This is a genomic window from Duganella sp. 1224 (assembly GCF_013408245.1).
Lineage (GTDB): Bacteria > Pseudomonadota > Gammaproteobacteria > Burkholderiales > Burkholderiaceae_D > Rugamonas.
In genome coordinates this window covers 1,539,127-1,596,797 of record NZ_JACBYS010000001.1, presented here as the reverse complement: position 1 = coordinate 1,596,797, position 57,671 = coordinate 1,539,127, and the positions used below count along the sequence as shown (strand labels likewise).

The following is a 57,671-nucleotide window of genomic DNA, read 5'->3' as shown; positions in this document are numbered from 1 at the left end:
TTGCTGAGCTTGGGACGGTGCAGGAACACGTCATACTCCACCGCCTCGATGGCGTCCAGAATCCGCAGGCCGCCTTGCACCACCATGCGCAACTCAAACCCGATACGCCCCGGCAGCCGCAGGGCCAGCGGCGCGCCGCTCAGCATCAGCTGGCGGGCGCGCTCGACTTCGAAGCGCATCAGCGAGCGCCAACGTGGCCGCGCGCTGGCATGGTCCAGCGCCGCCGGCGAAATCGCAAACCGGCTCAGATCCTCCAGCGGAATATAGATGCGCTCCTTGTGCAGATCGATCGCCACATCCTGCAGGAAATTGATCAGTTGCAGCGCCGTGCAGATCGCATCCGAGTCGCGCACATTCTCCTCGTCCGCCGCGCCGTACAGGTGCAGCATCATGAAGCCCACCGGATTGGCCGAGCGCGCGCAATAGTCCAGCAGCGCGTCGTAGGTGGCGTAGCGCGACACCAGCACATCCTGCTTGAACGCCGACAGCAGATCGTAGAGCGGCTTCAGCGGCAGGTCATATTCCCGCACCACCTGCGCCAGCCGTTCGAACATCGGTTGGTGGTCGGTGGCGCCTTGTTCGATGCGCGCCAGCGCGTCCTCGTAGGCCCTGAGCGCGGCCAGGCGTTCCTCCGGCGCGGCATCGCCCTCATCGGCCAGATCGTCCGCGCTGCGGGCAAAGGCATAGATGGCTTCCACCGCCGGGCGCAAGCGCTTGGGCAGCAGAATCGAGGCAACAGGGAAGTTTTCGTAGTGATCGACCGGCATAAAACAGAGCAAAGCGGCAGGTGCCGGGGTGGGTTTCCAGCGCGTAATGGTAGTGCCATCATGAAATAAGAGCAAGGCCAAATTAATGACGCGGCAGTCATTTGCAAAGCAAGTTATTCGGCTTATAATTTATAAATAACCTGTCAGTCATTAAAAAAGGAAGCCGCTGTGTCCACTCTCAAGAACATGCTGGTCGCCGCCTCGGTGGCGGCCGCGCTTGGCGCCTGCGCCAGGCCGGCAGACAAAACCGAAGACATCCGCCCGGTGCGTGCCCTCCAGCTCGCCAGCAGCGACGTGGATGTGAACGCCGAGTTTTCCGGCGAGGTGCGGGCGCGGGTGGAGTCGCGCCTGGGCTTCCGCGTCGGCGGCAAGATCGTCAGCCGCAAGGTCGACGTCGGTACGCTGGTGAAGAAAGGGCAGGTGCTGATGCAGCTCGATCCGCAGGACCTGCAACTGTCGCAGGCCCAGGCGCTGGCCAATCTGCGCGCCGCCGAGACCAACCGCGACCTCGCCAAGGCGGACCTGAAGCGCTACCAGGAACTGGTCAGCAAGAGCTTCGTCAGCCAGTCGGTGCTGGACGCCAAGGAATCGACCTATAAATCGGCGCAGGCCAGCGTGGACGCGGCGCAGGCGGCGTATCGCGGCCAGTCCAACCAGGCGGCGTATGCGGCGCTGCTGTCGGACGTCGATGGCGTCGTCACCTCGGTCGATGCTGAAATTGGCCAGGTGGTGGCGGCCGGTACGCCGGTGGTGCGCGTGGCCAAGGCCGGCGAGAAGGAAATCGTCATCGGCCTGCCGGAAGACAAGGTCGACGCGCTGCGCCGCATTCCGGACGTGCAGGTGCGCCTGTGGGCCGATCCCCGGCACACCGTGCCGGGCAAGATCCGCGAAATCTCGCCGGTGGCCGATCCGTCGACCCGCACCTACACCGTCAAGGTGTCCATCCCCGACTCGGCCGAGGCCAAGCTCGGCATGACGGCGGTGGTGCTGTTCGCCTCCAGGACGCCGGCGCCGCAAATCAAGGTGCCGCTGACTGCCCTGTTCCATGAGAAAAACGCCACCTCGGTGTGGCTGGTGGAGCAGGGCGCCGTCAAGCTGACGCCGGTGACCATCGGCGGCGTGACCGGCAACGACATCGTGCTGGCCAGCGGCGTCAAGCCGGGCCAGACGGTGGTCACGGCCGGCGTCAACCTGCTCAAGCCGGGCCAGAAAGTCAAGATCCTGGGCAATGACCTGCCCGCAGCCGCGCCCGCGCCAGCCGTCGCCGGAGCCGGCAAATGAAGGAAGGATTCAACCTCTCGCGCTGGGCGCTGGAACACATCCCGCTGACGCGCTATCTGATCGCCGTGCTGCTGATCGGCGGTTTCCTCAGTTACAGCAATCTCGGCCAGGATGAAGATCCGCCGTTCACCTTCCGCGCGATGGTGGTGCGCGCCAACTGGCCGGGCGCCACCGCGCTGCAGATGGCCGAGCAAGTCACCGACAAGCTGGAGAAAAAGCTGCAGGAAACGCCCGGCATCGACGAGATTTCCAGCTATTCCAAGCCGGGCGAAACCACCATCATCCTCAAGCTGCGCGAATCGACGCCACCCAAGAACGTGGCCGACGCCTGGTACCAGGTGCGCAAGAAGATCGGCGATATCCAACTGACGCTGCCGTCGGGCGTGCAGGGGCCGTTCTTCAACGACGAGTTCGGCGATACCTATGGCTCTATCTTCGCGCTGTCCGGCGACGGCTTCACCTATGCCGAGATGAAGGATTACGCGGACTTCGTGCGCCAGCAGTTGCTGGCGGTGCCGCTGGTATCCAAGGTCGAGCTGTTCGGGGTGCAGGACGAGAAGATCAACATCGAGTTTTCGCACCAGAAGTTTGCGCAACTGGGCATACCGATCGAAACCATCGCCAACCAGATCGCCACGCAGAACACGGTGGAATCCACCGGCGTGCTGGTGACGCCGACCGACAACCTGCAAGTGCGCGTCACCGGCGCGCTGAAGACGGTCAAGGACCTGGAAGCGCTGGAGCTGCGCGCCAACGGCACCACCTTCCGCCTCGGCGACTTCGCCACCATCAAGCGCGAGTACCAGGACCCGCCGGGCAACAAGATGCGCTTCAATGGCAAGGAAGTGATCGGCCTCGGCGTATCCATGGAGAAGGGCGGCAACATCATCCAGCTCGGCAAGCACATGGAGAAAACCGTGCGCGAACTGAAGGCCAAGCTGCCGATCGGCATCGAGCTGGAGCGCGTGTCGGACCAGCCGGAGGCGGTCAAGGCCTCCGTGGGCGAGTTCGTCCACACGCTGATCGAGGCGGTGCTGATCGTGCTGGGCGTCAGCTTCGTGGCGTTGGGTCTGCACAGCAAGCCCAGGCTGCGGCTGGACGTACGGCCAGGGCTGGTGGTGGCGTTGAGCATACCGCTGGTGCTGTCGGTCACCTTCCTGTTCATGCGCATGCTGGACATCGACCTGCACAAGATTTCGCTGGGTGCGCTGATCATCGCGCTGGGCCTGCTCGTGGACGACGCCATCATCGCGGTCGAAATGATGGTGCGCAAGATGGAGGAGGGCATGTCGCGCTTCGACGCCGCCACCTTCGCCTACAAGTCCACCGCGATTCCGATGCTGACCGGTACGCTGATCACGGTCGCCGGCTTCCTGCCGATCGGCCTGGCCAAATCGGCAGCGGGCGAGTACACCTTCTCGCTGTTCTCGGTGAACGCCCTCGCGCTGGTGATTTCATGGGTGGTGGCGGTGACCTTTACGCCGTATCTCGGCTACGTGCTGCTGAAAGTGAAACCGCACGCGGACGGCGGCGGCGAACATGAGTTGTTTGACACGCCCGGCTTCCGCAAGTTCCGCGCGCTGGTCAACTGGTGCGTGGAATACCGCTGGATCACCATCGGCGCCACGCTGGCGGTGTTTGCGCTGGGCGTGTATGGCTTCAAGTTCATCGAGAAGCAGTTCTTCCCCGACTCCAGCCGTCCCGAGCTGATGGTGGAGCTGTGGACGCCGGAAGGCACGGCCTTCGCCGCCAACGAGGCGCAGGTGAAGAAGTTCGAGGACTTCATCCGCAAGCAGGAGGGTGTGGTCAGTGTCACCAGCTACGTCGGCACCGGCTCGCCGCGCTTTTACCTGCCGCTGGACCAGATTTTCCCGCAGACCAACGTCTCGCAAATCGTCGTGCTGCCGCAGGACCTGAAGGCGCGCACGGCCTTGCGCGACAAGATCGTCGACGTTTTCAAGCACGACTTCCCGGAAGTGCGCGGCCGCGTCAAGCTGCTGCCGAACGGGCCGCCGGTGCCGTACCCGGTACAGTTCCGCGTCACTGGCACCGAGGTGGACAAGGTGCGCGCGATCGCCGACCAGGTCAAGGACATCATGCGCGCCAATCCCAACACCGTGGGCGTCAACGACAACTGGAACGAGTCGGTCAAGGTGCTGCGGCTGGATCTGGACCAGGACAAGATGCGCGCGCTGGGTGTGACCTCGCAAACGGTGATGCGCGCGGCCAACACCATTCTGTCCGGCACGCGCATCGGCCAGTTCCGCGAGGGCATCAAGCTGATCGACATCCAGATCCGCCAGCCGCTGGATGAACGCGCGACCATTTCGGTGCTGAACGACACCAATATTCCGACCGCCAGCGGCAAGTCGGTGCCGATCAGCCAACTGGCGCGCGCGCACTTCGTCTGGGAACCGGGCGTGGTGTGGCGCGAAGGGCGCGACTGGGCCATCACCGTGCAGTCGGACGTGGGCGACCACATCCAGGGACCGACCGTCTCCAGCCAGATCGAGCCACAACTGAAGGCGTTGCGCGACGCGCTGCCGGCCGGCTACGCCATCACCGTCAAGGGTGCGGCCTCGGACAGCGGGGCGGCGGAAGCGTCGATCGCGGCCAACCTGCCGCTGGCGATCTTCCTGATCTTTACGTTGCTGATGCTGCAACTGCACAGCTTCTCGCGGGCACTGCTGGTGTTCCTGACCGGGCCGCTGGGCGTGGCCGGCGCGGCGATGGCGCTGCTGGTGCTGGGGCGGCCGCTGGGCTTTGTGGCCAACCTGGGCATCATCGCGCTGTTCGGCATGATCATCCGCAACTCGGTGATCCTGGTCGACCAGATCGAGCAGGACATCCGGGCCGGGCATGACGCCTGGACCGCCATCGTCGAATCCGCGGTGCGCCGCTGCCGGCCGATTATCCTGACGGCCGCGGCCGCCGCGCTGGCGATGATTCCCTTGTCGCGCTCAGTATTCTGGGGGCCGATGGCGGTGGCAATTATGGGCGGGTTAATCCTTGCGACCGCGCTGACATTATTGTTCCTGCCGGCGCTGTATGCGGCCTGGTTCCGCGTAAAGAAAACCCGGTGAGGCGGGGTCTGACCCCGTACGGGGTCAGACCCCAAAACCGGCCGCTTTGCGGGTTTATTGTGAGAATGTTGGCGACATACTAAAAATCGTCACCATTTCTCTGAAAACCCGTTAGAATATCGCGTTGAAGTTGAAAGCTCCTGCGCAAAAGAGCAGGAATAGGGCGACCGTTTTCACTTACGGGTCGCCCTTTGCTTTTGTGCAAACAAGCCGCGAGGATGGCGAAATTGGTAGACGCACCAGGTTTAGGTCCTGACGCCAGCAATGGTGTGGGGGTTCGAGTCCCCCTCCTCGCACCAACTGTATTTCTTATTTTTTGGACGATTTTTACATGGCAACTGCAGTCGAAACCTTGGGCAAACTCGAACGTCGTATCACGATCTCCTTCCCGCTGACCGAAGTCCGCGCTGAAGTTGAGAAGCGCCTGAAAGTGCAAGCCAAAACGGCTAAGGCACCAGGCTTCCGTCCGGGCAAAGTTCCTCTGAAAATGGTCGCAGCACAGTACGGTTATCAGATCGAAACCGAAGTGCTGAATGATAAAGTTGGCCGTGCTTTCAACGACGCCGCAAACGAAAACCAGTTGCGCGTTGCTGGTTTCCCGAACATTGAACCGAAGGCCGAATCGCCAGCCGGCGTGCTGACCTTCGACGCCACCTTCGAAATCTATCCGGAAGTCGAAATCGGCGACCTGACCAAGGTGGAAATCGAAACCGTCAAGGCCGAAGTGACCGACGCGGAAATCGACAAGACCATCGACATCCTGCGCAAGCAGCGCGTGCACTTCCACACCAAGGGCGAAGCCGGCGAGCACGGCGACGGCGGCGAAGCCGTTGCCGCCAACGGCGACCGCGTGACCGTGGACTTCGTCGGCTCGATCGACGGCGTCGAATTCCCGGGTGGTAAGGCCGAAGGCTACGCCTTCGTGCTGGGCGAAGGCCGCATGCTGCCGGAATTCGAAGCCGCCACCGTCGGCCTGAAAGTGGGCGAGTCGAAGACCTTCCCGCTGGCCTTCCCGGAGGACTACCATGGCAAGGACGTGGCCGGCAAGACCGCCTCGTTCACCATCACCCTGCAGAAGCTGGAATGGGCGCACCTGCCGGAAGTGGACGCCGAGTTCGCCAAGTCGCTGGGCGTGGCCGATGGCGACGTCGCCAAGATGCGCGAAGACATCAAGGTCAACCTGGAGCGCGAAGTCGCTGGCCGCGTGAAAGCACGCAACAAGGAAACCGTGATGGAAACCCTGGTCAAGACCGCCACCCTGGACGTGCCAAAGTCGCTGATCGCCCAGGACACCGAGCGTCTGGCTGAAATGGCCCGCCAGGACATGGCCCAGCGCGGCATGAACGTCAAGGACGTGCCGTTCCCGGCCGAACTGTTCGCGGAAAAAGCCGAGCGTCGCGTGCGCCTGGGCCTGATCCTGTCGCAGCTGGTTGGCGAGAACAACCTGCAAGCCCAGCCTGAGCAGGTGAAAGCCCAGATCGAAGACTTCGCCCAGAGCTACGAAGACCCACGTGAAGTGCTGAAGTACTACTACAGCGATCGTCGTCGCCTGGCGGAAGTCGAAGCCCTTGTATTGGAAGAAAACGTCGTTAACTACGTCCTGGGCCTGTCGAAAACCTCGTCCAAGGTCATCGCCTTTGACGAGCTGATGGGAAGCAACGCACAAGCGTAATTCAGTTAGGTTAGAATCAAGACGGCGTCACCGTCGTTGGTCCGGCTTTCACCGGAGCGGCGGCGGTGGTAAAGTTTCTGAACCTGGCTGCTTCACAAGGAAATAGAATGACTGGTATGAACCGTAATCCGGCACTGGACACCCAAATGTTGGGTCTGGTCCCGATGGTGGTGGAACAAAGCGGTCGCGGCGAGCGCTCGTACGACATCTACTCGCGCCTGCTCAAGGAACGCATTATCTTCATGGTCGGCCCGGTCAACGACCAGATGGCCAACCTGGTGGTCGCCCAGCTGCTGTTCCTGGAAAGCGAAAATCCGGACAAGGACATCTCGCTGTACATCAACTCTCCTGGCGGTTCGGTCTCGGCCGGCCTGGCGATCTTCGACACGATGCAGTTCATCAAGCCTGACGTCTCGACGCTGTGCACCGGCATCGCCGCCTCGATGGGCGCGTTCCTGCTGGCGGCCGGCGCCAAGGGCAAGCGGTTCTCGCTGCCCAACTCGCGCGTGATGATCCACCAGCCGTCCGGCGGCTCGCAGGGCATGGCGTCCGATATCGAGATCCAGGCCAAGGAAATCCTCTACCTGCGCCATCGCCTCAACTCGATCATGGCCGAACGCACCGGCCAAACGATCGAACAGGTGGCCAAAGATACCGATCGCGATCGCTTCATGTCGGCGGAAGAAGCGGTAGAGTACGGTCTGATCGACAAAGTGTTGACCAACCGGGCTTAATGCTTCCCCCGCAGCATTGCTAAAAAGACGCCCGGACGATTAATCGTTCGGGCGTTTCGTTTTTATTTCGGGTAGCATGTGTATGTAAGCGGATTTTTCCGGACTGCATTTATGAATCACTTGCTTCCCGGTAACGGCTAAGCCATTCTGTAACCAAAGATAACTGCCCATGTCAGACAAAAAATCCTCCAGCGGCGAAAAACTTCTGTACTGCTCGTTCTGCGGCAAAAGCCAGCACGAGGTGAAGAAGCTGATCGCCGGCCCGTCGGTGTTCATTTGCGACGAGTGTATCGATCTGTGCAATGACATCATCCGCGACGAGACCTCGGCCATCGAGTCGGTCTCGGGCGCCAAGTCGGACCTGCCGACGCCGCATGAAATCAAGGACCTGCTGGACCAGTACGTGATTGGCCAGCAGACGGCCAAGCGCATCCTGTCGGTGGCGGTGTACAACCACTACAAGCGCCTCAAGCACCTCGGCAAGAAGGACGACGTCGAGCTGGCCAAGTCCAACATCCTGCTGGTCGGCCCGACAGGTTCCGGCAAGACGCTGCTGGCGCAGACGCTGGCGCGCATGCTGAACGTGCCGTTCGTGATCGCCGACGCCACCACGCTGACCGAAGCCGGCTACGTGGGCGAGGACGTCGAGAACATCATCCAGAAACTGTTGCAGAGCTGCAACTATGATGTGGACAAAGCGCAACGCGGCATCGTCTACATCGACGAAATCGACAAGATCTCCCGTAAGTCGGACAACCCGTCGATCACGCGCGACGTGTCGGGCGAGGGCGTGCAGCAGGCGCTGCTGAAGCTGATCGAGGGCACCATGGCCTCGGTGCCGCCACAAGGCGGCCGCAAGCACCCGAACCAGGACTTCGTGCAGATCGATACCACCAACATCATGTTCATCTGCGGCGGCGCGTTCGACGGCCTGGCCAAGGTCATCGAAAACCGTTCGGAGAAGTCCGGCATCGGCTTCGGCGCCTCGGTCAAGAGCAAGTCCGAGCGCAACGTCAGCGAGGTGCTGATGGAGGCGGAACCGGAAGACCTGATCAAGTTCGGCCTGATCCCCGAGCTGGTGGGCCGTCTGCCGGTGGTGGCCACGCTGGCCGAGCTGACCGAAGAGGCGCTGATCCAGATCCTGGTCGAGCCGAAGAACGCGCTGATCAAGCAGTATTCCAAGCTGCTGGAGATGGAAGGCGCGGAACTGGAGATCCGTCCGGCCGCGCTGCACGCCATCGCCAAGAAAGCGTTGGCGCGCAAGACCGGTGCCCGCGGCCTGCGTTCGATCCTGGAACACGCGCTGCTGGATACCATGTATGAACTGCCGAATGAAACCAATGTGACCAAAGTGGTTATCGATGAAAATACGATTACCAGTGGCGCAAAACCTTTGCTGATTTATCAGGAGCAGGCCAAGGCTTCTGGTGAGAATTAAATAACGAGTGCACACTTGCCCCACGCGACAGCAAAATTCATTTCGCATCCGTGGGGCAAGGCGGTACAATCAAAACCAATAAAAGAATCAGGCTTCAGTCGGAAAGCCACTCGTGACGCTGGTCGCGCGTGGCTTTTTTTATTACCAATTCTTTTAGAGTGCAGAAAATATTCTTTTATATGAGGAATATTTCTTGCAGGTCGGTCTTGTGATTGGGCGGAACAACGCCACATCATAATCACGCTTTCACATAAGGTACGCCATGACTACTTCCAAATTAACTGAGCAAACTCAACTGCCGTTATTGCCGCTGCGGGACGTCGTCGTATTTCCGCATATGGTGATACCGCTGTTCGTAGGGCGCCCAAAATCGATCAAGGCGCTGGAAGCCGCGATGGAGCAAGGCAAGAGCATCATGCTTGCCGCCCAAAAAGCGGCAGCCAAGGACGAACCTTCTGCTTCCGACATCTACGAGATCGGCTGCGTGGCAAACATTCTGCAAATGCTGAAGCTGCCTGACGGCACCGTCAAGGTGCTGGTCGAAGGCGCGCAGCGCGCCCGCATCAACAAGATCACCGACACGCCGACGCACTTCGTGGCCGACCTGACGCCGCTCGATTCCGAGCTGGGCGACGATTCGGAAATCGAAGCCATGCGCCGCGCCATCGTTCAGCAATTCGACCAGTACGTCAAACTGAACAAAAAGATTCCACCGGAGATCCTGGCCTCGCTGTCGGGCATCGACGACGCCGGCCGCCTGGCCGACACCGTGGCCGCCCATCTGCCGCTCAAGCTGGAGCAGAAGCAGGTGATCCTGGAGATCTTCAGCGTCGCCAAGCGCCTGGAGCATCTGCTGGGTCAGCTGGAAGGCGAGCTGGATATCCTGCAAGTCGAGAAACGCATCCGTGGCCGCGTCAAGCGCCAGATGGAGAAATCGCAGCGCGAGTACTACCTGAATGAGCAGGTCAAAGCCATCCAGAAAGAACTGGGCGAGGGCGAGGACGGCGCCGATCTGGACGAGCTGGAGAAGAAAGTCGCGCTGGCCAAGATGCCGAAAGAGGCGCTGGACAAGGCCACCGCCGAGCTGAAGAAGCTGAAGCTGATGTCCCCGATGTCGGCCGAAGCCACCGTGGTGCGCAACTATATCGACACCCTGGTCAGCCTGCCATGGAAGAAAAAGTCCAAGGTCAACAACGACCTGTCCAACGCTGAAAAAGTGCTGGAAGGCGACCACTATGGCCTGGAGAAGGTCAAGGAACGCATCCTGGAATACCTCGCGGTGCAACAGCGCGTGGACAAGCTGAAGGCGCCGATCCTGTGCTTCGTTGGTCCTCCAGGCGTGGGTAAAACTTCGCTGGGCCAGTCGATCGCCCGCGCGACCAACCGCAAGTTCGTGCGCATGGCGCTGGGCGGTGTGCGCGACGAGGCCGAGATCCGCGGTCACCGCCGTACCTACATCGGCTCGATGCCGGGCAAGGTGCTGCAATCGCTGGCCAAGGTCGGCGTGCGCAATCCGCTGTTCCTGCTGGACGAGATCGACAAGATGGGGGCGGACTTCCGCGGCGATCCATCGTCGGCGCTGCTGGAGGTGCTGGATCCGGAGCAGAACCACACCTTCTCGGACCACTACATCGAGGTCGACTTCGACCTGTCGGACGTGATGTTCGTGGCCACCTCGAACTCGTTCAACATCCCGCCGGCGCTGCTGGACCGGATGGAAGTGATCCGCCTGTCGGGTTACACCGAGGACGAAAAAGCCAGCATCGCGCAGCGCTACCTGCTGCCGAAGCAGATCAAGAACAACGGCCTGAAAGAGGACGAGATCTCGGTCAGCGACGCCGCCATCCGCGACATCGTGCGCTACTACACCCGTGAAGCCGGCGTACGTTCGCTGGAACGCGAAGTGTCGAAGATCTGCCGCAAGGTTGTGAAGATGCTGCTGCTGAAGAAGTCGGAGAAGAAAGTCGCCGTCACGCCGAAAAACCTGGACAAGTTCCTGGGCGTGCGCCGCTACGACTTCGGCGTGGCCGAGAAAGAGAACCAGGTTGGCCAGGTGGTCGGTCTGGCATGGACCGAGGTGGGCGGCGATCTGCTGACCATCGAGTCCGTGACCATGCCGGGCAAGGGCAACGTCATCCGCACCGGCACGCTGGGCGACGTGATGAAGGAATCGATCGAAGCCGCCCGCACCGTGGTGCGCAGCCGCGCCCAGCGCCTCGGCATCAAGAATGAAGTGTTCGAGAAATCGGACATCCACATTCACGTGCCGGAAGGCGCGACGCCGAAAGACGGTCCGTCCGCCGGTATCGCCATGACCACCGCCATGGTGTCGGTCTTCACGGGCATTCCGGTCCGTGCCGACGTCGCCATGACCGGCGAGATCACGCTGCGCGGCGAGGTGCTGCCGATCGGCGGCCTGAAGGAGAAACTGCTGGCGGCGCAGCGCGGCGGCATCAAGACCGTGCTGATCCCTGAGCAGAACGTGAAGGACCTGGCCGACATTCCGGACAACGTCAAAAACAAGCTGGAGATCGTGCCGGTGCGTTGGATCGACAAGGTGCTGGAAATCGCGCTCGAACGCCAGCCTGAGCCGCTGGTGGAAACCGCGCCGGTGGAGGCTGTGGCCGCCGCCGCCGCCAAGACCGATGGTCAGGGCGACGTGGTAAAACATTAACGATCTGGCAGTAATACCAATAAAACAGGCGCTTATATAGCGCCTGTTTTTTTATTTTTACTTATTTTTCTATTGTGCAGCCTTGACACGACAAGGGGCTGGCTTGTTTAATACGGCCTGATTTTTTTCGCGTTGCCGTATTTTAAGCGGCGACGGATATAACCTTTGTGACGGGGAATTGCTTTGAATAAGACTGAATTGATCGACCATATCGCCACCACCGCCGATATTTCGAAAGCGGCTGCTGCCCGCGCGCTGGACGCTGTGATCGACGGCGTGACCACCAGCCTGCAAAAGAACGACAGCGTGACCCTGGTTGGCTTTGGTACCTTCTCGGTGAGCGAGCGCGCCGCCCGCACCGGCCGCAACCCGCGCACCAAAGAAGAGATCACCATCGACGCAGCGAAAGTTCCTAAATTTAAAGCTGGTAAAGCGTTGAAAGATGCTGTAAACTAACGGACTTCGGTGAGCAGCAGTGGTAATTACAGCTGCTCATTGGGCAAATGGGCGGTTAGCTCAGTTGGTAGAGCGGAGCCCTTACAAGGCTTAGGTCGGGAGTTCGAGCCTCTCACCGCCCACCAAAAAACATTTGCCAGAAATTAAGTTTTAATGTAGTATGTAGCACCTTGATATTCAGCTGGAGCGGTAGTTCAGTTGGTTAGAATACCGGCCTGTCACGCCGGGGGTCGCGGGTTCGAGCCCCGTCCGCTCCGCCAACTAATATTAAGCATGTAGTACCCAACTAGGAGCGGTAGTTCAGTTGGTTAGAATACCGGCCTGTCACGCCGGGGGTCGCGGGTTCGAGCCCCGTCCGCTCCGCCAAGGACAAGATACCCCGCAGCTTTTTAAATAAAGCTGCGGGGTTTTTCTTTTTCCGAAGCTGAAAATAAGCTGACATTTAAATTCTTCCTAAATAAACGAATCGTGCGCCTGGTCGATCCGCTATTGGGCCGACCCGCGGAACGGACATGGCTTGGTGGTGCGACAACCCCGTGCCGTTTCACTCCTGCGAATTGGCAGCGTTCTGTTGGTGTCAACCAACACAGGTGGAGGGCGCTTAAATATTCATCGTGTCGCCGATCAACAGCTGACCACGGAGGCGATCGGCAGGGGGCGTACTGGTGAATGGCGGTAGCTATGGCTATCCCGAGCGCCAGGGCTATGCGGTTTACATTGGCCGTTTGACTTCCCGGAGGCCCCGGTCTCCTCGGTCAAGTTGGAAAAGAGACTATATTGGTCTGGGCCAGGGGCGGATGCTATCCTGCTAGCACCAGTCGTAGTGCGTTTTCGTGGATTGATCCACTCCTGCTGTCGACTGGTCTATCTTTCGTCTCCGCCGCAGCCTGGCGGCTACCGCTATTCTGGTACTGCCCGTCGCCGACCCGCTCCTGCCGATGTAAAAAGTGACAGCGCCGGGTTGAAAGCGCTGGGGAGGCACGGGCAGTCGCCACTCTGCGGTTTGCAGCCCTGACAAAGCTTTGCGCAATCGTGCGCTGTCAAAGTGGCAAGCGAATGCTTGCTAAGCCTACTGTGCTTCTGTAGAATCGTGCGATACTGAATTTTTCGGCATACTCCGGCTTCACTTTGCAGTGCAAGTCATTGAATAAAAAAGAGAATTGGCGAACGCGAGTTCGCCTTTTTTGTATGTGCTAGTAATCACCATCCGAATCGGCAGACCATGTTTGAATTTATTCGTACCCACCAGCGTTTGATGCAAATCTTCCTGGCCATCATCATCGTGCCATCGTTTGCATTCGTCGGCATCGGCAGCTACAAGAGCTTTGGCGATGATGCCAACACCATCGCCAAAATCGACGGCAAGCCGCTGACCCAGCAAGAGTTCGACAACGCCGTGCGCAATCAGCTGGACAATTACCGCCAGCGCCTGGGCGCGCAGTTCGACCAGAAAATGTTCGACACGCCCGAGTTCAAGCAAAACATACTCGATCAGCTGATCGCCCAGCGCGCCATCGCTGCTGAAGTGGCGCACAGCCACCTGAGCGTCAGCGACGACCAGCTGCAGAAAGCCATCATGGACATGTTCGGCGGCCCAGCCGGCTTCAACAAGGAGCAGTACATCGCCGTCCTGGCCGCGCAAGGCATTCGTCCCGAGCAGAACGACGCCCGCATGCGCCAGGACATGGCGTTGCAGCAGCTGGCTGTGGCCGTGGAAGGCACCGGCTTCGCGCCGCGCACCGTGTCCAGGCAGCTGTCGGACATCGCCGCCCAGGAGCGCGAAGTGCAGGAGCTGCTGCTGCCGGTAACCGACTTCGTGCCGCAGGTTAAAGTCACCGACGAGATGGTGAAAGCCTACTACGACAAGAACAGCAAGTTCTTCGAAGTGCCCGAGCAAGCCAAAATCGAATACGTGGTGCTGAACAACGACGCCGTCGCCGCCCAGGTCAGCGTGACCGACGCCGAAGTGTCGGACTACTACACCAAGAACCAGGCCCAGTTCACCACGCCGGAAACCCGCCGCGCCAGCCACATCCTGATCGCCGTCAAGAAGGGCGCCAGCGCCGCCGACACCGCCGCCGCCAAGGCCAAGGCGGAAGCCATCCTGGCCGAGGTGCGCAAGAACCCGGCCGATTTCGCCAAGGTCGCCAAGGCCAAGTCGGAAGACCCGGGCTCGGCAGAGCAGGGCGGCGACCTGGGCGTGGTCGAAAAAGGCACGCTGGTGGCGCCGGTGGAAAACGCTATCGCCAAGCTCAAGCAGGGCGAGATCAGCGACCTGGTGCAGTCGGACTTCGGCTTCCACATCCTGACCGTGACCGAACTGAAGCCAGCCGTGGTCAAGCCGCTGGACACCGTCAAGAACGACGTTGCCGAGCTGCTGAAGAAGCAGAAGGCCGCCAAGAAGTATTCGGAAATGGCGGAAGCCTTCACCAACACCGTCTACGAGCAATCGGACAGCCTGAAGCCGGTGGCCGACAAGCTGGGCCTGAAGATTGAAACCGCAAGCAATGTGTCGCGTACGCCGTCGCCGGTCGCTGGCACCGCCGCGTACAACAACGCCAAGTTCCTGACCGCGCTGTTCTCCAACGACTCGATCAGCACCAAGCGCAATACCGAAGCGGTGGAAACCGCGCCGAACACGCTGGTGTCGGGCCGCATCGTCGAATTCAAGCCGGCCAGCAAGCGTCCGCTGGCGGAAGTCGACGCCCAGATCCGTCAGCGCGTGACCATGGAAGAAGCCGCCAAACTGGCCGCCAAGGCCGGCGAAGAGAAACTGGCCGCCTTCAAGAAGTCGGGCGATGCCACCGGTTTCGGCGCCGCCAAGCTGGTGTCGCGCTCCAAGCCGGAAGGCATCAACGGCCTGGCCATGCAAGCCATCATGAAGGCCGACACCACCAAGCTGCCAGCCTACGTGGGTGTGGACGTGCCGGGCATGGGCTACGGCCTGTACCGCATCGGCAAGGTGCAACAGCCGGCGCAGCAGGATGAGGCGCAGCGCAAGGCACAAGCCGAGCAGATCGGCAATGTGGTGGCGCAGCAGGAGATGGCGAGCTACATCGAACTGCTGAAGCAAAAGGCCAAGGTCAAGATCCTGAAGCCGATCACGACAACCACCGTGACTGAAGTCAAGTAATCCAGCAAGGGCCGCGACCAGCGGCCCTTTTCACATATGACGCAGACCAGAGGAACCTTGTTCGGCCTGGCGGCCATCGGCTTGTGGAGCGCGGCGCCGTCGCTGATCCGCCTGTGCAGCGAAGCGGTCGGCGCGGTGACCGGGGCGGCGCTGATTTACACGCTGGCGTCGGTGATGCTGGTGGCGTTGCGCGGCTGGACGCCGCTGCGCCAGTATCCGCGCCGTTATCTGCTGATCGGCGGCGCGCTGTTTGCCGGCTACGAGGTGGCGCTGGCCCTGGCGCTCGGCCTCGCGCGCGACCGCACCCAGGCCATCGAAGTGGCGCTGCTGAATTATCTGTGGCCGTGCCTGACCGTGCTGCTGATGGTGCTGAGTGGCCGCCAGCGCGCCACGCCATGGCTGGCTCCGGGACTGCTGCTGTCGCTGCTGGGCGTGGCGTGGATACTCAACGGCGGCGATGGCTGGTCGCTCGCGCACATGGCGGCCAACGCGGCGCGCAACCCCTGGAGTTACGGACTGGCCGCCGGCGGCGCGCTGTTGTGGTCAGTTTATTGCTGCGCGGCCAAGCCGCTGGCGCAGGGCACGGATGCGATTGTGCCGTTCTTCGTGCTGACCAGCATCGCGCTGTGGGTGAAATATGCATTGGGCGGCGCGGCGTTGACCGCGACCGTCGCCTCGGTGCCGTCGGCCTGGGCCGCCGCCGGCCTGCTGGGCGCGGCCGCCGCCGTGATGGCGTTGGGCTATGCCAGCTGGAACCGCGCGCTCGCCCACGGCAACCTGGCCTTGCTGGCTGCCATCTCGTATGCGTCGCCGGTGTTGTCGGCCGCCTGTAGCGCGGCCATGCTGCGCGCGACGCTGAGCGCCGCGTTCTGGCAGGGCGCCGCCATGGTCACGGCGGGCTCGCTATGCTGCTGGTGGGCTACACGCAAGTAGCGGTCAGGTGGCGCGCCGCCGCCGCAAACGCTTCCTCGCTGATGTCGTCCAGCGCCAGCGGCAGCGCCTCGCCGTAGCGCGTAAAGTTGCGGTCGATGGAGCGCAGGTAGGCCGGATCGTAATGGTCGGCCAGCAGTTCCTCGACCAGCGCCGGCATCTCGCCGGCGTCGGACATCGCGTGCCAGCGGGCGATCTTGTCGCGGCCGTGCAGCTGCGTCAGGTGCTCCAGTTGGGCGTTGAGCGAGGCCGGATCGGCGGTGAAATGCTGGTAATCCTCCATCAGCAGGCGCACGCGGTTGGCGCGCGACAGGGTCAAGGCGATGCAATCGGAGGCGCGCATGGTGTCCATCAGCGCTGCCGGCACGCGCAGATTGCCGACCTTCTTGCTCTCCGCCTCCACAAACACCGGCCGCGCCGGATCGAAGCGGCGCAGCGCGTCCCACACCAGCGTCTCGAACGCCTTCTGGCTCGGCTGCGGCTGGCTGGGCAGGTGGCCCAGCACCGAGCCGCGATGCTGCGCCAGTTGTTCCAGGTCCAGCACCTGCGCGCCTTGCGCGTGCAGCACCTCCAGCAGGCGGCTCTTGCCGCTGCCGGTGGTGCCGCACACCACCTTGAAGCGCAGCGCCGGCGCCTGCTCCAACGCCGCGTTCACCTGCTGGCGGAAGGCCTTGTAGCCGCCCTCCAGCTGCACCACCGGCCAGCCGATCTTGGCCAGGATGTGCGCCATCGAGCCGCTGCGGTTGCCGCCGCGCCAGCAGTACACCAGCGGACGCCACTCGCGCGGCTGCTCCATCCATGACTCCTCAATGTGCCGCGCGATGTTTTTCGCCACCAGCGCGGCGCCGAGCTTCTTTGCTTCAAACGCCCCCACTTGCTTGTACAGGGTGCCGACGCGGATGCGCTGCTCGTCGTCCAGCACCGGCGCGTTGATGGCGCCGGGCAGGTGGTCGAGCGCGAACTCGCAGGGGCTGCGGGCATCGATGATCGCGTCGTAGGTGTCGAGCTGGGCCAGCACCTGATCGATGCTTAATACTTCCGGATACTTCATTTTGCCTTGATGGTTTTTTGTAATGTGGGCCAGATATTGGCCAGGATAATCGGATGCGCCTCGGCCAGCGGGTGCAGCCGGTCCGGCTGGAACAGCTGCGGCTTGTCGGCCACGCCGTCGAGCATGAACGGCACCAGCGGCGCCTTGATGTCCTTGCTCAGCGCGCCATACATGGCGAAGAACTTGTCGGCGTAGTCGCGGCCGTAGTTGGGCGGCATGCGCATGCCGATCAACATCACCTTGGCGTCAGCCTTGGCGGCGGCGTCGCTCATGGCGCGCAGATTGGCCTCGGCGGCCGGCACCGGCAGGCCGCGCAAGCCATCGTTGGCGCCGAGTTCGATGACCACCAGGTCGGGCTTGTACTTGGTCAGCAGTGCCTGCAGGCGCGAGCGGCCGCCGCTGGTGGTTTCGCCGCTGACGCTGGCGTTGACGACCACCGCGTCGATATTGTTCTGCTTAAGTTTTTGCTCGGCCAGCGCGACCCAGCCGGTGCCGCGCGACAAACCGTACTCGGCAGACAGACTATCCCCGAGCACAAGCACGGTTTTTGGTGCAGAATAGGCGCTCGCCGCTGCCGACAGCAGGAGCAGGGCGGCCAGCGCCTTCCCAGATAAACGATTAATTATATTCAGCATGCCTGATTTTCCTAAAGCGTCCACTCATTTCATGCCGGACGGTCCGGCGTTGGCCAGCGTGCCGGTAACGGCGGCTGGCGTGCAGCCAGCCATCGCCGTCAGCGGCCTGGCCAAGCGGGTCGCCGACGCCGCTGGCGAACTGACGATCCTGCACGAGGTGGATTTTACCGTGCAAAAGGCCGAGACGTTGGCGATTGTCGGCGCTTCGGGCTCCGGCAAGTCCACGTTGCTCGGTCTGCTGGCCGGCCTGGACACACCCAGCGCCGGCAAAGTGGTGCTGGACGGCATCGACATTTACGCGCTGGATGAGGATGGCCGCGCCGCGCTGCGCAAGGAAAAGCTGGGTTTCGTGTTTCAGTCGTTCCAGTTGCTGGCGCATCTGACGGCGCTGGAAAACGTCATGCTGCCGCTGGAACTGGCCGGCGTGGCCGGCGCGCGCGAGAAGGCGGAGGCGATGCTGGCGCGGGTCGGCCTGTCGAGCCGGCTCAAGCATTATCCCAAGTACCTGTCCGGCGGCGAGCAGCAGCGGGTGGCGCTGGCGCGCGCCTTCGTCACCGAGCCGCCGCTGCTGTTCGCCGACGAGCCCACCGGCAGCCTGGACGCCGCCACCGGCGAGGCGGTGATTCAGCTGATGTTCGAGCTGAACCGCCAACACGGTTCGACGCTGGTGCTGGTCACGCACGACCAGGCCATGGCCGCCCGCTGCGGCCGCACCATCACCATTGCCGCCGGGCGGCTGGTGTAAGGGCGGCGCTGCCCCCGTCGTTCCGGCGAACGCCGGAACCCATGCTGAGTTGGCAGCACAGGCGCACTATGGATACCGGCTTTCGCCGGTATGACGGTGGTTTCGGCCGCGGGGTCAGCGGCCGTGGTGCTGAACCATGCGGTTCAGCGCGGTGCGGATGGCGGGAATCAGTTCGGCCGCGGTCAGCCCGATCGGGCCGCAGCCCTCGGTGACCAGCACGTCGGCCGCCATGCCGTGCAGCCAGACCGCCGCCAGCGCCGCCTCCCAGTGCGGCCAGCCTTGCGCCAGCAGCGCGCCGCACAGGCCTGCCAGCACGTCGCCGGTGCCGGCTGTGGCCAGCGCCGGGTTGCCGGTGGTGTTGATCACGGCCTGGCCGTCCGGCGCGGCGATCACCGTGCCCGAGCCTTTCAGCACCACGATGGCGTTCAGCCGGCGCGCCAGCGTGTGCGCGGCGGTCAGCCGGTCGGCCTGCACGGCGGCGATGCCGCTGTCGAGCAGGCGCGCGGCTTCCAGCGGATGCGGCGTCAGCACCGTCGGTGCGCCGCGCGCGGCCAACGCGGCTTGCAGTGCGTGGTCGCCGGCCAGCAGATTGAGGGCGTCGGCGTCGGCCAGCAGCGGGCTGGCGCTGGCGATGGCGCGCGACAGCAGCGCGTGCGCGGCGGCCGAGCCGCCCAGGCCGGGGCCGATCACCAGCGTGGCCTGCGCCATGTCGTAGCCATCGGCGGCGCGGCACATCAGTTCCGGCTGGCCGGGATCGCACGGCAGCGGGTCTTCCACGAACAGCGCGTAGACGCGGCCGGCGCCGCTGTTGAGCGCCGTGCGCGCGGCCAGGACCGGCGCGCCGCTCATGCCGCGCGCGCCGCCGATCACCGCCACGTTGCCGTAGCTGCCCTTGTGCGAGTTGTGCCGGCGCGCCCGTAAATGGCGGGCGAAGAATTTGACATCGTTCAGGTGCAGCGCCGCCGGCGCGTAGTGGCTGGCGTCGATCTCCAGCCGTGACACATCGACCAGGCCGGCGTAGTCGCGGCCATCGCAGGTGTGCAGCCCGGGCTTGTTGCCGATGAAGGTGATGGTGTGCGTGGCCCGCACCGCCACGCCGTCCGGCCCGACCACGGCGCCGGTGTCGGCATCCAGCCCGCTGGGCACGTCCAGCGCCAGCACGCTGCAGCGCAGCTGGTTGACCGTCTCCACCAGCGAGCGCAGTGCGCCGCTGATCGGCCGTTTCAGGCCGATGCCGAACAGGCCGTCCACCACCAGGTGCCATTCCGTGCCGCCGAGCTGCGCGTCTTCCAGCGCGCGGAAGCGGGCGTCGCTGGCCTTGGCGCGCCGCAGCGCGGCCTGGCGCTCGGGCGAGGACTTGCTGTCGTCCTCCGGCGCGAAATGGATCAGCGTGACCTGCGCGCCGGTGAAGGACAGATGGGCCGCCGCTTCCAGCGCGTCGCCGCCGTTGTCGCCGGGACCGGCCAGCACCAGCACCCTGGCCTGGCCGGTGGACAAGGGCAGCAGGTCGAGCGCGGCGTTGGCGCCGGCCTGGCCGGCGCGTTGCATCAGGGCGCCAGGCGGGAGCGTGGCGGCGGCGGCGCGTTCGATCGCGCGGATGTCGGCGACGGTGTAGAGTGGATTCATCGTGTCATTTTAGCATCGATATTTTGTGTGTGCGCGGGCGCGGCGGCGGCACTACAATACGTGCTTCACAGCTTAGCGAGGCAGGCATGGATTGGCAATTCTGGATAGACCGCGGCGGCACGTTCACCGACATCGTGGCGCGCGCGCCCGACGGCCGGCTGCGTACGCTCAAGCTGCTGTCCGAGAATCCCGAGCAGTATGCCGATGCCGCCATTGCCGGCATTCGCCAGCTGATGGGCGTGGCCAAGGGCAAGCCGATTCCGGTGGCGCAGATCGGCGCCGTCAAGATGGGCACCACGGTGGCCACCAATGCGCTGCTGGAGCGCAAGGGCGAGCCGACCGCGCTGGCCATCACGCGCGGCTTCCGCGACGCGCTGCGCATCGCCTACCAGAACCGTCCGCGCCTGTTCGACCGCCGCATCCTGCTGCCGGAACTCCTGTACAGCCACGTCATCGAAATCGATGAGCGCATCGGCGCCCATGGCGACACGGTGACCAAGCTGGACCTGGAAGCTGCGCGCGCCGGCCTGGCGCAGGCCTACGAGCAGGGCTTGCGCTCGCTGGCGGTGGTGTTCATGCACGGCTACCGCTACCACGCGCATGAAACGCGCGTGGCAGAGATGGCGCGCGAAATGGGCTTCACGCAGGTATCGGTGTCGCACGAGATCAGCCCGATGATGAAACTGGTGGCGCGCGGCGACACGACGGTGGTGGACGCCTATCTGTCGCCCATCCTGCGCCGCTACGTCGACCAGGTGGCTGGCGAGCTGCCGGGCGTGAACCTGCAGTTCATGCAGTCCAACGGCGGCCTGACCGACGCCCGCGCCTTCCAGGGCAAGGACTCGATCCTGAGCGGCCCGGCCGGCGGCATCGTCGGCATGGTGCGCGCGTCCAAGCTGGCGGGCTTCGACAAGGTGATCGGCTTCGACATGGGCGGCACCTCCACCGACGTGTCCCACTACTCGGGCGAATTCGAGCGCGTGTTCGAGACCCAGGTGGCCGGTGTGCGCATGCGCGCGCCGATGATGAGCATCCACACGGTGGCGGCGGGCGGCGGCTCGATCCTGCATTTCGACGGCAGCCGTTATCGCGTGGGCCCGGACAGCGCCGGCGCCAATCCCGGCCCGGCCAGCTACCGGCGCGGCGGCCCGCTGGCGGTCACCGACTGTAACGTCATGCTGGGCAAAATCCAGCCGCATCACTTCCCGCAGCTGTTCGGCGCGGACGGCAAGCAGCCGCTGGACGCGGCCACGGTGCGCGAGCGCTTCAGCGACATGGCCAAGGACATCGCCGCCGCCACCGGCAGCGCCACCACGCCGGAGCAGGTGGCCGAAGGCTTCCTCGATATCGCCGTGGGCAACATGGCCAACGCCATCAAGCAGATTTCCGTCCAGCGCGGCCACGACGTGACCGAATACGCGCTGACCAGTTTCGGCGGCGCCGGCGGCCAGCACGCCTGCCTGGTGGCCGACGCGCTGGGCATGAAGACGGTCTTCGTCCACTCGCTGGCCGGCGTGATGTCGGCCTACGGCATGGGACTGGCCGACCAGACGGCGATGCGCGAGGCCGCCGTCGAAACACGTCTGACCGAGGAGGCGCACGCCGACCTGGAAGCGCGCCTGCATGCGCTGGGCCGCCAGGCGCGCGCCGACCTGCATCACCAGCAGGTGGACGATGCGCGCATCGCGCTGGTCCGCCGCGTGCATCTGCGCTACGAGGGCACGGACACCGCGCTGATCGTGCTGTTCGATACGGTGGCCTCGATGCGTCAGCAGTTCGAGGCCGCCTACCGCAAGCGCTATTCCTTCCTGATGCAAGCGCGCGCGCTGATCGTGGAGGCAGTGTCGGTGGAGGCCATCGGCAAGTCGGACGCGCCGCAGGAGACGGTGGAGCCGGCGCCGCGCCGCGTGTCCGGCCTGATGCCGCACGCGGTGGTGCCGATGTACACCGGCGGCAAATGGCGCCAGACCAATCTGTTCCAGCGCTCGGCCACGCGCATTGGCGATATCGTCAAGGGTCCTGCCATCATCGCCGAGGCCAACGCCACCACCATCGTGGAGGCGGGCTGGCAGGCGGAGGTCACGCTGCACGACCACCTGGTGCTGAAGCGGGTGGCGGCGCTGCCCGAGCGGCGCGCCATCGGCACCACGGCCGATCCGGTGATGCTGGAGATCTTCAACAACCTGTTCATGTCGATCGCTGAGCAAATGGGGTTGCGGCTGCAGAATACCGCGTATTCGGTCAACATCAAGGAGCGGCTGGACTTCAGCTGCGCCATCTTTGACGCCGACGGCAACCTGATCGCCAACGCGCCGCACATGCCGGTGCACCTCGGCTCCATGGGCGAGAGCATCAAGACCGTGATGCGCGAGAACGCCGGCCGCATGCGCGCGGGCGATGTCTACATGCTCAACGATCCGTACAACGGCGGCACGCACCTGCCGGACGTCACCGTGATCAGCCCGGTGTTTGACGCCACCGGCACCACCATCCTGTTTTACGTCGGCTCGCGCGGCCACCACGCGGACATCGGCGGCACCACGCCCGGCTCGATGCCGCCGGATTCGCGCGTGATCGAGGAAGAGGGCGTGTTGATTAATAACTTCAAGCTGGTGGACGGCGGCCAGCTGCGCGAAGCGGAAACCCGCGCCTTGCTGGCCGGCGCCCGCTACCCGGCGCGCAATCCGGACCAGAACCTGGCCGACCTGCGCGCGCAGATCGCCGCCAACCAGAAAGGCGTGGACGAGCTGCACAAGATGGTGGCACATTTCGGGCTGGACGTGGTCCAGGCCTACATGGGCCACGTGCAGGACAACGCCGAGGAGGCGGTGCGCCGCGTGATCAGCGCCTTGAAGGACGGCGCGTTCACCCTGCCGCTGGATAACGGCGCGCAGATCCAGGTGTCGGTGCGCGTGGACCAGGCCGCGCGCAGCGCGGAGATCGACTTTGCCGGCACCTCGCCGCAGCTGGACAACAACTTCAACGCGCCATCGGCGGTGTGCATGGCGGCGGTGCTGTACGTGTTCCGCACGCTGGTGGACGACGAGATTCCGCTGAACGCCGGCTGCCTCAAGCCGCTCAAGGTGATCATCCCGCCCGGCTCGATGCTCAATCCGCACTATCCGGCGTCGGTCGTGTCGGGCAACGTGGAAACGTCGACCTGCATCACCAACGCGCTGTACGGCGCGCTGGGCGTGATGGCGGCGGCGCAGGGCACGATGAACAACTTCACCTTCGGCAACGCGAAATACCAGTATTACGAAACCATCAGCGGCGGCTCCGGCGCCGGCGAGGGTTTCGATGGCACCTCGGTGGTGCAGACCAATATGACCAACTCGCGCCTGACCGATCCCGAAATCCTGGAATTCCGCTTCCCGGTGCGGCTGGACAGCTACGAGATCCGCGCCGGCAGCGGCGGGGCGGGGCGCTGGCGCGGCGGCGATGGCGGTGTGCGCAAGGTGCGCTTCCTGGAGCCGATGACGGCGGCCATCCTGTCCAACAACCGCATCCACGCGCCGTTCGGCATGGCTGGCGGCGGGCCGGGCGCGCTGGGGCGCAACAGCGTGCTGCGCGCCGACGGCCGCGTCGAGCTGCTGGGCCACATCGGCAAGACCGACATGCAGCCGGATGACGTGTTCGTCATCGAGACGCCTGGCGGTGGCGGTTACGGCCAGCGCTAACCCGATCAGCCGATCAGACGATACCCCCGGCATCGTATGGCGCCACCTCCCAATCGGGGCTTGGCGGCCGCCTGCCTGGCAACGTAAAGTTGAATTTTAGACAGGTAGGAGGCCATCATGCGTACACTATGGAGGATTTTGCAGTCGCGCAGCTCGCCGCGTGCCGCCATCGTGTCCGCCTTCCTGCTGTGCGGTTTGTATTTCGTCTCGTGGTATTTCATCAGCCATTGCCTTGCCAATGGTTTAATCGCCTTCTGATCGGATCCTATGCTCAAACGCCTGCTGCCCACCTTCTGCCTGCTTCTGCCACTGAGCGCCGCGCAGGCGCAACAGCAGGAGGCGCCGCCCCCTGAACCGGACACCGTGCTGCTGGTCGGTCAGCGCCCCGGCCCGGGCCTGTGGAAAGTCAGCAAGGGCGACCATGTGTTGTGGGTGTTCGGCAGCTATTCGCCGCTGCCGGTGAAGATGGAGTGGCGTTCGCAGCAGGTGGAAGCGGTGCTGGCGCAGTCGCAGGAATACCTGTCGCCGCCGATGGCCCATGCCGGCGTCGGCTTCTGGCGCGGGCTGACGCTGCTGCCCAGCCTGATCGGCCTGAAGAAGAATCCGGACGGCGCCAGCTTGCAGGATGTGCTGCCGGCCGATGTCTACGCCCGCTGGCAGCCGCTCAAGGCCAAGTACATCGGCCAGGATAGCGGCATCGAGCGCGAGCGGCCGATCTTTGTGGCCGATGCCTTGTTCAGTGCCGGCCTCAAGCAGTCGGGGCTGTCCAGCGGGAACGAAGTGGGCAAGAAGATCGACGCCATCGTCAAGGAGCGCAAGATCAAGGTCACGTCCACCAGCATCGAGCTGCCGATGGATGACGCCTCGGCCATCGTCAGCGATTTCAAGAAGTCGCAGCTGGCGGACACCGAATGCTTCAGCCGCACGCTGGCGCGGCTGGAAAGCGATCTGGATGCGATGCGGGTGCGCGCCAATGCCTGGTCCAAGGGCGACCTGGAGGCGATACAGAAATTGCACTATCCCGATCAGGAAAGCGCTTGCGGCGACGCCATGCGCAACGCGGAATTCATCAAGAACCGTCCGGGCTGGCAGAACATCCAGGAGCGCAAGAAGGCGTTGTGGCTGAAGTCGGCCGAAAACGCGCTCAGCGCCAACAACACCAGCTTTGCCATGCTGCGGCTGTCCGACATCATCGGCGCGGACAGCTATCTGACCGCGCTGAAAGCCAAGGGCTACGATGTGGTAGCGCCTGACTGACAGCGGCAGGGTTCATGCCACGGCGGAAATACCGTACTTGCGCTGGGTGTGGTGATACTGCGCCGTCAGCGCCTCCAGTGACGGATGCGTCGGGTCCAGCCGGCGCATGCGCTCCAGCAGGAAGGCGCATTGTTCGGCCAGCGGCGCCTCCCAGCCCAGATCGTCCAGCTGCTTGAGAATGGCCGAGGCGGCTGCGGGCAGCAGCGCCATATTGCCCGGCGCCTTGCGCAGGCCGGCGTTCAGCGTGTCGACCGCCGCGCGCAAATCGCCGTGCGAGCGCTGCTCGCTGGCGTGGGCGATGAGCTCGTCCACCTGAATCTTGATCTGCTCGCCCATGCCTTGCGCCAGGTCGTGGCGGCCGGCTTTTTCGAATACCGCCACCGCGTCGTCCATCGACACGCCGCTGTCGGTGTCGTTCATCAGGTTCAGCATGAGGTCGGCCGCCTGCTGGTCCAGCTTGACGTCCAGGCAGCTGTGCACCAGGCCGACCTTGAGGCTGGTCGACAGCCCCCGGCTGCCGGCCACGGCGTTGACGGCGTTGGTCAGTTCGGCGGCGGCGGCGGTCAGGTTGCCGTTCATCTGCTGCACCATGCCGGCGGCGATGGCGCGGCACACGTCCACGTTGGGGCCGCTGCGCAGCGAGCGCTCCATGTCGCGCAGCACGCCGCTGGCCTGGTGGGCGTCGCCTTTCTTCACCAGCGTCTTGACCAGCTTGACGTGGTCCTCGGGATCGCGGAACTCGGAATACTTGGCCTTGGTGACCACCTGCTTGAACGCCTTCTCGGCGGCGCTGACGTCGCCGGTTTCAAACGCCACCTCGCCCAGGTGGCGCAGGCGGCGCACCATGTGCGGCGAGATCGCCACCGCGTCCTCCAGGATTTTCTTGGCGGCCTCCTGCTGGCCCAGCGACTCGTGGCAGCGCGCCAGCAGGTCGTAGGCGGCCATGTAACGCGGATTCTGCTCCAGCAGCGCCGACAGGGTTTCCTGTGCCTCGGTATATTTTTCCAGCCCGTGGCGGCAGCGCGCCAGGCCCAGGTGCGCCCAGGCGATCGGGCGCGTCATCAGGATCCACAGGTAGACCGATTCCGCCTCGGCCAGATCGTCGATGGACGACAGCAGCTCGGCCCGCAGGCGCGCGAAGTCGATGGCGTAGCGCGGATGCTTCTCCTCGGCCGCCTTGGCCTCGGTGATGGCCTTGCGGATATTGCCCATCTCAACCAGTTGATAGATCGGCAAGAACAGCGCGCGCCGGTCCACCGCGCGCTGGATGCGCTGCAGCAGGGCGTCCACCGTGAACGGCTTGAGCACGTAGTCGGTCGGCGTCAGCTCGGCGGCGCCGATCACCTTGCCGTATTCGCCCTCCGAGGTCAGCATGATGAAGATGGTCCACGGCGTGATCAGCTTGTGATGGCGCAGGTCTTCCAGCAGTTGCTGGCCATCCTGTCCGTTGGCCTCGCCGCTGCCGTTGCCCAGGTCGTACTCGCACAAGATGATGTCGAACGGTTTCTTGGTCAACTGGCGGATTGCCGTGCCGGAACTGACCGCGTAATCAATCTTGCTGATCGATGCCTGGCTGAGCATATTGTGCAGGTTGCCGCGCATCCCCGGATTGGGGTCCACGATCAGCACTGACAAGTCGCTATATTCTGCCATTCTTCCACATCCACGCTAAGATTCGCTCAGCATACTCCAAGGCAAATGAAAATAGCGGATTTTCGGCGCAAAATGTTGCTTCCGTGGCAGCTTTTGCACGGCACTGCCACTATATGGCAACGCTGATAGCGGGTATAATGTCGGCAAAGGAAAATCTCGCAAGACCCGTATCTAGTGCCCCATCTCCCTTTAAACCGCAGCCCAGCTGCATCAACTATCTTCCAACCATGCTGATTCTGCCGGGCTCTAACGCCCTGTCCGCATTCCGTAGCCAACGCCTGTTGAACCAACTGCAAGCGGTGCTGCCTTCCGTCGCCGCCGTCCAGGCGCACTATGTCCACTTCGTCGACGCCGGCGCGCCGCTGTCGGCCGACGACACGCAGCACCTGCAGGGCTTGCTGACCTACGGCGAGCCCAAGCAGGCCGACAACACCGAGGGCCATGCCGAGGAATTCTTCGTGATCCCGCGTTTCGGCACGATTTCGCCGTGGGCCTCCAAGGCCACCGACATCGTCCACAATTGCGGCATGGTGCACATCAAGCGCGTGGAGCGCGGCGTGGCGTATCGCATCAACCTGAAGACCGGCATCCTGGGCAGCTCGATCGGCGCGCCGAAAAAGCTCAGCGACGACGAGCTGCAGGCCGTGGTGGCGCTGCTGCACGACCGCATGACGGAATCGGTGCTGCGCTCGGCCGACGAGGCGGCCGGCCTGTTCCGCGAACTGGAAGCGCGTCCGCTGGAAAGCGTGGACGTGATCGGCAGCGGCAAGGCCGCGCTGGACAAGGCGAATACCGACCTCGGCCTGGCCATGTCGGAAGATGAGGTGGAATACCTGGACGCCGCCTTCACCAAGGCCGGCCGCAACCCGACCGACGTCGAACTGATGATGTTCGCGCAGGCCAACTCCGAGCACTGCCGTCACAAGATCTTCAACGCCGACTGGACCATCGACGGCGTCGCCCAGCCCAAATCGCTGTTCGGCATGATCAAGAACACCCACCAGTTGCAGCCGAAGGGCACGGTGGTGGCCTACAGCGACAACTCGTCGATCATGGAAGGCGCGGAAGTGATGCGCTTCTTCCCGCAGGCCGGCAGCAACGAATACGCGCCGGTCACCGAACTGACCCACACGCTGATGAAGGTGGAAACCCACAACCACCCGACCGCGATTTCGCCGTTCCCGGGCGCCTCGACCGGCGCCGGCGGTGAAATCCGCGACGAGGGCGCGACCGGCCGCGGCGCCAAGCCGAAGGCGGGCCTGACCGGCTTCACCGTGTCCAACCTGCTGCTGCCGGGCGCCGTGCGTCCGTGGGAGAGCGACGCGGTCGTGACCGCGCCGGTCAAGGACGGCGACTACCGCGACACCGGCACGCCGTACGGCAAGCCGGAACGCATCGCCTCGCCGCTGCAGATCATGATCGACGGCCCGCTGGGCGGCGCCGCCTTCAGCAACGAATTCGGCCGTCCGGTGCTGGGCGGTTACTTCCGTACCTACGAACAGAACGTCGGCAAGCAATTCGCCGGCGCGCACGACACCGTGTACGGCTACCACAAGCCGATCATGATTGCCGGCGGCATCGGCAACATCTCGTCGCAGCACACGCACAAGAACGACATCCCGGTCGGCAGCCTGCTGGTGCAGCTGGGCGGCCCCGGCATGCGCATCGGCATGGGCGGCTCGGCCGCGTCGTCGATGGCGACCGGCACCAACACCGCCGACCTGGACTTCGACTCGGTCCAGCGCGGCAACCCGGAAATGGAACGCCGCGCGCAGGAAGTGATCAACGCCTGCTGGCAGCTGGGGCCGAAGAACCCGATCATCTCGATCCACGACGTCGGCGCCGGTGGCCTGTCGAACGCCTTCCCGGAAATCACCAACGACGCCAAGCGCGGCGCGATCTTCGACCTGCGCAAGATTCCGCTGGAAGAAAGCGGCATGGCGCCAAAGGAAATCTGGTCCAACGAATCGCAGGAACGCTACGTGCTGGCGATTGCGCCGGACGACCTGCCGGTGTTCCAGGCCATCTGCGAACGCGAGCGCAGCCTGTTCGCTGTAGTGGGCGTGGCCACCGAGGAACGCCAGCTGAAGCTGGTCGATCCGGACCTGGGCAACAACCCGGTCGACATGCCGATGGAAGTCCTGCTGGGCAAACCGCCCAAGATGCAGCGCGACGTGCACCACGTGCACAACAACTTCCCGGCCATCGACCTGACCGGCATGGATCTGGACGAAGCCGCCAAGCGCGTGCTGCTGCTGCCGACCGTCGGCGACAAATCCTTCCTGATCACCATCGGCGACCGCACCGTGGGCGGCATGTCGGTGCGCGACCAGATGGTCGGCCCATGGCAGGTGCCGGTGGCGGACTGCGCCGTGACCGCGATGAGCTTTGCAGGCTACCAGGGCGAAGCCATGGCCATGGGCGAACGCACGCCGGTGGCCGTGATCGACGCCGCCGCGTCGGGCCGCATGGCGGTGGCCGAAGCCGTGCTGAACATCGCCGCCGCGCCGATCCGCTCGATCGAAGACATCAAGCTGTCGGCCAACTGGATGGCGGCCTGCGGCCAGCCTGGCCAGGACGCCGCGCTGTACGACACCGTCAAGGCGGTCGGCATGGAGCTGTGCCCGGCGCTGGGCATTTCCATCCCGGTCGGCAAGGACTCGCTGTCGATGCGCACCACCTGGAAAGACGGCGACGAGGCCAAGGCCGTGCTGTCGCCGGTGTCGCTGATCGTGTCGTCGTTCGCGCCGGTGTACGACGTGCGCAAAGCGCTGACGCCGCAAATCCGCATGGATGCCGGCGACACCGCCATCATCCTGATCGACCTGGGCCGCGGCAAGAACCGCCTGGGCGCCTCGGCGCTGGCGCAAGTCATGGGCCAACTGGGCAACACCGTGCCGGATGTGGACCATCCGGAAGATGTGAAAGCGCTGTTCGCCGCCATCCAGCAACTGAACGCGGACGGCAAGCTGCTGGCCTACCACGACCGTTCGGACGGCGGCCTGTACGGCACGCTGACCGAAATGGCCTTCGCCGGCCGCGCCGGCCTGTCGATCAACCTCGACATCCTGACGCTGGAAGAGGGGCACGGCGCCGACCAGGGTGACGCCAAGAACTGGGCGACGCAAATTGCCGAGCGCCGCAACGAACAGACGCTGCGCGCGCTGTTCTCGGAAGAACTGGGCGCGGTGATCCAGGTGCGCGCCGACGAGAAATCACTGGTCATGGACGTGCTGCGCTCGTTCAACCTGGGCGCCTGCAGCCACATCATCGGCAAGCCGAACAACCGTGGCGTGATCGAATTCACCCGCGACGCCAAGATCATCTACACCAAGCCGCGCGCCCAGCTGCACCGCCTGTGGAGCGAAACCAGCTGGCGTATCGCCCGCCTGCGCGACAATCCAGCCTGCGCCGACGCCGAATACGACCGCCTGCTGGATGAACAGGATCCCGGCATCACGCCGAAGATCACCTTCGACCTCAGCGAGAACGTGGCGGCGCCATTCCTGGCCGCCGGCGTGCGGCCGCGCGTGGCCATCCTGCGCGAGCAGGGCGTCAACTCGCACATCGAAACCGCCTACGTCATGCACCAGGCCGGTTTTGCCGCGATCGACGTCCACATGAGCGACCTGATCTCGGGCCGCGCCAAGCTGGACGATTTCCAGGGCATCATCGCCGTGGGCGGCTTCTCGTACGGCGACGTGCTGGGCGCCGGCGAAGGCTGGGCCAAGACCATCCTGTTCAACAACGCGCTGTCTGATCAGTTTGCCAAGTTCTTCGCCCGCACCGACACCTTCGGCCTGGGCGTTTGCAATGGCTGCCAGATGATGAGCAACCTGAAGCCGCTGATCCCGGGCGCGCACGCGTGGCCGAAGTTCACCACCAACAAATCGGAAAAATTCGAGGCCCGCTTCGCCATGGTGGAAGTGCTGGATTCGCCGTCGATCTTCTTCAGCGGCATGGCCGGCACGCAGACGCCGATCGCCATCGCCCACGGCGAAGGCTACGCCGACTTCTCGCAGACCGGCAACATTGCCGAAGCCGTGCACGCGATGCGCTTCGTCGACAACCGCGGCGCCGCGACCGAAGCCTACCCGTACAACCCGAACGGCTCGCCGCAAGGCTTGACGTCGGTGACCACGCCGGACGGCCGCTTCACCGTGATGATGCCGCACGCCGAGCGCGTATTCCGCACCGTCCAGCACTCGTGGGCGCCGGCAGCGTGGGGCGAGGAGTCGCCCTGGATGCGCATGTTCCGTAACGCCCGCAAATTCGTGGGCTAATTAATCCGGGGTCAAATCCGGGGTCAGGTCCTCCATTTCTACACGGCCTCAACCGCGACGCGGTTGAGGCCGTGTAGAAATGGAGGACCTGACCCCGGAGTTTTAGAGGTGTTTATTTGCCTCACGGAAGGAGAGCGGCGCGAGCCGCTCTTTTTCTTTTTGGGTGAATAGACGTATCGCCTCGGGATCGTGGCGCGCATAATCTCTTAATGCCCAGCCGATGGCTTTTTGAATGAAGAATTCTTTTTCGTGCGCCAGCGCGCGGCAATAATTAAAGAGACGCTGCGTGTCGGTTTTATCTTTCCAGCCTAATTGGTGTATTAAGGCGATGCGGCGTATCCACATATGGCCGTCATTTAGCGCGGCGTCCATGTAATCGTGCTGGCCGCGTAATACTTTGCCGATAATGCCGGCCATCGCGTCCACCGTGTCCCACCATGGTTTATGCTGGATTAATTCCAGCAGCGCGGGAATATCCGTGGCCGGCAGCTGTTTCCAGTGCAGCGCGAGTAAATCCAGCGCAACATATTGATATTCCCGTTCCGGTAGTTGCCATAGCGCGTGCGCGTGGTCGAGCAGGGCATCGGCGCGTACGCTGTTCAGCAGCGGCTTGCAGGCGGCGCGGCGCTGCGGTGTGCCCACGCCCAGGAACGGGAACTGGTCGCGCAGGTAGGCGCGCATGGCCGGCGCACGGCCGGGTTCGGCAGCGGAGGCGAGGGCGGCGCTCACGCTGGTCAGGAAGTCAGGATTCATGCTAGTTGTTGGCGCGAACGCGCCATTTTCCGGCTTGCGATGGGCGTAAAAAAAGCGCCTGCGGACAGGCGCTTCTGGCTGAGCGATCCGGCTTACTGGATCTTGGCTTTCTTGATCAGCTCTTCGCGGTAGGCGACGATCTTGCGCTGTTGCAGCGCTTCCGCAACCTGCGGCTTCACTTCTTCCAGGGCCGGCAGTTTGACCGGACGCGATTCTTCCAGTTTGATCACGTGATAGCCGAATTCGGTTTTTACCGGAGTCTGGGTGATTTCGCCTGGTTTCAGGGCCACCATGGCGTCGGCAAATGGCTTGACCAGTTTGCCTGGGGTCATCCAGCCCAGATCGCCGCCATTATTGGCCGAACCGTCCTTCGATACTTTGGCCAGTTCCTCGAATTTGGCGCCGCCTTTCAGCTTGGCGATAATATCCTTGGCTTCCTGTTCGGTGGCGACCAGAATATGACGCGAGTGATATTCGGTGCCGCCCATGGCAGCTTTGTATTTGTCGTATTCGGCTTTGATTTCCGCGTCCGATACCGGGTTTTTCTTGACGTAATCCGCCAGCATCGCGTTGATGATAATGCTTTGACGGGCATTATCGATAGCAGCGGTGACTTCCGGCTTTTTGCCATAACCCTGTTTATCGGCCTCCTGCAGCAGCACTTCGCGGCCGATCAGTTCTTTCTTGACCATCTCGCGCAGTTGCGGCGAATCTGGCTGCTGGCCCTGGGCTACCACTTGCTTGACCATTTGATCGACGCGGGCGGCAGGAATCGCCTTGCCATTGACGGTCGCGGCATTTTGCGCGAAAGCCGGGGCGGCGGCGACAGCGATCAGGGCTAACATCAGACGGGCTGGCTTCAACATCATTATTTAAATCCTTAAAAAATTACACTCTGAAGGTGCATCATACCTAGGCAGAATCAAAAACGGCGCCCCGTAGGGCGCCGCCTTTCATAACATTACTGCACTTTTGCTTTCTTTACCAGTTCTTCCTGATACGCTTGCACTTTCTTCTGGGCCAGCGCTTCCGCGATTTGCGGCTTCACTTCTTCCAGGGTCGGCAGTTTGGCTGGACGGATGTCGTCCACTTTGATCACGTGGAAACCGTTCGGGGTCTGCACCGGCTTCTCGGTGACCTGGCCCTTTTGCAGTGCCACGAAGGCTTGCGAGAACACCGGCGGGAACGACGATGGCGAAGCCCAGTCCAGATCGCCGCCGTTGGCAGCCGAGCCGGTGTCTTTCGACAGTTTGGCCAGGTCTTCAAACTTGGCGCCGCCCTTGATCTTGGCGATCACGTCGTTGGCTTCCGCTTCGGTGGCCAGCAGGATGTGGCGCACGTGGTATTCCTTGTCGCCAGCCTGGGCGACAAACTTGTCGTACTCGGCCTTGATGTCGGCGTCAGTCACCGGGTTTTTCTTGATGTAGTCGCCCAGCATGGCGTTGATCATGATGGCCTGGCGGGCGTTGTCGATCGCTGCCTTGACGTCGTCCTTCTTGCCGTAACCTTGTTTTTCCGCTTCCTGCATCATCACTTCGCGGCCGATCAGGTCTTTCTTGATCAGTTCACGCAGTTGGGGGGAATCTGGCTGTTGGCCCTGGGCCACGACTTGCTTAACGACGGCGTCCACGCGCGAGGTCGGGATCGCCTTGCCATTCACGACGGCAACGTTTTGCGCAAAAGCTGGTACAGCGATAACGAGAAGTGCAATCAGCAACTTGGCTGGCTTGAAGGTCATTATTAATTCCTGTATTTGGAAAAAGTGTTATTTTAAAAGCCCGACGGCAATCACTGCCCGACACGGCGCACCATCAAATTTCCGATGGCGCCAATGCGGTAATGGCCAATGCATGAATTTCTTTATGCATCATATCGTGCACGGAATCATACACGAGTCGATGTCTTGTGACGAGTTTAAGGCCTTCGAATTGTAACGAAACAATTCTGACGTTGTAGTGCCCGCCGCCAGAGGCCGCGCCGGCGTGGCCGGCATGCGCGGCCGAGTCGTCATCCACCACCAGTTCGACCGGCGCCAGCCTGGTTTCCAGCGCCGCGCGGATGCGGGCCACGCGGGTATCTCGAATCTGATTCATGCCTGGTCCTTGATGTGACGCGACAAATACACGGTCTGCGCAACGATAAATACAAACATGATGGCAGTGGCGCCAAACGCTTTAAAACTGACCCAGGCATCGGTATTGCCTTTGAAAAGCACAAACGCCAGATACCAGTTGAGCGCGCCCATAAAGGTGAAGAAGGCGATCCAGGCCAGATTCAGACGAGTCCAGATCAGGTCCGGCAATTCGATGATTTCGCCCATCGATTTGCGCATCAGGTTCTTCTTGAAGACCAGGTCGCTGACCAGCAGGGCGGCGGCGAACAGCCAGTAGACAATGCTCAGCTTCCATTTGATGAAGTCTTCGTCGTGCAGGTAGATGGTCAGGCCGCCAAACACGACGAACATGGCCAGCGACACCCACAAAATTCCGTCGACCTTGCGCCCGCGCAACTTGATCCAGCCGATCTGCGCCATCGTGGCCAGGATGCCGACCAGCGTGGCGATCACGATGGGCGACTGTTCGGCCGTCACCGAGCCGCCGGAAATCATGCCGCTCAGGTGGGTGTTGATGAAGTGCTGCGCCGCTTCGGCGTTCCAGCCGGCCAGCTTGTAGGAGCCGAAGAACAGCAGGACGGGGATCAGGTCGAACAGGAATTTCATGATGTCTTATTAGTCTTGTGGATCGAAGCGCAACGACGCCGAGTTGATGCAATAGCGCAGCCCGGTTGGCGGCGGACCATCCGGGAACACGTGGCCGAGGTGCGCGTCGCACACGGCGCAAATGATTTCGGTGCGCAGCATACCATGCGAACGGTCGACTTTCTCGATCACGTTGGCGGGATCGATGGGTTCGAAGTAGCTCGGCCAGCCGCAGCCGGAATCAAACTTGGCGTCGGAGCGGAACAACGGCGTGTTGCAGCACACGCAGGTGTAGGTGCCATGTTCATGATGATCCCAGAACTTGCCGGTAAATGCACGTTCGGTGGCGGCATGGCGGGTGACCTGGTATTCCATCGGGTCCAGCTGGTTACGCCATTCGGCGTCCGTTTTGACAACTTTATTGCTCATGGCTTATTTCTCGCTTAAGAAGAACAGCTAACTTCCAGATGACTTGCCCAGTCCGGCGGCAAGGCGGCGTACTGCTCGTGCTCGGGCTGTTCGTCGTAGGGGCGCTGCAACACCGCCAGCAGGCGCTCCACCTCGGAAAAGTCCTTATTTTGCGCCTTTTCTATGGCCACCTGGGCCAGGTAATTGCGCAGCACATATTTGGGGTTGACTTGATTCATCGCAAGCGCGCGGGTGGCGTCGTCGCTGTGCTCGGCGCGCAGGCGGGCGCGGTAGCGCTCGGCCCAGGCGTCAAACGCGGCACGGTCGATGAACAGGTCGCGCAGCGGCTCGTCGCCGCTGGCGTCGGCCGCGCGCACGCCGCTCAGGCGGCGGAAGAACAGCGTGAAGTCGACGCCCGGCAGGATGCCAAACAGCTCGTCCAGCAGCGCGCGGTCGGTGTCGAAGTGCTCGTCCAGCGGCGACAGGCCAAGCTTGGCGTGCAGCAGTTCATCGACCTTGGCGGCGAATTCCGGCTGGTAGACGTCGAGCGCGGCCTGGGTGTCCTCGACCTCGCCGATCAGTGGCAGCAGCGCCTGCGCCAGCGCGTAGCAGTTCCAGTGGCCCACCTGCGGCTGATTGGCGTAGGAATAGCGGCCCTGCTGGTCGGTGTGATTGCAGATGTGGCCGGCGTCGAACGCTTCCATGAAGCCGTAAGGGCCGTAATCCAGCGTCAGGCCGAGGATGGACATATTGTCGGTGTTCATCACACCATGCATGAAGCCGACCGCCTGCCAGTGCGCAATCATGTGCGCGGTGCGCCGCGTGACTTCCTCCAGCAGCGCGGCGTAAGGATTTTTGGCTACGCGCAGGGCCGGGTAGAAGCGGTCGATGACGTAGTCAGCCAGCACCTTCAGTTCATCGGTTTGCTTGCGGTAGTACCAGTGTTCGAACGAGCCGAAACGCACGAAGCTGGGCGCCATGCGCACCACGACCGCCGAGGTTTCGATGGTTTCGCGCACCACGCCCTGGTCCGAGCCGGCCACCGCCAGCGCGCGCGAGGTCGGAATGCCGAGCGCGTGCATCGCTTCCGAGCACAGGAACTCGCGGATCGACGAGCGCAGCACGGCGCGGCCGTCGCCCATGCGCGAGTAGGGCGTCAGACCGGCGCCTTTCCATTGCAGCTCCATCGGCCCCTCGGCGGTGGCGACGTCGCCCAGCAGGATGGCGCGGCCGTCGCCGAGCTGGCCGGCCCACACGCCGAACTGGTGGCCGGAGTAGACGGCCGCCAGCGGCTGCGCGCGCTCCGGCACGGCGTTGCCGATCAGGATGTCGAGGCTGTCGGCGACCTGGGCCGGCGTCAGTCCGATCAGCTGCGCGGCCGGCGCGCTGACGCCGACCAGGTAGGGCGCCGGCAGCGGCGTCGGCATCAGGCGGGTGTAAAAAGCGGGCGGCAGGGACGCGAAGGAATTGTCCAGCGGCAAAGTAGCGGCAGTGATGATGTGCTCCAGTTGATCTAAGGCTCGGATTTTACCGCAGCGCGCGGATGCGGCACTGCAGCATGGAAAAGCGTTGACGGTCTTCGCGCCCGGGCACGACACTCATCCCATAAGATAGGAGACATGCATGGAATCTCAAGTACCCCTGATGGGCCAGATGATGGACCAGCCGCTGCTGATTTCCACCATCCTCGATTTTGCCGCCCGCCACTACGCGCGCAGCGAAATCGTCTCGCAGCGCGTGGAAGGCGACCTGCACCGCTACACCTTCCGCGATTGCCAGCAGCGCGCCAAACAGCTGGCGCAAGCCTTGCAGCGGCTGGGCGTGCGCATGGGCGAGCGGGTGGCCACGCTGGCGTGGAACGGCTACCGTCACCTGGAAGCCTACTACGCCGTCTCCGGCAGCGGCGCCGTGCTGCACACCATCAACCCGCGCCTGCATCCGGAGCAACTGGCCTACATCTGCAACCACGCGGAAGACCAGTACCTGCTGTTCGACTTCTGCTTCCTGCCGCTGATCGAGGCCATTGCCCCGCACTGCAAGACCGTCAAGGGCTGGATCCTGCTCGGCGCGGCCGACCGCATGCCGGCCGACAGCAAGATTCCCCATCTGCTGTGCTACGAGGATCTGCTGGACGCCGAGCGCGGTGACTACGGCTGGCCGGTGTTCGACGAGAACGCCGCCGCGACACTTTGTTACACATCCGGCACCACCGGCAACCCCAAGGGCGCGCTGTACTCGCACCGCTCGACGGTGCTGCACGCCTACGCCTCGGCCTTGCCGAACGTGCTCAACGTGTCGTCGCGCGACGCGGTGATGCCGGTGGTGCCGATGTTCCACGTCAACGCCTGGGGCCTGCCCTATTCGGTGCCGCTGTCGGGCGCCAAGATGGTGTTTCCCGGTCCGGCGCTGGACGGCAAGTCGGTCTATGAACTGATGGAGCGGGAAAGAGTCACGTTCTCGGCCGGTGTGCCGACGGTCTGGCTGGGCCTGATCAACTACTGCCAGCAGCATCAGCTGAAGTTCTCCACCTTCCGCCGCACGGTGATTGGCGGCTCGGCATGTCCGCCAGCCATGATGAACACGCTGATCGACGACTTTGGCGTTGAAGTCATCCACGGCTGGGGCATGACCGAGATGTCGCCGCTGGGCACCACCGGCGGGCTGCTGTCCCGCCACATGGCGCTGCCGAAGGACGAGCAGCGCAAGATCCTGCAGAAACAGGGCCACGCCATCTACGGCGTCGACATGAAGATCGTCGACGAACTGGGCGAGGAGTTGCCGTGGGACGGCGTCAGCGCCGGCCACTTGCTGGTGAAGGGCCCGTGGATCATCGCCAGCTACTTCAAACACGAGGGCGGCGATGTGCTGGAAGACGGCTGGTTCCCGACCGGCGACGTGGCCACCGTCGACGCGGACGGCTTCATGCAGATTACCGACCGCGCCAAGGACGTCATCAAGTCCGGCGGCGAATGGATCGGCACCATCGACCTGGAGAACATCGCCATGGCGCACCCGGCGGTGATGCAGGCCGCCTGCATCGGCGTGCCCCATCCGAAATGGGACGAGCGGCCGCTGCTGGTGGTGGTGCGCCGGCCTGGCCACGAACTCAGCCGCGAACAACTGCTGGCGCATTTCGACGGCAAGGTCGCCAAATGGTGGCTGCCGGACGACGTGGTGTTCGCCGACGCCTTGCCAGTCGGCGGCACCGGCAAGATCCAGAAGAACAAGCTGCGCGAGCGATACCGCGATTACCGCTTGCCCACCGTCTGATCCCTGGCGGTGCAACGTTGTCAGCCCGGCCACGCGCCGGGTTTTTGTTACCCTAAAGCATGAAACTAGTTTTATTTTATGAATAAATAGTTTGACTACTAACAGTCATGCCGTTACATTATTGCCCTACGGCACTTTATGGGCCACTCCGGCCACCCAGGCGCGCACCCCGGCAACATCCCATCCCGGCGATAGGTTCATCTATTCGACACGCTCCCGGTCACTACTACAGACGAGAAAACGATATGTTCAATAGCATAACCATTCGCACGCGCCTGATCGCCACCATGTCGGTGATCGGCATCCTGATGCTGGTGCTGGGCGTCCTCAGCATGTACGGCATGAACACGGTCAACTACGCGCTGAAAGACGTGTATTCCAACCAGATGGCCTCGACCATCGCGCTGGGCAATGCCAAAAACTTCCTCAACCGCGCGCGTTTCGTGATTGACCGCGGCGTGTTCCACCCGGAAGCGCCGGACCTGGAAAAAACGCTGTCGCGCGCGGACGGCTTCCTCAACGACTCCGACAAGTCGTGGAAACAATATCTGGCGCTGCCGCTGGGTGATGACGAAAAAGTGCTGGCCAAGGACCTGGACGCCAAGCGCACCGTCTACCGCGCCGAGCTGGTCGGCCTGATGAACGCGCTGCGCAACAAGGACGAAGCCAAAATCGAAGAAATGTCGATGAAGACCTTGTCGGCCCAGTTCGGCATCTTCGACGCCGCCTCGGTCAAGCTGGAAGACTACCAGCTGACCACCGCCAAGGAACACTATAACGACAGCCAGTCCTTCTTCTCGACCTTCACCAAGGGCTACACCATCGCGCTGGTGCTGGGCGCGGCGCTGATCATCTTCTCGGCCGTGCGCCTGCTGGGCGCCATCCTGCGTCCGCTGCAGCACGCGCTGGGCCACTTCGACCAGATCGCCAGCGGCAACCTGGCCAACCGCATCGACGTCGAGCGCGATGACGAGATGGGCAAGCTGATGAAGGGGCTGATCAAGATGCAGGACCAGATGTCCGGCACCGTCAGCAGCATCCGCACCGGCAGCAGCGCCATCGCCACCGCCAGCGCCGAAATCGCTTCCGGCAACCTCGACCTGTCGCGCCGCACCGAGAACCAGGCGGCCGCGCTGGAAGAAACCGCGTCGTCGCTGGAAGAGCTGACCTCGACCGTGCGCCAGAACGCCGACAACGCCCGCCAGGCCAACCAGCTGGCGCTGAGCGCGCAGGACGTGGCCGGCAAGGGCGGCCAGCTGGTGTCGCAGGTGGTGGATACCATGGGCAACATCAACACCTCGTCGCGCAAGATCGCCGACATCATCGGCGTGATCGATGGCATCGCCTTCCAGACCAATATCCTGGCGCTGAACGCGGCGGTGGAAGCGGCGCGCGCCGGCGAGCAGGGGCGTGGCTTTGCCGTGGTGGCCACCGAGGTGCGCAACCTGGCGCAGCGCTCGGCCGCCGCCGCCAAGGAAATCAAGGAACTGATCACCGAGTCGGTGCAGCAGGTCGATGCCGGCAACCAGCTGGTGGACAAGGCTGGCGCCACGATGGGCGAGATCGTCAGCAGCGTTGAGCGCGTCACCAGCATCATGACCGAGATCATGATCGCCGGCGAAGAGCAGAGCGAAGGCATCAATCAGATCAACCAGGCCATTGTCTCGATGGACGAGGTGACGCAGCAGAACGCGGCGCTGGTGGAAGAAGCCGCCGCAGCCGCCAACGCCATGCAGGAGCAGGCGGCGCAGCTGGAAGAAATGGTCAGCACCTTCAAGCTGGACGCCGGCGTCCAGCGCCGCGGCGGACACAGCCGCCTGGCCTTGGCGCGCGCATAGCACCCCGACTGGAAGGGTCAGACCCCGTACGGGGTCTGACCCTGGCGCCAACGGTGTGCGGGTTTCACGGGTGCCGCCGGCCGGCCAGCGGCAGCTCCGGCAAGAACGCCAGCATCACCAGGCCCAGGCCCACCATCACCGTCCCCACGCCGAAGATCTGGCCGATGGCGTGGCGATACAGCGCCGCATTGGCCGCGCTGGCCGCCTGCCCATGCAACTGCTGCGCCAGGATCGCTCCCGAGCCGGTCACGCCGATCAAGCCGCCCAGCGAGCGGAAAAACCCCAGCATCGCCGTGCCGACGCCGCGCCGCATGGCGGGCAGGGCATTCTGCACCGCCATCGTCATATTCGGCATCACCAGCCCGAGGCCGGCGCCAAGCACGAAAATCGCCGGCTCCAGCACCATGTAGCCGGCCGATCCGGCAATCCCCCAGGCCAGCGCGCCGAACGACAACGTGGCCAGCGTCAGCCCCGCCACCTGCGCCGGCTTGTAGCGGCCGGACTTGCTCAGCACCCGGCCGCCCAGCGCCGACGAGATCACCAGCCCGACCATCATCGGCATGGTCAACAGGCCCGAACTGGCGGGCGAGGCGCCCATCACCAGCTGAAACAGCAGCGGAAAGAACACGCTCGACCCCATCATGCCGACGAAGGTCAGCGCCAAAACAACGCTGGCCACGTTGAACACGCGGTTGGCGAACAAGTCCGGCGGCAGCACCGGTTCCGGCACCCGCCGCACGTGCCACAGCAGCAGGGCGGCCAAGGCCAGCGCCAGCGCCGCCAGCCAGCGCACCTGCGGGCCGTCCCACGGCCACTCGGTGCCGCCCAGCGCCAGCACCAGCAGCGCCGCCGTGATGGCGCCGGTCAGCAGCGCCGAGCCCAGATAGTCTATCTTGTGCGCGTTGTGCGGCTTGTCGTGCGGCAGCGACCTGGCGATGACGTACAACGCTAGCGCGCCCACCGGCAGGTTGACGTAGAAAATCCAGTGCCATGACAGCCAGTCGGTCAGCAGCCCGCCCAGCACCGGCCCGAGCACGCTGGTCAGTGCGTAGACGGCGGCGATGCTGCCCTGGCGCTTGCCGCGCTCGGCCGGCGGCACCAGGTCGCCGATGACGATCTGCGCCAGCGGCATGAAGCCGCCCGCGCCCAGCCCCTGGATCGCGCGGAAGACGATCAGCTCGGTCATGTTCTGCGCCAGCCCGCACAGCGCCGAGCCGGCCAGAAAGGTGAGGATGGCGGTGTACAGCAGCGGCTTGCGGCCATACTGGTCGCTCAGCTTGCCATACAGCGGCATGGTGGCGGTGGACGCCAGCACGTAGGCGGCAACCACCCATGACAGGTGGGCCATGCCGCCGAGTTCGGACACGATGCGCGGCAGCGCGGTGGAGACGATGCTCTGGTCCAGCGCCGCCAGGCCAATCATGATGACCAGGCCGAAGTAGATGTGTCGGATCGATGGCTGCATTTATGCTCCGATTTCATTCAGGTAGACCAGGGCGTTGCGCAGCGCGGCCGCGCCTTCCGGCGGCAGTTGCGCCAGGCGGCGCGCCAGCCAGTCGCGGCGGCGGGTGCGGATGTCGTTGAGCGTGTCCACACCGTGTGCGGTCAGCAACAGGCCGCTGCGGCGGCGGTCGTCCGGGTCGGGGGCGTCGCGCTGGACCAGCTTGAGGGCTTCGAGTGTCTTGATGTGACCGCTCATGGTGGGGCCGCGCAGCTTTTCCTGGCGCGCCAGCTCGGCCACGCCGATGCCGGGGTTGAGGCTGATGGTGGACAGCAGCATTTTTTGCTGCAACGTCAGGCCGGACGGATCGTCGTCGCTTTCCTGGCGCAGGCGGCGGAAGACGTGGTGCAGGGCGGTGCGCAGTTCGTCGGCAAGGGCGGTGGCGTCTTGGGCAGGGGTCATGGCTAGATAAGTAGGTAGGCTACCTATCTAATTATACAGCACCCCGGACCGAAGGGTCATACCCCGTACGGGGTCTGACCCTGGCTGCGGCGGTGTTGCGGGTTGCGCGGGTGTCGTCGGCTTCTATTTCAGTGCGCCGAAGACTTTGCCGATCAGCTTGCTTCCAGAGCCCAGAGGATCGGCGCGGATGGCTTTTTCCTCCTCGGCGATCATGGTGTACAACCCATCCAGCGCGCGCTGCGTGACATAGCCCTCCACCGTGGCCTGGTCCTTGGCGATCACGCCCAGCTTGGGCGCCAGGCTCATCGCGGCATTGTATTTGGTGGCCACGCCCGAGCGGTCGGTGACCTTCTTCACCACCGGCAGAAACTGCACCGCCAGCTTGTCCTGCGTCTTGGCGCGGAAAAAGTCGGTGACCGACGTATCGCCGCCGGTCAGGATATTCTTGGCATCGGTAATCGTCATCGACTTGACGGCGTCGATCAGCAGCGGCTTGGCCATCGGCACGGCGGACTCGGCCGCGCGGTTCATCTGCACCACCAGCTCATCGAGCTGCTGGCCCTTGCCGGTCATCTTCAGGATCGGCCGCGCCTGCTCCAGGATGCGCGGCAGCGGGATGCGCACCTTGTCGTTGTCGAGGAAGCCGCCCTCCGTCCCCAGCTTGCTGACCGCCGCCCTGGACCCGCTCTCCAGCGCCGCCTTCAGCCCGCCGGACGCGTCCTGATTGCTGAGGTCGGACAGCGACAGCGCCCACGCGCTGGCGGCCAGCAGGCTCATCGGAAGTAACAGAAGGAGGGGGCGGCGGGCAGTCGGCATGGTCGGTAACGCTTTCAAGGTTGGTAAAGCGTTACTGTACTCCCGCGCCGCTTACGCCGCCAGCGCCGGGATCTCTTTGGTCAGCCGTTCCAGCAGACGGTCGCACTGGAATACGCTCAGCGTGCGGCGGGCGTCGCCTTCGCCTATGTCGATCACCTCGTCCATCTCGCTGCGCGGATCGCCCTGGGCGCTGGGGTTGCGCATCATTTTCGGCGCGCCGAAGCGGCGGCTGTCCTCGATGGTCATGATGTTTTCCACCGCGTCCACCATCAGGCCGTAGCAGTCGTCGCCGCGCTCCACCACCAGGATCTTGCACAGCGTGGCGTCCTGCAGCGGCGCCATCTGGTACAGACCGCGCAGGTCGATCACGCTGATCATCTGCTGGCGCAGGTTGAGCATGCCGCGCATGAAGGCCGGCATGCCGGGCGGCCGCGTGATGTCGCCGACGGTCAGGTCGATGATCTCGCGCACCTGCTTGATCTCGACCGCGTAGCTGTTTTCCAGCGCGAAGGTGATGTAGACCTGGCGCTGGCTGCGGCGCGCCTCGCGCCGTTCGTTCTTGGCGATCAGCTCGCTGTCCTTGGGATACAGGTTGGCGTGGCCGGTACGCATCTCCCTGATTTCGGCGCTGGAGAAAATCTGCTTGTGATCGAGGAAAAAGATGTCGCCCAGCTGCGGCTTGGACAGGCACCCGCCAAACATGCCGGCGCGCGCCTTGCTCAGCAGCGGAATCGGCATCACTTCCTCGCTGTAGAAATGGATGATGTTGTTGACCGAATCGACCAGGAAGCCGATGGTGGCGTCGTCGATGCGCGCCACGATGATGCGCTGTTCCGGCCCGGCCACCCGTGCGTCCGCCGGCGGCGCGGCGTTGAGCAGCGTGGCGAAATCCACCACCGCCACCGGCGCGCCGCGGAAGTTGATGCGGCCCAGGCACAGCGCGCTGTTCAGCACCGACGCCTGCAATTCCGGCACGCGGATGATTTCCTGGATCGCCGCCATTTCGAACGCAAAGGTCGAGGCGCCGACGCGGAAGCTGACGCACTGGCGGCGTTCGCCCTGGTGGCGGCGCGTCTCGCGGTCGGCGCACTGGATGGCGCGCACCTGCGGCACGTTTTCGATGTGGATCAGGGCATCGGGGTCAAGCACCTGGATCAGGCGCGCGCCGCGGTCGAGCAGGATGGTGCCGGCCACCACGCCGCGCTTTTCGCCGTCGGCATAGGCCAGCGTGCTGCGCTGTTCCGGCCGCACGCGCAGGATTTCGCCGGTGGCGTCAAACAGGATGCCGATCAGCACGCCCTCGTAGTCGAGGATGGCGATCTTGTCGGTGGGCCGCGCGCCGCGCGCGTCGGCATGGAACACGCGGCCGAGGTTGACCACCGGGATCACGCTGCCGCGCAGCGTGAACACGCCCTCCAGGAACGCGGGCGACAGCGGCAGCGCCGACACCTTGTCCGGGTAGTTGACCACCTCGCGGAAGCAACTGGCCGGCAGCGCGAACTCGTCGTCGCCCAGGACAAAGGAACCAAACAATTCAGTACAGGAGGTGGCCGAGGCGTCAGGCATGCGTGGCTCCGGAGCAGGTGGTGACGATTTCCTGCACCGCGTAGGCGCAAGTGGCACAGTCGATGGTCAGGGTGCGGCCGCACTTGCCGCCAACGCGGCAGTACACCACGTTCAGGCTGTGCTGGCGCAGGTATTTGCGGGCCGCCTCGGCGTTCTGCTGGCCGATCTGCAGGCGGCTGGAGCAGCCGTTCAGCATGGTCGCGCCGCCGGCCACCACCACGTCGATGTCGGCGTGGTCGGCCTCGCTGGCGCCCAGCAGGCGCAGCAGCGACGGCACGGCCTGGTTGACGTAGCGCGCGCCGAATTCATCGGCCATCTGCGGGCATTCCGGCAGCAGGCAGTGGGCCAGCGCGCAGACGCCGCGCTTTTTCCAGATCAGGGCGATGCCGACACAGGAGCCCAGCAGCGCCTGCAACTGGTCGGTGCGGGCGCCCAGCTTGAGCTGGCCCATGGTCACCTGCAGCGGCGCCCGCCCGCTGTGGACGGTGTCGTCCGGCGCGGGCCAGGGCAGGGCGGCGCCGGCCAGCGGCGGCTGGACGGGCGGGTTGAGGAGCGCTTGCATATTTACCACCTATTCCATTCTGTAGACCATCGGCCGGTCGAACTGGTAGGCGGTGTTGAGGCCTGTGATCGATTCGGATTCGCCCACGATCATGATCGCGTGCGGGGCCATGCTCAGACGCGCCTGCTGGAGGATGGTCTGCTGATGTTCTTGATCGAAATAGATCAGCACATTGCGCAGAAACACCAGGTCAAACTGTCTGGACGGCTTTAATGGAGTCAGCAGGTTATGTTGGGCCAGCTCCACGTTTTTTTTCAATGCATCCACCACCCGCAGGCCGCTGGCGCTGGGACGGAAATACTTGTTCACCCAGTCCGGATGCGTGGACTGGAGGCGTTCGACCGAGCGGCCGCCGTACTGGCCGTCGCGCGCCAGCGCCAGGATCTGCCGCGAGATGTCGGTGGCGTGGATTTGGTAGCCGAAGCCTGGATGGCGCTCGGCGAATTCCTCGCACAGCACGGCCATCGAATACAGCTCCTCGCCGCTGGAGGCCGCCGCCGACCACACCTTCAGGCGCTGGCCCGGGTGCGCGGCCCACCACTGCGGCAGAAATTCCTTCTCGACATATTCCCACACCTGCGGCGTGCGGAAGAACAGCGTGTCGTTGGTGGTCACCAGGTCGATGAAATGCGGCACCTCGGCGCGGTCCTGCTCGACCTTGTCCAGGTAATCCTGGTAGCTGCTCAACTTGAGCGCCTGCACGCGCGGGCGCAGGCGCCGCTCCAGCAGCACGCTCTTGCGTTCGGTCATGGCGATGCCGGTGTGCTTGCGCACCAGCGCAATCAGCGCGTTCAGCGTCGCCGGGGTAAAGCCGCTGGCGTCCATGGCTTACACCGTGAAGCCGGAAACCGTTTTGTTCAGATCGCCCGCGCGCTGGTTCAGGCCTTCCGTCGAGCGGGCGATGCTGTCGCAGGCGGCGGCCGACTTTTCGGCCTCCTCGGCGATGTACTGCACCGCGGTGCTGACCTCGCGCGCCGTCAGCAGCTGCTCGTTGGTGGCCTTGGAAATATCGGAAATCGCCTCGGTGGTCTTGACCACGCCGACCAGGATCTTGTCGAAGGCATCGCTGGCCTGGCGCGAAATCTCACTGCCGGCCGAGACCCGCTTGACCGACTCGTTGATCAGCTTGGAAATCTCCTTGGTGGCCTGCGACGAGCGCTCGGCCAGCTTGCGCACCTCGTCCGCCACCACCGAGAAGCCCAGGCCGTGCTCGCCGGCGCGCGCGGCCTCGATGGCGGCGTTGAAGGCCAGCATATTGGTCTGGTTGGCGATGTCGCTGATCACCTTGACGATCTCGCCGATGTCCTCCGACGAGCGGTTGATCAGGTCCATGGCCTCGATCGACTTGGCCACCGCCTTGGCGCCGATTTCCGCCTCTTGCTGGGTGGACTTGGCCATGGCGTCGGCGTCCGAGGTGTTGCCGGCGATGATGTTGATCGAGCTGGTCAGGCCGTCAATGGAGGCGTTCATTTCCTCCACGGTGGCGCCCAGCGCCTGCGTGCCCACGGCCACGCCGTTGGAGCGCTCGGAAATGGTGGTGGAGGCGTCGGCCAGGCCGCTGGCGGACATCACCACGTCGCTGATGACCTTGCGCAGGTCGGCGATCATTTTGCTGATGCCGGCGGCCAGCTGATCCAGCGGCTCGTCGCCCTCGATCAGCACCTTGCTGGTCAGGTCGCCGGCGGCAGCGTGCTCGACCGAGTCCAGCAGGCGGGCGATCTTCTCGCCATCGGACTTGGCCTTGGCCGCCACCGATTCCTCCAGTTGTACTTGCGCGGTAATATCCGTTGCGTATTTAACTATTTTGTATGGCTTGCCATTTAAATCCAGAATCGGATTATAAGTGGCCTGTATCCATACCGTTTTCTTATTATTCCCCAGGCGTTTATAACGGCCACTGTCGAATTCACCACGATTCAATTTTTGCCAGAAACGTTTATATTCTGCACTTGCCGCATAATCGGCGTCGCAAAAAATGCGATGGTGTTCGCCCTTAATATCATCCATGAAGTAACCCATGACATCGAGGAAGTTTTCATTGGCGGTCAGCACGTGGCCGCCCATGTCGAACTCGATCACGGCCTGGGCCTTGCCGATGGCGCTGACCTTGCCTTCGTACTCGGCGTTGCGCATGCGGCTGTCGGTGATGTCGGTAGCGAACTTGATAACCTTGTAGGGCTTGCCGTCCGCGTCCATGATGGGATTGTAGGAGGCGTTGATCCAGACTTCACGGCCGCCCTTGGCCAGGCGCTTGAATTCGCCTTGGTTGAACTGGCCGGCGGCGAGGTTGGTCCAGAACTGTTTATATGCCGGGCTGGCGGCGTATTCCGGCTCGCAGAACATGGCGTGATGGCGCCCCTGGACCTCGTCCAGCGTGTAGCCGACCGCGCGCAGGAAGTTCTCGTTGGCGTGCAGGATCTTGCCTTCCAGGTCGAACTCGATCACCGCCTGCACCCGATTCAGGGCCGCATGGATGGCTTGCAGTTCGATATCCTGGATATTCATTACCTGGCTCGGAGCGTTCATGGAAAGTTCCCTGTCAAATATGTAGTACCAAATATCTTGGTTGATTATTAAGTGTGATATTCGGTGAGAATTAATCTGATATTCGGGGGCGGGGAATATGGTTTGCGGGTTAATTATTTCTTCTATTTAAAATGGAAGCAAGCCGAGCAGCATATAATGCGGGCGAATTGTCCCTTTGTCGCAACAGCGGATGCAAGCGGCTCTCCGCGTTGCAAAGTTTCCTCTACGCACGCAAAAGCGGGGCCGCAAAAATAATAATACGGTCGTTCTTTTTATGCGGTATAGTGGACGGGTAGCCTCCCACTAAAATCATAAGGAAGAGACACATGACTGCTGAATACCAAGTGCACGGCGCCGTGGCCGTCATTACGCTGAACAACCCGCCGGTCAACGGCATGGGCCTGGAAACGCGCACCGCCGCCGTCAACGGCATCCAGCGCGCGTTGGCCGACGACGCGGTCAAGGCCATCGTCATCACCGGCGCCGGCAAGGCCTTCTCGGGCGGCGCCGACATCAAGGAATTCAACACGCCCAAAGCGCTGGCCGAGCCCAGCCTGCACACCTTCATCGCCACCGCCGAGAGCTCGACCAAGCCGGTGGTGGCGGCCATCCATACCGTCTGCATGGGCGGCGGCCTGGAGTTGTCGCTCGGCTGCCACTACCGCGTGGCGATGCCGGGCGCGCAGATCGCGCTGCCGGAAGTGAAACTGGGCCTGTTGCCGGGCGCCGGCGGTACCCAGCGCCTGCCGCGCGTGCTGGGCCTGGAGCCGGCGCTCAACATGATCGTTTCCGGCAACCCGGTGCCGTCGGAAAAACTGCCGGCGCTGTTCGACGAAATCTTCGCGGCCGACGCCGACCTGCTGCAGTCGGCCGTGGCCTTCGCCGAGAAAATCGCCGACGCCCGTCCGCTGCCCAAGGTGCGTGACCGCAAGGTCGATTACCCGAACCACGAAGCCTTCCTGCAATTCTCGCGCAACACCGTCAAGGCCATGGCCGGCCCGTTCCCGGCGCCGCTGGAATGCGTGGAAACCGTGGCCGCCTCGGTCACGATGAAATTCGAGGATGGCATGAAGTTCGAGCGCGAGCGCTTCCTGCACCTGATCCAGACCACCGAGTCGAAAGCGCTGCGCCACGCCTTCTTCGCCGAACGGGTGGCCAGCAAGGTGCCGGATGTGCCGGCGGACACGCCGGTGCGCTCCATCAAGTCGGCCGCCATCATCGGCGCCGGCACCATGGGCGGCGGCATCGCCATGAACTTCCTCAACGCCGGCATTCCGGTCACGCTGCTGGAAACCAGGCAGGAAGCGCTGGACAAGGGCATCGCCACCATCCGCAAGAACTACGAGAACACGCTGAAAAAGGGCAAGCTGACCCAGGAGAAACTGGATCAGCGCATGGGGCTGCTGCGTGGCACGCTGTCCTATGATGACATCGGCCAGGCAGACATCGTGGTGGAAGCCGTGTTCGAGGAAATCGGCGTCAAGGAAGCGGTGTTCCGCCAGCTGGACGAGGTGATGAAGCCGGGCGCCATCCTGGCCACCAACACCTCGACGCTGGACGTCGACAAGATTGCCGGTTTCACCAGGCGTCCGCAGGATGTGATCGGCACGCACTTCTTCTCGCCGGCCAACGTCATGAAGCTGCTGGAGATTGTGCGCGGCAAGCAAACCGGCAAGGACGTGCTGGCCACGGCGCTGGCGCTGTCCAAGAAGCTGAAGAAAACCGGCGTGGTGTCGGGCGTGTGCGACGGCTTCATCGGCAACCGCATGATCGAGCAGTACAGCCGCCAGGCCGGCTTCCTGCTGGAGGAGGGCGCGCTGCCGGAGCAGGTGGACAAGGCCGCCGAGAAGTTCGGCTTTGCCATGGGGCCATTCCGCATGGGCGACCTGGCCGGCAACGACATCGGCTGGGCGATCCGCAAGCGCCGCTACGTGGAGAAACCGGAAATCAGCTATTCCAAGACCGCCGACCTGCTGTGCGAAATGGGCCGCTACGGCCAGAAAACCGGCGCCGGCTGGTACGACTACAAGGCCGGCGACCGCAAGGCCTATCCGAACGAGCAAGTCAACGCCATGATCGTTCAGCACTCGGCTGACCTGGGCATTACCCGCCGCAAGATCAGCGACGAGGAAATCGTCGAACGCCTGGTGTACGCGCTGGTCAACGAGGGCGCGCTGATCCTGGAAGAGGGCATCGCCTTGCGCGCCTCCGACATCGACATGGTCTACCTGACCGGCTACGGTTTCCCGCTGTACCGCGGCGGACCGATGTTCTATGCCGACACCGTCGGCCTGCCGAATGTGCTGTCCGCCATCCAGAAATACGCCAGGGGCCACCATGGCGAGGCATGGAAACCGGCGCCGTTGTTGCAAAAACTGGCGGCAGAGGGAAAGAACTTTAATAGTTAGCCGCCATCGGAAAGAACGTGCTTTCACATGCCGCAAGGAAATTTAAGTGGCATGTGAGCATTTTCTAAAAAACTACGTTATAATTTTTCACAACAGCAGTTCATGTCCTTCGAAGCCCTAAAAAACGGTTCGACGATGATTACTGGCATCCCCATCGATGCTGGCCAATTCACCCCCATTTTTTAGAGGCACTCATGAAAAAGACCATCATCGCCGCCGCGCTTGCCGTGGCAACCATCGCTTCGGCGCATGCCGACACCATCTCCGGCCTGATGAACACCGGCCTCGGCGCCAGCGGCAGCAGCGATCCGAACTACAAGTTGACCGCCGTCAGCAACGACACGCCGGTCGGCACCGTCCCCGTCATTACCAACGACAGCGCCTGGCCGATCAATCCTTGGCTGGCCAATAGTGGCGTGTCGAAATGGATCACGCCGACCGCCAGCCAGGGCCAGAGTTTTGATTCCTGGAGCAACGGCACCTACACCTACACGCTGTCGTTCGACCTGACCGGCTACAACGCCGCCACCGCGTCCTTCGCCGGCCGCCTGGCTGCCGACAACGCCGTCACGGTCAAGCTGAACAACAGCGTCATCTCCAGCGCCACCGGCTTTACCGACTGGACCAGTTTTGGCGCCAACAGCGGTTTCGTCTCCGGCGTGAACAAGCTGGACTTCGTGGTCACCAACTGGCAGCAGAATGGTGGCAATCCGACTGGCCTGCGCGTGGAGTTTGGCGCCTCGAACATCGCCGCCGCCGTGCCGGAACCGGAAACCTACGCCATGCTGCTGGGCGGCCTGGCGCTGATGGGCGCCGTGGCCCGCCGCCGCAAATCAGCCTGAACCGAGTACGTACCCGCGAGTTCACCGCCCTTCGGGGCGGTTTTTTTTTCATGTCGCCGAGCAGTTGACCACCGAGGCCACCCACCTCAGCTTCGTGCTCCGGCAAGCGCGACCTCGACGCGATCCGTGCCTGGCTGGCCGACCAAGCGTCGAGTGCGCCGCTTTGGGCGCTAGCTCCGCACGTCGTCATCCGTCAGCGTGCGCAGGAAGGCGACGATGTCCTGGATTTCCTTCTCGCTCAGCGCCGGCCTGTCGCCGGGACGGCGGTCCATCGGCGCGGTCAATTGGTCGACGTTCCTGCGGTAGGCAACAGGCAAGTCGTCGTAGCGGTCCTTGCCGTACCAGCGCGCCGGCCGGAGGTCGCGCTCGACATAAAAGCGGACGGCGTCGGCCAGGTTGGTGAACACGCCGTTGTGCATGAAGACCCGGCGGGCGGCAACATTGCGCAGGCTCGGCGTTTTGAAGGTGCCGCAGTATTTTTCATCCACGCCAGCCGGGATCTGGCGTTGCGGGCCGCACAGGCCAAGGTCGAAGAAGGCCGGGTCGGCGTTGGCCTTGAGCTTGCGGTTGCGCGGCACGCCGAGATTGGCGAACGAATAGTCGGTGAATAGCGGCGCCGCGCCGTTCGCGCCGGGCGCGGCGGTGTGGCAGGAGGCACAGTTGCCCTTGGCGGGATCGGCGAACAGGGCGAGCCCGCGCTGTTCCTGCGCGCTCAGTTGCGCCTGCCCCCGCAGAATGCGGTCGAACTTGCTGCTGTACGGCGCGAAGCTTGGGTCGTCCAGCTGGAACCGCTCCAGCGCCAGCGTGAGCGCCGCCACTGCCTGGCGGTCATCGGACAGCGTCGTGGCCCCGAAGACGCGCGCAAATTCACCGGCATAGGCGGTGGCGCGCAACTTGGCGGCCAGCGTGGCGTCGTCGCGGTTGGCCATTTCGGCCGGATCGAACAGCGGCGCGCGGGCCTGCTCGTGCAGCGTGTCGAAGCGGCCGTCGCGGGCGAAGCCACCGGTGGGCACGGAGTCGATTTCGATTTCGCGCTCGATCGGGTCGCGTTGGTGTTCCTTGAACCAGCGCGGCGTGCGCGGCAGCACGTAGCGCAACGACGGCACGGCGCGCAGGCCTTCGCGGTCCATGCTGGCGCCGCCCGGCTGCACGGCGCGGCCATCCGGCGGCCCGTAGGCGTGAGCGGGACTGTGGCAGGTGGCGCAGGATTGCTTGCCGGAGGCCGACAGCGTGGCGTCAAAGAAGATCTTGCGGCCAAGCGCGGCCATGGCGGCGCGGTCCGGCGATGCGGCGCTGGCCATTGTCGGCGCTTGCGCCAACGCCGGCGCCGGGGAAGAGGCCGGGGCAGGGACCGTGGCCGTGGCTGGCGCAGGCGCGCGGCCGCAGGCGGACAACGCCAACGCCAGCGTCAGCGACAGCACCAGCGCAATCGGCATCGCGCCGCGGCGCGCAGCGATCAAGGCAACCAGCTTGCTCACAGTCTCATCCTGATGCGCTGCCTGTCAGTTCGTGAAGACGTCGTCGCCGAAGGACGCCAGGCCGGCCTGGTTGGCGTAGCCCAGGTATTCCTTGATCTTGAAGATCTGCTCGATACTCTTCAGCATCGCATAGTGGTTGTAGCCGACGTTGCTCACCGTGCCCGGCTTGATGAACGGCGACAGCAGCACGGCGCCGGTGCGGCCGCCGCCCGGTGCCGGGAAGTTCAGGTCGTACTGCATGCTGGCCGACACGGGGAAAGTCAGCGTCAGCGGGTACTTGACGTTCGGTCCGCTCTGCTGATTGCAGCAGGCTTCGCTGGAGTTGTAGTTGACCACGATGTGCTGCTTGCCTGACGAGTCGACCGTCACCGTCTGCCCCGCCGTCGCGCCGCCCTCGTCGAAGTTGATGATCAGCAGGCCGTCCTGCTTGTACGCCTCGGACGCCAGGATCTTCGGCACCCATACCTTGAGGAACTCGTCAGCTGACTTCAGGCCGCCAGGCTGGCCGTTGATGCAGCCCTTGCCGGCCGCGCCGGTGCCGTCGCCATCGTGACCGTCGTTGCAGACGTTGGGCGTGATGAACACGAAGTTCGGCGTGGTGCTGATCTTGGCCAGGTCGGCGTCCAGCTTGTCCAGCGCCACCACGTTAGCGTTGCAATCCGGCGAATCGATGATCGAATGGAAGTAGACGAAGGGGTTATGGCGGGCGGCATACTGGTCGCCCTTGGGCACGGCAGCGCTCGGCGCCAACTGGTGGTTGGTCTGGTCGGTGGTGCCGATGACCGGATGGCCGCAGGTGGCGCTTTCGCGGGTCGGATCGTTGCCCATGTCTTCCATGTAGCCGCGCCAGGTCAGGCCGGCGGTTTTCAGCTGGTCCGGCAACGTCTTGACCGAGGCCGGGTAGACGCAACCGTCGCCGATCGGCATGCCGTCCGGGCTGGTGCCGGTCTGGACGAAGTCGGCGTACGTGGTGCAGTCGCCGGCGGTGGCCGGCGTCACCGGTTGGCCGCTGATCATGGCGACATAGTTGGTCAGGCTGGCGTGGCCGGTGCCGTAGTACTGCGTCAGCAGCGCGCCCATGCCCGGCAGGGTTTTCTGCAGGTACGGGTTCTGCGTGCTATTGACGAAGGTGTCGTTATAGTCCTTGTTCTCCAGCGTGATGACGAACACGTGCTTGACGCGTTGCGCGCCGACGTCCGGATTGTCGTTGCTGCCACCGCAGGCGGCGACGATGGCGGCCAGCGCGGTCAGCGCGGTCAGGCCCGCCCACTTCAAATGTAATCCCAGTTTCATTGTCGTTTTGGTCCATGAAAAATAAACTGCCGGACACTATAGGAAACATTTATGACGGCGCTGTGACGCTTGCATAAAAAAAGCCGCCCGTAGGCGGCTTTTGCGGCGCGGGCCGGCGTCAGTCCGACGCGTAGATGTTGTTGTCCTTGGTTTCGCCGACGAACAGCGCGCCGATCACCACGGTGATCAGGGCAATCACGATCGGGTACCACAGGCCGTAGTAGATGTCGCCCTTGAACGCCACCAGCGCGAACGAGATGGTCGGCAGCAGGCCGCCGAACCAGCCGTTGCCGATGTGGTACGGCAGCGACATCGAGGTGTAGCGGATGCGGGTCGGGAACATCTCCACCAGCATGGCGGCGATCGGGCCGTACACCATGGTCACGTACAGCACCAGGATGAACAGGATCAGCACCATCATCGGCTTGTTGATCTGCGACTCGTCCGCCTTGGCCGGGTAGCCGGCGGCCTTGACGGCGGCGCCAACTTCCTTCTTCAGCGCCGCTTCGGTGTCCTTGGAGGCTTTGTCGAAGTTCAGGCCGTCGGCCGTCATGACCGCGTTGAACGAGGTGATTTCCTTGTCGCCGACCTTGATCTTGGCCACGCTGCCAGCGGGCGCGTCCTGCGTGGTGTAGTTGACCGAGGCCTTCGACAGCATGCTGGTGGCGATGTCGCACGACGACGGGAATTTCTTCTGGCCGGTCGGGTTGAACTGGAAGTGGCAGGTGGCCGGATCGGCCACCACCACCACCGGCGAATTTTTCAGCGCGGTTTCCAGCTGCGGATTGCCGTAGTGGGTCAGGGCGCCGAACAGCGGGAAGTAGGTCGCCGCCGCCAGGATGCAGCCGCCCAGGATGATCCATTTGCGGCCGATCTTATCCGACAGCATGCCGAAGAAGATGAAGAACGGCGTGGCCAGCGCCAGCGACAGCGCGGTCATCACGTTGGCGCTGGCCAGATCGATCTTCAGCACCTCGGTCATGAAGAACAGCGCGTAGAACTGGCCGGTGTACCACACCACCGCCTGGCCCATGGTCAGGCCAATCAGCGCCAGGATCACCACTTTCAGGTTTTTCCATTGACCGAAGGCTTCGCTCAGCGGCGCCTTCGAGGTCTTGCCCTCGGATTTCATCTTGGCGAAGGCCGGCGATTCATTCATCGACATGCGGATCCACACCGAGATCCCCAGCAGCAGCACCGACACCAGGAACGGCACGCGCCAGCCCCAGGCGTTGAAAGCCTCTTCGCCGACTGCGGTGCGGGTGCCCAGGATCACCATCAGCGACAGGAACAGGCCCATGGTCGCGGTGGTCTGGATCCAGGCGGTGAAGGCGCCGCGCTTGTGCGCCGGCGCGTGTTCGGCCACGTAGGTGGCCGCGCCGCCGTATTCGCCGCCCAGCGCCAGACCCTGCAGAATCCGCAGCGCCACCAGGATGATCGGCGCCGCGATACCGATCGCCGCGTAGCCCGGCAGCAGGCCAACGATAAAGGTGGACGCGCCCATGATCAGGATGGTGATCAGGAAGGTGTATTTACGGCCGACCATGTCGCCCAGCCGGCCGAACACGACGGCGCCGAACGGCCGCACGATGAAGCCGGCCGCAAACGCCAGCAGCGCGAAGATGAAGGTGGTGGTCGGGTCGCCGATGAAGAACTGCTTGGCGATGATCGATGCCAGCGAGCCGTACAGGTAAAAGTCGTACCACTCGAACACGGTGCCGAGCGAGGACGCAAAAATCACCTTGCGTTCTTCGGCCGTGATCGGCGTGGCTTGCTTGGGTAGGTTGCGGCTGTCCGCAGTCCCGGTATTTGCCATGATGTGTCTCCTTTGATTTTTAGGATGTTTTGTCCCCGGCTGAGATAGTTAGTACTTCGTCAGCTTGATCCGAGTGTGGGCGCCTAACCTTACGCGATGCTTGCTCCAAACTTACGCCAAACTTACAAAAATATTTGCGAACGACCGTACTAAAACTGTGCTATTCTGGGTTGCATAACACATACACTATAGGAGACTCTCATGATCGATGCCGTCATTGTTTCTACCGCCCGCACGGGTCTGGCGAAATCCTGGAAAGGCGCGTTCAACATGACGCACGGCGCCACGCTGGGCGGTCACGTCCTGCAAGCCGCCATCCAGCGCGCCCAGCTGGAGTCCGGCGAGGTGGAGGACGTGCTGGCCGGCTGTGCCAACCCGGAGGGCGCCACCGGCGGCAACATCGCGCGCCAGATCGCTCTCCGCGCCGGCTGCCCGGTGACCACCGCCGGCGTCACCATCAACCGCTTCTGCTCGTCCGGCCTGCAGACCATCGCCATGGCGGCGCAGCGCATCATCGCTGGCGAGGGCGACATTTTCGCGGCCGGCGGCGTCGAGTCGATCTCCTGCGTGCAGCAGGAAATGAATATGCACATGTACAAGGAAGTCTGGCTGTCGAAAAACAAGCCGGAAATCTACTGGCCAATGCTGCAAACCGCCGAAACCGTGGCCAAGCGCTACGACATCAGCCGCGAGCGCCAGGATGAATACGGCGTGCAGAGCCAGCAGCGCGCCGCCGCCGCCCAGGCCGCCGGCCTGTTCGACGCCGAAATCGTCCCGATGACCACCGTGATGGGTGTGGCCGACAAGGCCAGCGGGCAACTGCTGTCGCGCGAAGTAACCATTTCCGCCGACGAAGGCATCCGCGCCGACACCACCTACGAGGGCGTGTCCAAGATCCGCACCGCGATGCCGGGCGGCGTCATCAGCGCTGGCAACGCCAGCCAGTTCTCCGATGGCGCCTCGATGGCCATCGTCATGAACGCCCAGACCGCCGCCGCCAAGGGCTTGCAGCCGCTGGGCGTGTTCCGCGGCTTTGCCGTGGCCGGCTGCGAGCCGGACGAGATGGGCATCGGCCCGGTGTTCGCCGTGCCCAAGCTGCTGAAGAAGGCCGGCCTGAAGGTCGAGGATATCGGCCTGTGGGAACTGAACGAGGCGTTTGCCGTGCAGGTGCTGTACTGCGCGGACAAGCTGGGCATTCCGATGGACCGCCTCAACGTCAACGGCGGCGCCATCGCGGTCGGTCACCCGTACGGCGTGTCGGGCGCGCGCCTGGTCGGCCATGCGCTGATCGAGGGCAAGCGCCGCGGCGTCAAATACGTGGTGGTCACCATGTGCATCGGTGGCGGCCAGGGAGCGGCGGGCCTGTTCGAAGTGGTGTAAGCGCCATGCGCTCGACCATTCTGTCGCGCCGCGACTTGTCCTTCATGTTGTACGAATGGCTGGAGGCGGAAGCGTTGACGCGCCGTGCCCGCTTCGAGGACCACAACCGCGAAACCTTCGACGCCGCGCTCGACACCGCCGAGCGGCTGGCCACCGACCTGTTCGCCACGCACAACAAGAAGGCCGACAGCAACGAGCCGCAGGTGGTGGACGGCAAGGTGCGCATCATCCCCGAGGTCAAGGCGGCGCTGGAGGCGTTCTCGCTGGCCGGCCTGATGGCCGCCGGGCAGGACTACGACCGTGGCGGCATGCAGCTGCCGGTGGTGGTCGAGAAGGCGCTGGCGGCCTATTTCACGGCCGCCAACGTCAGCACCTCGGCCTACACCTTCCTGACAATGAGCAACGCCAACACCTTGCTCAAGTGCGCCTCGCCGGACCAGATCGAGCGCTTCGTCAACCCGATGCTGGCCGGACGCTTCTTTGGCACCATGTGCCTGTCCGAGCCGCAGGCCGGCTCCAGCCTGTCGGACATCACCACGCGCGCGGTGCCGGACGGCGACGGCCAGTACCGCCTCACCGGCAACAAGATGTGGATTTCCGCCGGCGAGCACGAGCTGGCGGAAAACATCATCCACCTGGTGCTGGCCAAGATTCCCGGCGAGGATGGCAAGCTGATCCCTGGCGTCAAAGGCATTTCGCTGTTCATCGTGCCCAAGTTCCTGGTCAACGCGGATGGCAGCCTGGGCGCGCGCAACGACGTCACGCTGGCCGGGCTCAACCACAAGATGGGCAATCGCGGCACCACCAACTGCCTGCTCAACTTTGGCGAGCAGGGCGGCGCCATCGGCTACCTGGTCGGCAAGCCGCACCACGGGCTGGCCAATATGTTCCACATGATGAACGAGGCGCGCATCGGCGTCGGCCTGGGCGCGGCGGTGCTGGGCTACACCGGCTACCTGCATGCGCTGGACTATGCGCGCAACCGTCCGCAAGGCCGTCACCCGGCGCAGAAGGAC

The 57,671-nt window shown here is 63.6% G+C and carries 42 protein-coding genes, 4 tRNA genes and 1 pseudogene (2 of these 47 only partly in view); 24 read left to right on the top strand and 23 right to left on the bottom strand.

Annotation, left to right across the window (positions count from 1 at the left end; genetic code table 11):
* Nucleotides 1-767 carry the 5' portion of a squalene synthase HpnC gene (gene hpnC, locus FHW58_RS07155; RefSeq protein WP_179672354.1) on the bottom strand. It extends 67 nt beyond the left edge of the window, so the window shows 767 of its 834 coding nt (coding positions 1-767); the start codon lies at nt 765-767; its stop codon lies beyond the left edge, outside the window.
* A gap of 168 nt (nt 768-935) precedes the next feature.
* Here hpnC and FHW58_RS07150 point away from each other — a divergent pair, with 168 nt between their 5' ends.
* The 13 genes from FHW58_RS07150 to yddG all read left to right on the top strand — a co-directional run bounded on the left by FHW58_RS07150 (nt 936) and on the right by yddG (nt 16,171).
* Nucleotides 936-2,048, top strand: a complete 1,113-nt coding sequence (locus FHW58_RS07150; protein WP_373996640.1) for an efflux RND transporter periplasmic adaptor subunit — start codon at nt 936-938, stop codon at nt 2,046-2,048.
* A complete protein-coding gene (locus FHW58_RS07145; protein WP_179672353.1) occupies nt 2,045-5,131 on the top strand; it encodes an efflux RND transporter permease subunit in 3,087 nt (1,028 codons plus the stop codon). Before FHW58_RS07150 ends, FHW58_RS07145 begins: the two co-directional genes overlap by 4 nt.
* Before the next feature lie 212 nt (nt 5,132-5,343).
* Nucleotides 5,344-5,430, top strand: a tRNA-Leu gene (locus FHW58_RS07140).
* A gap of 32 nt (nt 5,431-5,462) precedes the next feature.
* Nucleotides 5,463-6,803 carry a trigger factor gene (gene tig, locus FHW58_RS07135; RefSeq protein ID WP_179672352.1) on the top strand — a complete coding sequence of 447 codons (1,341 nt, stop codon included), beginning with the start codon at nt 5,463-5,465 and terminating at the stop codon, nt 6,801-6,803.
* 116 nt (nt 6,804-6,919) lie between these two features.
* Nucleotides 6,920-7,537: an ATP-dependent Clp endopeptidase proteolytic subunit ClpP gene (gene clpP, locus FHW58_RS07130; protein WP_373996668.1), complete on the top strand. Its 618-nt coding sequence runs from the start codon at nt 6,920-6,922 to the stop codon at nt 7,535-7,537.
* Between the two features lie 169 nt (nt 7,538-7,706).
* Nucleotides 7,707-8,975, top strand: a complete 1,269-nt coding sequence (clpX, locus tag FHW58_RS07125) for an ATP-dependent Clp protease ATP-binding subunit ClpX (protein ID WP_179672350.1) — start codon at nt 7,707-7,709, stop codon at nt 8,973-8,975.
* A gap of 262 nt (nt 8,976-9,237) precedes the next feature.
* Nucleotides 9,238-11,649, top strand: a complete 2,412-nt coding sequence (lon, locus tag FHW58_RS07120) for an endopeptidase La (RefSeq protein WP_179672349.1) — start codon at nt 9,238-9,240, stop codon at nt 11,647-11,649.
* 183 nt (nt 11,650-11,832) lie between these two features.
* Entirely contained in the window at nt 11,833-12,105 is a 273-nt protein-coding gene (locus tag FHW58_RS07115; protein WP_179672348.1) for an HU family DNA-binding protein, read from the top strand.
* Between the two features lie 49 nt (nt 12,106-12,154).
* A tRNA-Val gene (locus FHW58_RS07110) sits at nt 12,155-12,230 on the top strand.
* 58 nt (nt 12,231-12,288) lie between these two features.
* Nucleotides 12,289-12,365 (top strand) — tRNA-Asp (locus FHW58_RS07105).
* A 29-nt stretch (nt 12,366-12,394) separates the two neighbouring features.
* Nucleotides 12,395-12,471: transfer RNA gene (locus FHW58_RS07100), tRNA-Asp, on the top strand.
* Nucleotides 12,472-13,327: 856 nt separating this feature from the next.
* The gene (locus tag FHW58_RS07095) at nt 13,328-15,238 is read left to right on the top strand and encodes a SurA N-terminal domain-containing protein (RefSeq protein WP_179672347.1); all 1,911 of its coding nucleotides are present in this window, start codon (nt 13,328-13,330) and stop codon (nt 15,236-15,238) included.
* A gap of 36 nt (nt 15,239-15,274) precedes the next feature.
* On the top strand, nt 15,275-16,171 hold the full coding sequence (gene yddG / locus FHW58_RS07090) for an aromatic amino acid DMT transporter YddG (RefSeq protein ID WP_179672346.1): 897 nt from the start codon (nt 15,275-15,277) through the stop codon (nt 16,169-16,171).
* On the opposite strand, the gene mnmH is transcribed toward yddG, so the two are convergent.
* Together mnmH and FHW58_RS07080 are read right to left on the bottom strand one after the other, a co-directional pair.
* Complete coding sequence (mnmH, locus tag FHW58_RS07085; protein WP_179672345.1) at nt 16,158-17,219, bottom strand: tRNA 2-selenouridine(34) synthase MnmH; 1,062 nt, start codon at nt 17,217-17,219, stop codon at nt 16,158-16,160. The genes yddG and mnmH overlap by 14 nt on opposite strands.
* Nucleotides 17,216-17,854, bottom strand: a complete 639-nt coding sequence (locus tag FHW58_RS07080; RefSeq protein WP_179672344.1) for an arylesterase — start codon at nt 17,852-17,854, stop codon at nt 17,216-17,218. Before FHW58_RS07080 ends, mnmH begins: the two co-directional genes overlap by 4 nt.
* Nucleotides 17,855-17,885: 31 nt before the next feature.
* Between FHW58_RS07080 and FHW58_RS07075 the strand changes: the two genes are divergently transcribed.
* Nucleotides 17,886-18,599, top strand: coding sequence for an ABC transporter ATP-binding protein (locus FHW58_RS07075; RefSeq protein WP_179673315.1), 714 nt, complete (start codon nt 17,886-17,888; stop codon nt 18,597-18,599).
* Between the two features lie 114 nt (nt 18,600-18,713).
* On the opposite strand, the gene FHW58_RS07070 is transcribed toward FHW58_RS07075, so the two are convergent.
* On the bottom strand, nt 18,714-20,225 hold the full coding sequence (locus tag FHW58_RS07070) for an NAD(P)H-hydrate dehydratase (protein WP_179672343.1): 1,512 nt from the start codon (nt 20,223-20,225) through the stop codon (nt 18,714-18,716).
* An 86-nt stretch (nt 20,226-20,311) separates the two neighbouring features.
* On the opposite strand from FHW58_RS07070, the gene FHW58_RS07065 reads away from it, so the two are divergent.
* The 3 genes from FHW58_RS07065 (at nt 20,312) to FHW58_RS07055 (ending at nt 25,162) form a co-directional block, all read left to right on the top strand.
* Nucleotides 20,312-23,905: a hydantoinase B/oxoprolinase family protein gene (locus tag FHW58_RS07065; protein ID WP_179672342.1), complete on the top strand. Its 3,594-nt coding sequence runs from the start codon at nt 20,312-20,314 to the stop codon at nt 23,903-23,905.
* Between the two features lie 117 nt (nt 23,906-24,022).
* Complete coding sequence (locus FHW58_RS07060) at nt 24,023-24,163, top strand: hypothetical protein (protein WP_179671057.1); 141 nt, start codon at nt 24,023-24,025, stop codon at nt 24,161-24,163.
* A 9-nt stretch (nt 24,164-24,172) separates the two neighbouring features.
* Nucleotides 24,173-25,162 carry a TraB/GumN family protein gene (locus tag FHW58_RS07055; RefSeq protein WP_179672341.1) on the top strand — a complete coding sequence of 330 codons (990 nt, stop codon included), beginning with the start codon at nt 24,173-24,175 and terminating at the stop codon, nt 25,160-25,162.
* A 12-nt stretch (nt 25,163-25,174) separates the two neighbouring features.
* Here FHW58_RS07055 and FHW58_RS07050 read toward each other — a convergent pair whose 3' ends face one another.
* Nucleotides 25,175-26,815 carry a tetratricopeptide repeat-containing response regulator gene (locus FHW58_RS07050; protein WP_179672340.1) on the bottom strand — a complete coding sequence of 547 codons (1,641 nt, stop codon included), beginning with the start codon at nt 26,813-26,815 and terminating at the stop codon, nt 25,175-25,177.
* A gap of 227 nt (nt 26,816-27,042) precedes the next feature.
* On the opposite strand from FHW58_RS07050, the gene purL reads away from it, so the two are divergent.
* Nucleotides 27,043-31,098 (top strand): phosphoribosylformylglycinamidine synthase, encoded by a 4,056-nt coding sequence (gene purL / locus FHW58_RS07045; protein ID WP_179672339.1) that lies wholly within the window; start codon nt 27,043-27,045, stop codon nt 31,096-31,098.
* A 102-nt stretch (nt 31,099-31,200) separates the two neighbouring features.
* On the opposite strand, the gene FHW58_RS07040 is transcribed toward purL, so the two are convergent.
* The 7 genes from FHW58_RS07040 to FHW58_RS07010 all read right to left on the bottom strand — a co-directional run bounded on the left by FHW58_RS07040 (nt 31,201) and on the right by FHW58_RS07010 (nt 36,384).
* Nucleotides 31,201-31,851, bottom strand: coding sequence for a DNA alkylation repair protein (locus tag FHW58_RS07040; protein WP_179672338.1), 651 nt, complete (start codon nt 31,849-31,851; stop codon nt 31,201-31,203).
* Nucleotides 31,852-31,943: 92 nt separating this feature from the next.
* Entirely contained in the window at nt 31,944-32,720 is a 777-nt protein-coding gene (locus tag FHW58_RS07035) for a peptidylprolyl isomerase (protein WP_179672337.1), read from the bottom strand.
* Nucleotides 32,721-32,812: 92 nt separating this feature from the next.
* Nucleotides 32,813-33,589 (bottom strand): peptidyl-prolyl cis-trans isomerase, encoded by a 777-nt coding sequence (locus tag FHW58_RS07030; RefSeq protein WP_179672336.1) that lies wholly within the window; start codon nt 33,587-33,589, stop codon nt 32,813-32,815.
* 73 nt (nt 33,590-33,662) lie between these two features.
* Nucleotides 33,663-33,944 carry a BolA family transcriptional regulator gene (locus FHW58_RS07025; protein ID WP_179672335.1) on the bottom strand — a complete coding sequence of 94 codons (282 nt, stop codon included), beginning with the start codon at nt 33,942-33,944 and terminating at the stop codon, nt 33,663-33,665.
* The gene (locus FHW58_RS07020) at nt 33,941-34,570 is read right to left on the bottom strand and encodes a septation protein A (RefSeq protein ID WP_179672334.1); all 630 of its coding nucleotides are present in this window, start codon (nt 34,568-34,570) and stop codon (nt 33,941-33,943) included. Before FHW58_RS07020 ends, FHW58_RS07025 begins: the two co-directional genes overlap by 4 nt.
* 9 nt (nt 34,571-34,579) lie before the next feature.
* Nucleotides 34,580-34,978, bottom strand: a complete 399-nt coding sequence (gene msrB, locus FHW58_RS07015) for a peptide-methionine (R)-S-oxide reductase MsrB (protein WP_179672333.1) — start codon at nt 34,976-34,978, stop codon at nt 34,580-34,582.
* Between the two features lie 14 nt (nt 34,979-34,992).
* Nucleotides 34,993-36,384 carry a YdiU family protein gene (locus FHW58_RS07010; protein ID WP_373996667.1) on the bottom strand — a complete coding sequence of 464 codons (1,392 nt, stop codon included), beginning with the start codon at nt 36,382-36,384 and terminating at the stop codon, nt 34,993-34,995.
* Nucleotides 36,385-36,580: 196 nt separating this feature from the next.
* Here FHW58_RS07010 and FHW58_RS07005 point away from each other — a divergent pair, with 196 nt between their 5' ends.
* Both FHW58_RS07005 and FHW58_RS27775 read left to right on the top strand, forming a co-directional pair.
* Nucleotides 36,581-38,227 (top strand): 3-(methylthio)propionyl-CoA ligase, encoded by a 1,647-nt coding sequence (locus tag FHW58_RS07005; RefSeq protein WP_179672332.1) that lies wholly within the window; start codon nt 36,581-36,583, stop codon nt 38,225-38,227.
* A gap of 245 nt (nt 38,228-38,472) precedes the next feature.
* Entirely contained in the window at nt 38,473-40,065 is a 1,593-nt protein-coding gene (locus FHW58_RS27775) for a methyl-accepting chemotaxis protein (RefSeq protein WP_179672331.1), read from the top strand.
* 64 nt (nt 40,066-40,129) lie between these two features.
* On the opposite strand, the gene FHW58_RS06995 is transcribed toward FHW58_RS27775, so the two are convergent.
* From FHW58_RS06995 to FHW58_RS06965, 8 genes and pseudogenes are all read right to left on the bottom strand, one after another.
* On the bottom strand, nt 40,130-41,530 hold the full coding sequence (locus tag FHW58_RS06995; RefSeq protein WP_179672330.1) for an MDR family MFS transporter: 1,401 nt from the start codon (nt 41,528-41,530) through the stop codon (nt 40,130-40,132).
* Nucleotides 41,531-41,968 (bottom strand): MarR family winged helix-turn-helix transcriptional regulator, encoded by a 438-nt coding sequence (locus tag FHW58_RS06990; RefSeq protein WP_179672329.1) that lies wholly within the window; start codon nt 41,966-41,968, stop codon nt 41,531-41,533.
* A gap of 123 nt (nt 41,969-42,091) precedes the next feature.
* Nucleotides 42,092-42,745, bottom strand: coding sequence for a DUF4197 domain-containing protein (locus FHW58_RS06985; RefSeq protein ID WP_373996639.1), 654 nt, complete (start codon nt 42,743-42,745; stop codon nt 42,092-42,094).
* Between the two features lie 90 nt (nt 42,746-42,835).
* Nucleotides 42,836-43,288, bottom strand: a complete 453-nt coding sequence (locus FHW58_RS27905; RefSeq protein ID WP_373996666.1) for a chemotaxis protein CheW — start codon at nt 43,286-43,288, stop codon at nt 42,836-42,838.
* 132 nt (nt 43,289-43,420) lie between these two features.
* Nucleotides 43,421-44,350 (bottom strand): annotated as a pseudogene (locus FHW58_RS27900) (chemotaxis protein CheW); the annotation flags it as partial.
* Nucleotides 44,343-44,912: a chemotaxis protein CheD gene (locus FHW58_RS06975; RefSeq protein WP_179672326.1), complete on the bottom strand. Its 570-nt coding sequence runs from the start codon at nt 44,910-44,912 to the stop codon at nt 44,343-44,345. The pseudogene FHW58_RS27900 and the gene FHW58_RS06975, both read right to left, overlap by 8 nt.
* Before the next feature lie 9 nt (nt 44,913-44,921).
* Nucleotides 44,922-45,737 (bottom strand): protein-glutamate O-methyltransferase CheR, encoded by an 816-nt coding sequence (locus FHW58_RS06970; protein ID WP_179672325.1) that lies wholly within the window; start codon nt 45,735-45,737, stop codon nt 44,922-44,924.
* Between the two features lie 3 nt (nt 45,738-45,740).
* Nucleotides 45,741-47,438: a PAS domain-containing methyl-accepting chemotaxis protein gene (locus FHW58_RS06965; RefSeq protein ID WP_179672324.1), complete on the bottom strand. Its 1,698-nt coding sequence runs from the start codon at nt 47,436-47,438 to the stop codon at nt 45,741-45,743.
* A gap of 326 nt (nt 47,439-47,764) precedes the next feature.
* Here FHW58_RS06965 and FHW58_RS06960 point away from each other — a divergent pair, with 326 nt between their 5' ends.
* Nucleotides 47,765-49,846: a 3-hydroxyacyl-CoA dehydrogenase NAD-binding domain-containing protein gene (locus FHW58_RS06960; RefSeq protein WP_179672323.1), complete on the top strand. Its 2,082-nt coding sequence runs from the start codon at nt 47,765-47,767 to the stop codon at nt 49,844-49,846.
* Nucleotides 49,847-50,040: 194 nt separating this feature from the next.
* The gene (locus tag FHW58_RS06955; protein WP_179672322.1) at nt 50,041-50,688 is read left to right on the top strand and encodes a PEP-CTERM sorting domain-containing protein; all 648 of its coding nucleotides are present in this window, start codon (nt 50,041-50,043) and stop codon (nt 50,686-50,688) included.
* Nucleotides 50,689-50,858: 170 nt separating this feature from the next.
* Here the strand turns inward: FHW58_RS06955 and FHW58_RS06950 are convergent, their stop codons facing one another.
* The 3 genes from FHW58_RS06950 to FHW58_RS06940 form a co-directional block, all read right to left on the bottom strand.
* Entirely contained in the window at nt 50,859-52,166 is a 1,308-nt protein-coding gene (locus FHW58_RS06950; RefSeq protein ID WP_373996638.1) for a cytochrome-c peroxidase, read from the bottom strand.
* Nucleotides 52,167-52,190: 24 nt separating this feature from the next.
* Nucleotides 52,191-53,459, bottom strand: coding sequence for an alkaline phosphatase family protein (locus FHW58_RS06945; protein WP_179672321.1), 1,269 nt, complete (start codon nt 53,457-53,459; stop codon nt 52,191-52,193).
* Between the two features lie 118 nt (nt 53,460-53,577).
* Nucleotides 53,578-55,275 (bottom strand): MFS transporter, encoded by a 1,698-nt coding sequence (locus FHW58_RS06940; protein WP_218892639.1) that lies wholly within the window; start codon nt 55,273-55,275, stop codon nt 53,578-53,580.
* 201 nt (nt 55,276-55,476) lie between these two features.
* Here FHW58_RS06940 and FHW58_RS06935 point away from each other — a divergent pair, with 201 nt between their 5' ends.
* The gene (locus tag FHW58_RS06935) at nt 55,477-56,655 is read left to right on the top strand and encodes an acetyl-CoA C-acyltransferase (RefSeq protein ID WP_179672320.1); all 1,179 of its coding nucleotides are present in this window, start codon (nt 55,477-55,479) and stop codon (nt 56,653-56,655) included.
* Between the two features lie 5 nt (nt 56,656-56,660).
* Nucleotides 56,661-57,671, top strand: partial view of an acyl-CoA dehydrogenase gene (locus tag FHW58_RS06930; RefSeq protein ID WP_179672319.1) — the 5' portion only. The gene runs 831 nt beyond the window's last position; 1,011 of the gene's 1,842 nt are visible here — the first part of the coding sequence; the start codon lies at nt 56,661-56,663; its stop codon lies beyond the right edge, outside the window.

What these genes read in the sequence shown, in the direction of transcription:
- FHW58_RS06960 (WP_179672323.1), top strand. Translation starts at nt 47,765, where the DNA reads ATGACTGCTGAATACCAAGTGCACGGCGCCGTGGCCGTCATTACGCTG.
- FHW58_RS06935 (WP_179672320.1), top strand. Translation starts at nt 55,477, where the DNA reads ATGATCGATGCCGTCATTGTTTCTACCGCCCGCACGGGTCTGGCGAAA.
- FHW58_RS06965 (WP_179672324.1), bottom strand. Translation starts at nt 47,438, where the DNA reads ATGAACGCTCCGAGCCAGGTAATGAATATCCAGGATATCGAACTGCAA.
- FHW58_RS07080 (WP_179672344.1), bottom strand. Translation starts at nt 17,854, where the DNA reads ATGCTGAATATAATTAATCGTTTATCTGGGAAGGCGCTGGCCGCCCTG.
- FHW58_RS07070 (WP_179672343.1), bottom strand. Translation starts at nt 20,225, where the DNA reads ATGAATCCACTCTACACCGTCGCCGACATCCGCGCGATCGAACGCGCC.
- FHW58_RS07055 (WP_179672341.1), top strand. Translation starts at nt 24,173, where the DNA reads ATGCTCAAACGCCTGCTGCCCACCTTCTGCCTGCTTCTGCCACTGAGC.
- FHW58_RS07145 (WP_179672353.1), top strand. Translation starts at nt 2,045, where the DNA reads ATGAAGGAAGGATTCAACCTCTCGCGCTGGGCGCTGGAACACATCCCG.
- FHW58_RS06970 (WP_179672325.1), bottom strand. Translation starts at nt 45,737, where the DNA reads ATGGACGCCAGCGGCTTTACCCCGGCGACGCTGAACGCGCTGATTGCG.
- FHW58_RS07065 (WP_179672342.1), top strand. Translation starts at nt 20,312, where the DNA reads ATGGATTGGCAATTCTGGATAGACCGCGGCGGCACGTTCACCGACATC.
- msrB (WP_179672333.1), bottom strand. Translation starts at nt 34,978, where the DNA reads ATGAGCAATAAAGTTGTCAAAACGGACGCCGAATGGCGTAACCAGCTG.
- lon (WP_179672349.1), top strand. Translation starts at nt 9,238, where the DNA reads ATGACTACTTCCAAATTAACTGAGCAAACTCAACTGCCGTTATTGCCG.
- FHW58_RS07020 (WP_179672334.1), bottom strand. Translation starts at nt 34,570, where the DNA reads ATGAAATTCCTGTTCGACCTGATCCCCGTCCTGCTGTTCTTCGGCTCC.
- FHW58_RS07060 (WP_179671057.1), top strand. Translation starts at nt 24,023, where the DNA reads ATGCGTACACTATGGAGGATTTTGCAGTCGCGCAGCTCGCCGCGTGCC.
- FHW58_RS07005 (WP_179672332.1), top strand. Translation starts at nt 36,581, where the DNA reads ATGGAATCTCAAGTACCCCTGATGGGCCAGATGATGGACCAGCCGCTG.
- FHW58_RS07050 (WP_179672340.1), bottom strand. Translation starts at nt 26,815, where the DNA reads ATGGCAGAATATAGCGACTTGTCAGTGCTGATCGTGGACCCCAATCCG.
- tig (WP_179672352.1), top strand. Translation starts at nt 5,463, where the DNA reads ATGGCAACTGCAGTCGAAACCTTGGGCAAACTCGAACGTCGTATCACG.
- clpX (WP_179672350.1), top strand. Translation starts at nt 7,707, where the DNA reads ATGTCAGACAAAAAATCCTCCAGCGGCGAAAAACTTCTGTACTGCTCG.
- FHW58_RS06985 (WP_373996639.1), bottom strand. Translation starts at nt 42,745, where the DNA reads ATGAGCCTGCTGGCCGCCAGCGCGTGGGCGCTGTCGCTGTCCGACCTC.
- FHW58_RS07035 (WP_179672337.1), bottom strand. Translation starts at nt 32,720, where the DNA reads ATGATGTTGAAGCCAGCCCGTCTGATGTTAGCCCTGATCGCTGTCGCC.
- FHW58_RS07075 (WP_179673315.1), top strand. Translation starts at nt 17,886, where the DNA reads ATGCCGGACGGTCCGGCGTTGGCCAGCGTGCCGGTAACGGCGGCTGGC.
- FHW58_RS06990 (WP_179672329.1), bottom strand. Translation starts at nt 41,968, where the DNA reads ATGACCCCTGCCCAAGACGCCACCGCCCTTGCCGACGAACTGCGCACC.
- yddG (WP_179672346.1), top strand. Translation starts at nt 15,275, where the DNA reads ATGACGCAGACCAGAGGAACCTTGTTCGGCCTGGCGGCCATCGGCTTG.
- FHW58_RS06995 (WP_179672330.1), bottom strand. Translation starts at nt 41,530, where the DNA reads ATGCAGCCATCGATCCGACACATCTACTTCGGCCTGGTCATCATGATT.
- FHW58_RS27775 (WP_179672331.1), top strand. Translation starts at nt 38,473, where the DNA reads ATGTTCAATAGCATAACCATTCGCACGCGCCTGATCGCCACCATGTCG.
- FHW58_RS06940 (WP_218892639.1), bottom strand. Translation starts at nt 55,275, where the DNA reads ATGGCAAATACCGGGACTGCGGACAGCCGCAACCTACCCAAGCAAGCC.
- purL (WP_179672339.1), top strand. Translation starts at nt 27,043, where the DNA reads ATGCTGATTCTGCCGGGCTCTAACGCCCTGTCCGCATTCCGTAGCCAA.
- FHW58_RS07095 (WP_179672347.1), top strand. Translation starts at nt 13,328, where the DNA reads ATGTTTGAATTTATTCGTACCCACCAGCGTTTGATGCAAATCTTCCTG.
- FHW58_RS06975 (WP_179672326.1), bottom strand. Translation starts at nt 44,912, where the DNA reads ATGCAAGCGCTCCTCAACCCGCCCGTCCAGCCGCCGCTGGCCGGCGCC.
- clpP (WP_373996668.1), top strand. Translation starts at nt 6,920, where the DNA reads ATGAACCGTAATCCGGCACTGGACACCCAAATGTTGGGTCTGGTCCCG.
- FHW58_RS06945 (WP_179672321.1), bottom strand. Translation starts at nt 53,459, where the DNA reads ATGAAACTGGGATTACATTTGAAGTGGGCGGGCCTGACCGCGCTGACC.
- mnmH (WP_179672345.1), bottom strand. Translation starts at nt 17,219, where the DNA reads ATGAAGTATCCGGAAGTATTAAGCATCGATCAGGTGCTGGCCCAGCTC.
- FHW58_RS07025 (WP_179672335.1), bottom strand. Translation starts at nt 33,944, where the DNA reads ATGAATCAGATTCGAGATACCCGCGTGGCCCGCATCCGCGCGGCGCTG.
- FHW58_RS07030 (WP_179672336.1), bottom strand. Translation starts at nt 33,589, where the DNA reads ATGACCTTCAAGCCAGCCAAGTTGCTGATTGCACTTCTCGTTATCGCT.
- FHW58_RS07010 (WP_373996667.1), bottom strand. Translation starts at nt 36,384, where the DNA reads ATGCCGACGCCGCTGCCGGCGCCCTACCTGGTCGGCGTCAGCGCGCCG.
- FHW58_RS07040 (WP_179672338.1), bottom strand. Translation starts at nt 31,851, where the DNA reads ATGAATCCTGACTTCCTGACCAGCGTGAGCGCCGCCCTCGCCTCCGCT.
- FHW58_RS06955 (WP_179672322.1), top strand. Translation starts at nt 50,041, where the DNA reads ATGAAAAAGACCATCATCGCCGCCGCGCTTGCCGTGGCAACCATCGCT.